This window comes from Micromonospora sp. NPDC049081, assembly GCF_040648835.1.
In the GTDB taxonomy this organism is placed as follows: Bacteria; Actinomycetota; Actinomycetes; order Mycobacteriales; family Micromonosporaceae; genus Micromonospora; species Micromonospora antibiotica.
Genome location: NZ_JBEZEK010000021.1, coordinates 1 through 56,523, shown reverse-complemented (window position 1 = coordinate 56,523; position 56,523 = coordinate 1). Strand labels below are relative to the sequence as shown.

Genomic DNA, 56,523 nt, shown 5'->3' with positions numbered 1-56,523 from the left:
CATCCGACGCTGGTCGGCACCGGCGAGCTGGACGCGATCGTCGCCGACCACCGGTGGGCCGGCCGGTCGGTGGTCTTCACCAACGGCTGCTTCGACGTGCTGCACCCCGGTCACGTGCGTTACCTGGAGCAGGCGCGGGCCCTGGGGGATCTGCTGGTGGTCGCGGTCAACTCCGACTCCAGCGTCCGCCGGCTCAAGGGTGCCGACCGGCCGGTCAACCCGGTCGAGGACCGGATCACCCTGCTCGCCGCGTTGTCCTGCGTGGACCACGTGGTGGTCTTCGAGGAGGACTCGCCGGTCGGCCTGATCGAGGCGGTCCGCCCCGACGTGTACGTCAAGGGCGGCGACTACCCGCCGGAGATGGTCCCGGAGGCGTCGCTGGTCCGCCGGCTCGGCGGTCAGGTACGCACCCTCGGCTACGTGCCGGACCGGTCCACCTCGGCGATCATCGACCGGATCCGCGCCCAGGCCGCCGAGGGCGCCGCCGACCAGGCCACCCGGACCACCGCCGGCCGGGCCACCCACACCGCCGGCCGGGCCGCCGCCGACGGTCGTGCCGGGGCGGTACGACCCGCCGTCGACCCGTCGGCGGCACCCGGCCCGGAGCCGACGACGCCCCACCCGACCCCGACCCACCCGACCCCGACCCCGACCGCGCAGAGCCTGGGCAGGACCCCGTGAACCGACCGCTCGACCTCGGCACGCCCGGGGAGTTCCGCCGACCCCGTCGGCTCGACGTGCTGATCCCCACCCGCAACCGCCCGGCCGAACTGGCGGTCACCCTGGCCGGGCTGGCCGCCCAGGTCGAGGTCCCCGACTTCGGGGTGGTGGTCAGCGACCAGTCCGACGACGACCCGGCGTACGCGCACCCGGCGGCGGCCACCATGGTCCGGGCGTTGCGCCACCGGGGGCACCCGGTGCTGCTGACCCGGCGACTGCCCCGGCGCGGGCTGGCCGAACACCGCGCGTACCTGCTGGACCGGTCGGTGGCCCGGTACGTGCTCTGCCTCGACGACGACGTCTGGCTCGAACCGGGCACCCTCGGTCGGCTGGTCACCGCGATCGGGGAACTGGGCTGCGGGTTCGTCGGCAACGCGGTGCACGGCCTGTCGTACGCCGACGACGTCCGCCCCGAGACGCACGGGCACTACGAGGAGTGGGACGGGCCGGTGGTGCCGGAACTGGTCCGCCCCGACACCCCGCAGTGGCAGCGGGCCGCCATCCACCCGGCCGCGAACCTGCTGCACGTCCAGCAGAAGGTGGGCCTGCCGCCGGGGGCGTGGCGGGCGTACAAGATCTCCTGGATCGGCGGTTGCGTGCTCTACGACCGGGCGGCGCTTGTCGACTCGGGCGGCTTCGAGTTCTGGCGGCGGGTTCCGGCGAACCACCAGGGCGAGGACGTCGCCGCCCAGCTCGCGGTGCTGGCCCGGTACGGCGGCGCGGGTGTGCTGCCCAGCGGCGCCTACCACCTGGAGTCACCGACCACCGTCACCGAACGTGCCGTCGAGGCGTGGGAGGTGGTCGCCGCCGACACCACACGGCAGACCACCACGCGTCCGGCCCGCGCCGACACCACCCAACCGGCCTGACCCGGCCCGACGCCGCACAACCAGCCGGGGGGCACCGGCCAACTCGACCCCGGCCGCCGGTCGCGGTGAGGGCGGTCAGGGGCGCGGGCGGTCAGGGGCGGTCACCGCGCCCGGCCCGGGGTGGAGCAGGTCGGCGGCGGCTTCGAGCACCTCGACCACCGGCACGTCGGCGACGAACGAGTCCCGGTGCGGGCAGTTGCCGTCGCCGGGCCGGTGCGGATAGATGCCCGGGGTGCAGTCGACCCCGCAGACCGGGCAGCGCGTCGTCCAGGCGGCGATCGGGCGGTGCCGGCCGCGCAACGGGGTCGCCCCGTTGATCATGTTGCCGACCCAGTAGACACCCACCGTCGGGGTGCCCACCGCACCGGCCAGGTGCAGCGGGCCGGTGTCGTTGGAGACCACCAACGCGCAGCCCGCGTACGCGGCGGCCAGCCCGCCGAGGCTGAGCGTGCCGACCTGGGGACGGACCGGCACCCCGGCCGCCGCGACCACCTCGTCCACCACCGCCCGCTCGGCGGGGGTGCCGGTGACCAGCACCTCGTACCCGTCGTCGTGCAGGGTCCGGGCCACCTCGGCGAACCGCCGCGCGGGCCAGCGCCGCCGGGTGTCGCTCGCCCCGGGGTGCAGCGCCACCCGGGGCCGGTCCGGCTCGCCAAGCACCGCCCGCGCCTGCGCCCGGTCCGCGTCGGTCACCGCCAGCGTCGGTACGACGGTGACCGCACCCGCCCCGACCAGGGCCACCACCTCCAGGTAGCGGGTCACCTCGGGCTGGTAGTAGACGTAGCGCAGCCAGCGGTCCAGCGGTGGGGCGTCCTCGGCGCGCAACCCGGCGGTGACCCGGGCCCCCAACCGGCTCATGACCGGATTCGAGTTGGCTCCGCCACCGTGCACCTGCAACGCCAGGTCGTAGCCCTCCCGGGCCGCGTCGGCCAGGAAGTCGTCGAGCGACCCGGGCGGCTCGTCGGGGCCGGGCTCGCGGATGCCGGGAGCCGGTGGGACGACCAGCACCCGGTCGACCGGGCCGGGCCGGTCGCGCCACAGCGTCGCGTGCCACGGCGCACCGAACAGCACGATCTCCGCCGTCGGGTACGCCGCCCGCAGCGACTCCAGGGCGGGCAGCAGGAAGATGAGGTCGCCGAGCGCGTTGGCGCGCAGCACGGCGATCCGGGCCACGTCGGGCACCCGCTCGCCCAACGGGCCACCCAGTGCCGGGCTGTCCACCGGGGCCCCTACGGCCGGTCGAGCGGGTCGACGGCGGTGTCCGGGTGGTGCAGTTCCCGGTCCGCCGCCGGGTCCACGCCGGTGGGCGTACCGGTGCGGGTGGGGCCGGGTGGGTAGCCGGCGCGGCCGACGGTGATGGTGCGCGGCGTGGGCCGCGCCGCCCGGGGCAGGTGGACCCGGAGCAGGCCGTGGTCCATCACCGCGTCGATGGCGTCGGGGTCGACCCGCGACGGCAGGTCGACCCGGTGTTCGAAGCTGCGGGTCTCGACCCCACCGGGGATGCCCTGGTCGGCGTTGACCTCGGCCTCCGACCGGGCCCGGACGCAGAGTTCCCGGTCGTCCAGCTCGACGGCGACCTCCTCCGGGGCCACCCCGGGCAGCCGCACGGTCACCTGCCAGCCGTCGGCGACCTCGGTCAGCTCGACGTCGGGCGACACACCCCGGCCACCGGCCAGCCGGCTCAGCTCGGCGCGCAACGCCTGGAGTTCGCCCGTCAGGTCCCCGCCCTGCTGGCGGCTGCCCCGGCCCGGCTGCTCCGTCATCGCACCTCTCCCACCGGTCGGCTGGCCGGGACGGGCCGCAGCGAGCTGGGGGCGTCCAGGCCGGCGTCGGGGTCGACGCCCACCCCCAACCGGTCGACCAGTTCCCCGCCGAGCCAGGCGCTGACGCCGAGGATGGCCAGGCCGACCACCTCGATGGCGATCAACGCGCCACCGGCCGCCCGGGAGTCGGCGTTCAACCGGACCGCCCAGACGGCGGCGAAGAGCAGGATCACCGCGACGTTCGCCGCCGCGTGGGTGAGCGCCACCCGCTTCGCCCGGGTGCCGGCCGGGATGGCCAGCAGGTCGAACGCGCCGGCCACCGCGGCCAGCAGACCACCGACCAGGCCGACGGTGATGTTCCAGTACGCCACCTCGGCGAGGAAGTCGGGGCCGCCGACCGTGTCCACGACGTCGAAGAGGGTGCCGGTGACCAGCAACGCGACCGGGAACATCACCAGCATCGGATGCACCGGGTGCCCGAGCACCTTCAGTCGGCTCTCCATCGCGGGCCCTCCACTGCTTCGTCCGGGGGCAGGGTGCGCCGGTCGGGGACAAACCGGCTCGCCACGCCCGCATAGGCTGCGTACGGCGGCCGGTGTGCCACCGCCCGCCACCGAGATCAACGGACGGGGGAGGCGGACGTGACGGTGGAGATCACCTCACACGAGGAGCTACGCGCGCTGCTGGGGGCACCGATGCCCCGGGCGGCGGCCAAGGAACGCACCGTGCTGCACGAACGGGACCGGCAGTGGTTGGCCGCCTCGCCGTTCTGCCTGGTCGCCACCGCCGGCGCGGACGGCAGCTGCGACGTCTCCCCCAAGGGCGACCCGCCCGGCTTCGCGCTGGTGCTCGACGACCGGACGATCGCCGTCCCGGAGCGGCCGGGCAACCGGCGGGCCGACGGCTACCGCAACATCCTCGACAACCCGCACGTCGGGCTGATCTTCCTGATCCCGGGTCGGACGGACACCCTGCGGATCAACGGCCGGGCGAAGCTGGTGCGCGACGCGCCCTACTTCGACGACATGCTGGTCCAGGGGCACCGGCCGGTGCTCGCCGTCGAGGTGGCCGTCGAGCAGATCTTCTACCACTGCGCGAAGGCGTTCCTCCGCTCCGAGCTGTGGCAGCCGGAGACCTGGCAGCCGGACACGCTGCCGTCCCGCGCCCGGCTGGTCAAGGAGGTCGAGACGCCGACCGACAGCCTGGCCGACCTGGAGCGCTACTACGGCCCGGCGTACGCGGAGAAGCTCTACCGGGGTTGACCGCCGGGTCCCGGGCCGGCGGTGGTCGGGGCCGCCGGCCCGACCGGGTTCAGCGTTGCCAGGGCGGCGGGACGCGGACCGAGGCCATGCCCGCCGCCGTCGCCGCCGCGACTCCCAGGTCGGTGTCCTCGAACACCAGACACTGCTCCGGCGGTACGTCGAGCAGCCGCGCCGCCAGCAGATAGCACTCCGGGTCCGGCTTGGCCCGCGCGTAGTCCTCCGCGCAGACCAGCACGTCGAACCGGTCGAGCAGGTCGAGCGCGGACAGCGAGGCGGTCACCGATTCCCGGGTGCTGCCGGAGACCACCGCGAACGGCACCCGCCGGTGTGCCCGCTCGATGTGCGCCAGCACCCCGGGCACGGCGGTGAGCTGCGGCAGGAAGGTCTGATAGGCGTCCTCCCGGCGACGCGCCACCACGTCGACCGGCATGGCCAGCCCGTGCCGCGCGTTGAGGTCGACGACGATGTCGGCCACCGGCCGGCCGCCCCAGGCGTAGAAGAGGTCCTCGGGCAGGTCGCAGCCCCACTCGTCGAGCGCGGCCCGCCAGGCCAGGTGGTGCACCGGCATGGAGTCGACGATGGTGCCGTCGCAGTCGAACAGGTAGGCCCGGAAGTCGCCGGGCGGCAGGGGCAGCACGGGCCCAGGATAGCCACGCCGGGACCTGCCCCTCTCCCACCGGCCGTCTCCCGCCGACACGCGACGACCGGGCTGCGTGGTGGGTGGGGCTGCGGTCCGGTCAGTGGTCCGGGTCGGTGCGGGTCAGGTCGCGCAGCGCGTCCTGCGGGGCGGCGCGGCGCAGGTAGTCGCGGCGCATCCGGCGACGGTCACGCCGGCACCGGCCGCACGCCCAGGGCAGCGGCCACCACCGGCCACAGAAGGCACATCTCATCGAGGGGTCCCGTCCTCGTAAGCGTACGGTGGCTGACTGCTCACATTAGTCGTGCCGGGCCACGGGCACCGACCCGTGCCGACGCGCGGTGGCCGGAGCGCAGCCCTGCACCGGCGCGGACGCCCCCGTGGACGTCCGCGTCGGCGGCCGGCAGGGGCGGCCGGCGGCGGGTGCGGACGGTCAGCCGGCGGGCGTCGGCTGCCGGCAGGGGCGGCCGGCGTCGGCGGTCGGGGCAGGCGGGCGGCGTCAGCGGTCGGGGCGGCGGTCAGCGGCCGAGGAGGTCGTCGATCTCGTCGTCGAACAGCAGCGCGGGGTCGAATCCCATGTCGGCGAAGTGGCCGGCGAGTTCGAGGGACAGGACGCCGTGCACCCGGGTCCAGAAGGCCAGCGCCTGCCGCAGCGCGGCAGCCGGCACGGTCGGGTCCCCGGCCCAGCCGCGATGGTCGTCGAGGTGGGCCTCGATCCGCCGTCCGGAGGGCTGGACGTCGCGTCTGCGGTAGGCGTCGACGACCGTCGCCATGATCTCGGCCGAGATGGCGGTGGTGTCGTCGGGGGCGTGGTAGCCGGGCACGGGCGTACCCCAGATCAGCAGGTAGCGCTGCGGATCGTCCAGGGCCCAGGCCCGCACGGTGTGCGCCAGTCCGGCGACGTCGGCACCGGCGTCGGCGGCGGTCCGGAGCGCGTCGGCGAGGCTGCGGTACGCGTCGCGGATCAGGGCGGTGATCAGCTCGTCCCGACTGGCGAAGTACCGGTAGAGGGCCGGGCCGCTCATCCCCAGTTGCTCGGCGATCGCCTTGAGGGACAGCGCCGACACCCCGGTCGTGGCGAGCTGCTCCCAGGCCCGTTGTTTGATCTCCGCCCGCACCTGGGCGCGGTACCGCTCGCGCGGACCGGTCACGTCGGCACCCATGGACCCCCCGTTCGCACACCTACCAACACGACAGTTACAGGCTATCACTTCCGCTATTGACCGAAGTTCCCTGAAGTTATAGGGTCTAACTCATGCGACACGTCGTCGCGAAAATGAGAGAGGTGGAGTCAGATGGCATCGACCACGAACCAGCCGGTGATCGCCTGCGACGGGCAGGGCGTCGACCCGACGGCCCGCATCCGGTTCCGCGCCGAGATGCTGATCGACGCGTCGCTGCACACCGTCTGGCACCTCCAGACCGACGTCGAGAACTGGCCCTCCTGGCAGGCCCCGGTCACCACCGTCGCCCGCCTCGACGACGGCGACCTGCGCGCGGGGTCGGCGTTCCGCTGGACCACGCCGGTCCCGGAAACCCCGATGACCCCGGCGACGACGCTGACCATCACCTCGACCGTCACGCAGCTGACGCCCTACCGGTGCATTCGCTGGGCCGGCCCGGGGACCGGCGACGGACTCCACATCGACAACGGCGTCCACGTCTGGACCTTCACCGAGGTCCCCGGCGGCGTACTGGTCCGCACCGAGGAGACCTGGACCGGCGCCCAGGTCGAGGCCGACGTGGCAACCTCCACCACCTACCTCGGGTACGGGCTGCAGGCGTGGCTGGCCGACCTCAGGACCGCCGCCGAGAAGGCGGAAGCCGGGCAGACCCGCCCCTGAGCCCGCCCACCGGACGCCGTCCCGTCACCCGACCCCTCGCACCGGAAGGAACCACCATGTCCCATGCCCCGCCTGCGCTCGCGAACCCGGGTGCCCTGCCCCGCTCACGACCCCTCGTCATCAGCGCCTGGGCGGTCGCCGTCCTCGTCGCCGTCCAGTTCGCCATGGTGGCCGTCGTCCCGGTGGCGATCGCGCTGGTCACCGTGCTGCGCCGCGATGCCCTCCGCCCACTACGGTGGTGGGCCGTCGCACTCGGCGCGGCCTACGGCGCGGGTCTGGCGCTCTGGGCGATCGGCCCGGACCGCGCCCCCAGCCTGTCGAAGAACCTCCATCCCGGGCACGAGGTCGTCATCGTCGTCCTCGGCACCGCCCTCGCGGTCGCCTACCACGCCCTGCGCAGACGCCACGGTGCCCGCTGACCGGGCAGCCGTTCGCCCGCGCTGGTCCGGCCGGGCGTTCCCCGGGGGTCTGCGGTCAGGAGGTGCAGAACGGGGCCGGCTGGGTGAGGCCGAGCTTCTTGCAGTCCCACCCGGCACCCTGGTCCTGGTACCGCCAGCCCACCTCGGCCGTGTAGTGGAACAGGTAGCGGATGTTGCCGCCGGACGGGCGCTTCACGTCGGCCGTCGCCCAGGTCTGCACGCACTGCACCTGCGGGGATGCGAAGGACCAGTCCGGTGGCAGCTCGACCAGGCTGCCGAGGGTTTCGACCGACGGACAGTCGGGTTGCCCGGGTCCGGCACCACTGGGGGCGGCTGCGGGTGTCGACGCGTCGGGCCGGTGACCGGCGACGAAGGCGACCGTACCGCCGATGGCGAACACCACCGTTGCGGCGGCGACGCCGGTGGCGATGGTCGCCCGCCGCTGCGTCTGCCGCGACCGGCGCAGGGTCCGCTCGTACAGGTCGGCGCTGCCGCCGTGCTCGCTCAGATCAGACATGGCCTGACGCAGCGGCCCGAGGTCGTCGGTCATCAGGCCTCCTCCAACACGGTCGAGAGCAGTTCGGGCGCGATCTGCCGCATCCGGGCCAGTGCCTTACTGGTCTGACTCTTGATCGTGCCGACCGAGCACTGCAACAGATGCGCGGCCTCGGCCTCGCTGCGGTCCTCGAAGAACCGGATCACCAGCACCGCGCGCTGCCGCTGGGTGAGCTGGGCGAGAGCCTGGTGCAGGGCCAGCTTGAGATCGGTCCGGTGGGTGTGGTCGCTGCCGGGCTGCGCCACGTCGGCCAACTCCCCGGGCAGGGACTCGGCCACCCTGCGTCGCCGCCACCAGCTCACCTGCTGGTGGTACATCGCAGTGCGGGTGTACGCCTCGAAGTGCCCCGGATCGCCCAGCCGCCGCCGGCCCCGATGCGTACGGGCCAGGGCGTCCTGCACCAGATCCTCGGCGAGGTGACGGTCACCGGTCAGCAGGAACGCCGTCCGCAGCAACGCCGGCGAGCGGGTCTGCACGAACTCCCGGAACTGGTCGTCGATCGACTCCGCCATGCCCCGCTCGTGCCCCCTGGTGCCGCACAGATTGTCAGGGCGCGGCGGCGATGCGGCCGGCTGACTGTGGCGCACACCGTAGCCAGTGTGCGCCACAGCGCGCAACCGCGACCACTCTGGTCAGTCGGAGATGCAGAACGGGGCCGGCACGGTCAGGCCCAGGTCCTTGCAGTCGTAACCGCTGCCCTCGCCGTAGTACTTCCAGCCCGTACCAGCCGTGTGGTGGAACAGGTAGACGCCGTCACCGGCCTTCGGACCCTGCGGCGCGGCCCCCGCCCAGTCCTTCACACACTCGACCTTGCCGAAGGTCATCCCCTTCGGCAGCTCGACCAGGGATTCCAGCATGTTCACCGAAGGACACGAGGGACTCGTGGTCACCGGCTTCGTCGCCGCCGGCTTCGTCGTCGGCTTCTTCGTAGCGGGCGCCGAATCCGAGATGCAGAACGGGGCCGGCACGGTCAGACCCAGATCCTTGCAGTCGTAACCGCTACCCTCGCCGTAGTACTTCCAGCCCGTACCAGCGGTGTAGTGGAACAGGTAGACACCGTCACCGGCCTTCGGACCCTGCGGCGCGGCCCCCGCCCAGTCCTTCACACACTCGACCTTGCCGAAGGTCATCCCCGCCGGCAGCTCGACCAACTTCTGCAGGGTGCTCGCGGAGGGACAGTCGGCACTCTTGACATCCCCGGCCGTCGTGATGTTCACCGTGGACGTCGGACTCGGGGTGCCGCTCGCCGGAGCGGACGCCGTCGAGCCGGGACCGGATTCCTCGGTGGCGCCGCAGGCGGTCAGGGCGAACAGAACGGTGACAGCGGGCAGCAGCAGACGACGTGCGGACATATTCGGGCCCCTATGGATCGTGGCGATCGTTGCTTACATCCGGGTACATGCGATCCACCGCCCGCAGGTTGCCGCCCCCAGAACTCTTTCTCAGAATTTTCTCGGCGACCCGTACGCCCCGGCGCGGACCCGTGGCCGGCGCCCGCCCGCGCCCACCCGGACCGGGCCGGGCCGGGTAGGGCCGGGCCGAGCCGGACCGGGTCGACCTGAGGTCGGCCCTCGTGAGGTTCAGGACGCCGGCCGGCTCTGCTGCGGTGCGGTGCCTGTTTCCTACTGCAACGGGACGGCGCAGCGGAGCACCGGGCGAGGCAGACCAAACCGACATGGAAAGGCCCCGCGACCGAGGCATCAAGCCTGGTCACGGGGCCTTTTCGCTACCGAGCCGCCTGACGGAATCGAACCGTCGACCTACGCATTACGAGTGCGTCGCTCTAGCCGACTGAGCTAAGGCGGCAACGATCATCGAGTATACGGTACGGTCCCCGACGGAACCGAGAGGGTTCCGGCGTCGGGTGACCCGGACATCATGGGACATCGGTGTCGTGCGGGACGACTAGGCTGCTCCGGTGAGCGACGACCACGCCACCCCCGACGGCCCCGCCACCCCCGACGGCCCCGCCACTTCCGGCGGCCCCACCACCCCCGACGGCGGTGGACAGAGCGTCGGCGACCGCGCTTCGGCCGGTCCCGGCCCCGTCGACGCCCCGGCGGACCGCGCCGCACCGCACCCGACCGTCGATCCGGACGCCGAGCACGCTCCCGGTGAGCGGGCCGTCCGCAGGCCACGGGGCATTGATCCGGTGGAGCTGGGTTTCACTCCCCGTAAGCCGGTCCCCTGGCTCGCGCCGTTCCTGTTGATCAGCACCGGCATCCGCACCCTGCTGGCGATGCTCTTCGGGGCGTACCTCGACAAACGGGAGTTGCAGAACGCGCTCGACGCGCGGATCGGCGCGCAGGTCGGCCCGGACGGTGGGCTGTGGCTGGACTACGTGGCCGACCTGGGCGACGGCTTCGACGCCACCTACTCGGTGGCGTACCTGCTGGCCCAGCCGGAGCTGACGGTCGACGGGCACCGGCTGCCCCGGGCGCAGACCCTGGTGATGGGGGGCGACCAGGTCTACCCGTCGGCGGCCTACGAGGCGTACGAGGACCGGTGCAAGGGGCCGTACCAGGCGGCGCTGCCGGTGGCCCCGCCACAGCGGCCGACGCTGTTCGCGGTGCCCGGCAATCATGACTGGTACGACGGGCTGACCGCGTTCCTGCGGCTGTTCGTCCGCTCCCGGGACCGCAACTTCGGTGGTTGGGGCACCGGTCAGTCCCGGTCGTACTTCGCGGTGGAACTGCCGGCCGGGTGGTGGCTGCTCGGCCTGGACGACCAGTCGGGGTCCTACCTGGACGATCCGCAGCTGTCGTACTTCGACGAGGTGGCCCGCCGGCTCGGCCCCGACTCCCGGGTGATCCTGGCGGTGCCGGCACCGACCTGGGTGAAGTCCGTCGACCATCCCACCGCGTACGACTCGATCGACTACTTCGTCCGGACGATCATCGCGCCCACCGGCGCGCACGTGCGGCTGCTGGTCTCCGGCGACCTGCACCACTACGCCCGGTACGCCGGCCCGGAACGACAGTTGATCACCTGCGGCGGGGGCGGCGCGTACCTGTATCCGACGCACACCCTGCCCGAGCGGATCGAGGTGCCCCCGAAGGACACCCTGTCCCGCCGGGCCAGCCGCACCCGCGCGTACGACCTGGTGGCCCGGTTCCCCGACGCGGCCCGCTCCCGCCGCTACGGCTGGGGGATCTTCCACCGGCTGCCCCGGCGCAACCCGGGTTTCGGGACCCTGCTCGGCACCCTGCACACGCTGCTGATGCTCGCCATGGCCGGGGTCGCGGCGAACCGGACCGGCACCGAGCAGCGGCTGTTCAGCGTCCCGTTGGTGATCATGTTGGGGGTGACGCTGCTCAGTGCGGCGTTCTTCGCCCAGCCGCCCAGCGCCAGCGGGAAACGGCACGTCCGGCACTGGCTGCTCGGCATCGGTCACGGGCTGGCGCACGTGGCGCTCGCGGTCGCCGGCACCTGGGTCTGGCTGCACCTGCCGTTCCACCACTGGCCGTGGCCGCTGCCGGCAGTCGCCGCCGCCGTGGTCTACGGCCCGGTGATCGGGCTGGTCGCCACCCAGGTGGTGGCCGCATACCTGCTGGTGGCGGGCACCTTCGGGGTCAACGTCAACGAACTCTTCGCCGGGCAGGGCATCGAGGACTCGAAGTCGTTCCTGCGGATGCGCATCGACCCGGACGGCACGCTGACCGTCTATCCGATCGCCGTCGACCGGGTCTGCCACGACTGGCAGCTCAACCCCGACCAGTCCCCCACCGCCTCCTGGCTGACCCCCCGCACCCCACTGACCCCCCACCTGGCCGAACCCCCGATAACCCTCACCTGACCCCACCCACCCCGCACCACCCGCCGACCCGCCGCCCTCCCCCCGTCCGCCCGTCCGCCCGCCGCCCGCCCGCCCGTCGATGTTGATCAAGAGGTTTGCGTCACCAGGCGCGATCAAACTGACGTAAACCTCTTGATCAACCCCGATCAGCGGGGGGTGGAGGTGGGGTGGGTGGGGAGGTGAGGGAGTGGATCATGGATTTGAGGGCGTGGAAGGCGGCTGAGCGTTCGGCCTCGGTCATGCCGGAGAGCATTCTGACCTCGACCGAGCGGACGGCGGCGGTCGCCTGGTCCAGGCTGCGTCGACCGCTCGGCGTGAGCCGCGCGGGCAGCGCCTTGCCCACGGGGGCCTCGGCGGGCCTGGTCACGTAGCCCTCCCGTTCCAGGTTCTGGAGCAGGACGTTCATCGTCTGCCGGGTCACGAATGCGCCCCGCGCGAGTTCGGAGTTCGACAGTCCCGGTCGCTGCGCCAGCAGTTCGAGGCAGGCGTAGTGCGTCACGCCCATCCCGAGGGGCCGCAGCACCTCCTCCATGGCGACCCGCAGGGCGCTCGACGCCTCCTTCAGCAGGTAGCCCAGGGACGTGTTCAGGTCGATGCCGGCATCACCTTGACTCATGTCAGGATTCTGACATAGGTTGAGTCGTGTCAGGAACCTGACATGAAAGAAGGAGAACCACCATGCCCGTCACCGGCCCCGACTTCATCTCGCTCCAGGCCCGCGACCTCGCCGCCTCCCAGGCGTTCTACGAGCGCTACCTCGGCCTCGTCCGCTCGCCGGCCGGGCCCCCGCACGCCGTCGTCTTCGCGACCAGGCCGATCGCGTTCGCCCTGCGTGACGTCGTCACCGGCACCGATCTCGACTCCGTCGCCCAGCCCGGCATCGGTGCCGCGATCTGGCTACACGCCACGGACGTGCAGGCCATCCACGACGCGCTCGTCACCGACGGGCACACCATCGTCTCCGCACCGGTCGACGGCCCCTTCGGCCGGACGTTCACCTTCGCCGACCCCGACGGCTACCAGGTCACCCTGCACGACCGCGCCTGAGGTGCCGGCGGCAGACGAACGACTCCGCCAACCGGGTCACGTCGATCAGCGCGTCGCCGCCTCCGGGCCGGACAGGTCACGGCTCTCGTAGGCGCTGCGGGACCCGCAGACGTCGGCACGGGAACACATGGAGCGCGAGCCGTCGGCGTCCAGCCGGACGGTCACCGCGTCCCGGGGGACGCTGTGGCCGACCACCCGGCCCTCCCCCTCGGGTGTGGTGACCCGGCTGCCGACCGCCGGGGCGGACTCGGTGAACTTGGCATAGAGCGGGTGCTCGTACTTCAGGCAGCACATCAGCCGGCCACAGGCCCCGGAGATCCGCAGCGGGTTCAACGGGAGGTCCTGGTCCTTGGCCATCCGGATGGTCACCGGCTCGAAGTCGTTGAGGAAGGTGGCGCAGCACAGGTCCCGGCCGCAGGAGCCGATGCCACCCTGCACCCGGGCGGAGTCACGGGCGGAGAGCTGCCGCAGCTCCACCCGGCAGTGCAGGGTCGCACCCAGGTCCCGGACCAGGGAGCGGAAGTCCACCCGGTGCGGGGCGGTGAAGTAGACCGTCGTCCGGTCCCCGGTGCCCTCGGTGGCGGCGAGGACGTGGTCCACCGCGACCACCTTCATCGGCAGGCCGTGCTCCCGGATCAGCCGCTTCGCCGCCACCTTCGCCTCGGCCTTACGCCGCCGCAGCAACTCGTCACGGCGCAGGTCGTCGTCACCGGCCAGCCCGGCCAGCTTCGGGAAACCGTCGGTCTCCTCGGTGACCCACTGCGCCGCCCAGACGCACTCCGCGACCTCGGGGCCGTCGTCGGTGGGGACGAGCACCCGGTCACCGACCTGCGGACGGAACTCCCCCGGGTCGAGGTAGTAGAGCCGCCCGTACCGGTTGAAGCTGACCGCGCAGAGCATGCCCATGACATCAGCCTACGACGGATCGGCGGGACCCGGTCGGGTGCGGCGGGCGGGCATCCCGCCGGGGAGTCGACCCGGTCACGGTCAGCCGATCCGCAGCGGGCCGCCGTGGTACGACGGACCGCCGGTCGACCGCCAGGTCGACTCGGCCAGGCTGGGTGACCACTGGCGCAGCAGCGTCTCCGCCCCGTCGTAGGCCACCCCGAGCACCGCGAGCACCCGGGTGGCGATCTCGGCCGCCGCCCCGGACCCGACGGCGGGCCCGGCACCGGAGGCGGTCGCCGCCCGGACCCGGACCGCCTCGGTGGAGCCGAGCACCTCGGCCAGCACCCGGGCCACCGCCAACCGGCTGCCCTCCACCCAGTCGGCCAACGCGTCGGCGTAACCGGCGGTGGACTCCAACCGGCCCACCAGGCTCTCCGGCCCCTCGTCCAGGTGGCGCAGCAGGGCGGTACGGGCCTCGTCGTAGGACGACCCGGCCGGGCCGGACCAGATCCCCGGGTCGGTGAGGGCGGCGCACGCGTCGTCGTACCCCCGAATGAGCCGGCGCACGGCGTGGCCGGCGGTCGCCAACGGCGCGGGGTGCAGGTCGAGGAAGGCGCGCAGGGCCTCCCCCGGCAGCAGCTGCATCCGGCGCAGCAACGGCCAGACGGGGTGCCCCTCGGGGGCCCCGGCGGCGAGCAGCGTGTCGACCCGGGCGAGCAGGTCGAGGCCCGGCTCGGCGAGGCGGTCCAGCGGGTCCATCACGCCTCCCCGCCCAGCCGGCGGCGGGCGGCGTCGTCGGCGGTGGCGTAGCGGTCGGCGGCGCTGCGCACGGCCGACGCGGCGGCGGCCAACCGGGCGGCGGCGGCACCCGCCTCGCGGGCCCGGCCGTCGGTGGCGGCGGTCCACTGCCGGTGCAGGGCCCGTCCGACCTCACCGGGGCGACCGGCGGCGTGCGCACCGAACGCCGGATGCGGCGGGTCACTCACCGTGACCGTGCGGGAGAGCGCGGCGAGGGTGGCGCTGGCCTCGTCGAGGCGGGCGGCGAGGGCGCGCAGGGCGTCCACCTCAGGCCCCCGCGAGCGGGCGGTAGGCGGTGAAGGTCTCGTTGTGCAGCTTCTCCCGGGCCCACTGGGCGGCGTCGGCGGCGGCCGTCACGGCGGCCTGCACCGAACCGGCCACGTCCCGGGGGTGGCGGGTGTGCAGCGGCCCGAGGAAACGCACGTCGGTGATCCGGCCCCCGGCGGTCACCACCACCTCGACCAGCCCGTCGGGCGAGCGGACGGTCACCTCGACGGTGTCGACCGCCCGGTCGAACTCGGCCTGGAGGGACTCGATCCGGCGGTACCGCCGCACCGCCTCCTCGATCCACGCCTCGTCGATCTCGCCGCGCGGCATCCGATCTCCCCCCAGGTAGACCTCACCCTGCGTGCCACCACGATCACCGCGGCCCACCGGGACCGTACCGCACCCCGTCAACACGTGTCGATGGGCGGAAACGGGGGTCAGCCGCGCCAGAGGGAGAGCATCATCGCCTCCACGGCGATGCGGGGTTTCACGTTCGCCTCGATCGCCGCCCGGCACTCCAGCACCGCCTCCAACCGGCGCAGCGAGCCCTCGGGGGCCCATTTCTGCCCGCCCGCCTCAGCCAACGTCGCGGTGTCGGTGTGCACCGGGGCGACCGGCGCGCGCAACGCCGAGGTGAGCGCGTCCCGGTAGAAACCGGCCAGGTCCACCAGGGCCCGGTCCAGGGCGTCCCGCTGGGCCCGGGTGGCCCGGGACTTCTGCCGCTTCTCCAGGTCCTTGAGCTGGCCGGCGGAGCCACGGGTCGCGCCCGCCGCACCCCGGCCGGTGCCGCCCGCGCCCAGCGCGGTCTGCAACGCGGCCCGCTCGGCCGCGTCGGATTCCGCCACCGAAGCCGCCGCCTCCGCCTCGGCCGCCTCGATCAGCGCCGACGCCGCGTCGAGCGCGGTGCCCACCCCGGTCAGCCGGCGCGGCACCGCCAGCACCGCGTCCCGGCGCTGGCGTGCCTCGGGATCGCGGGCCAACCGTCGGGCCCGCCCCACGTGCCCCTGCGCGGCAGCGGCGGCCCACTGCGCCACGTCGGGCGTGACGCCGTCCCGCCGGACCAGCACCTCGGCGACCGCCGCCGCCGAGGGCTGCCGCAGCGGTACGACCCGACAGCGCGACCGGATCGTCACCGAGACGTCCTCCGGGTGGGTGGACGGGGCGCAGAGCAGGAAGACCGTGCGGGGCGGTGGCTCCTCGACCGCCTTGAGCAGCGCGTTGCCGGCCGCCTCGGTGAGCCGGTCGGCGTCCTCGATGATCACCACCTGCCAACGCCCGCCGGACGGGGTGCTCGCCGCCCGCAGCACCAGGGCACGCATCTCGCCGACGCCGATGGAGAGCCCCTCGGGGGCCACCAGCCGGACGTCGGCGTGGGTGCCGGTGAGCGTGGTGTGGCAGCCGGGGCAGCTGCCGCAGCCGGTGCCGTGCACGCACTGGAGGGCGGCGGCGAAGGCGCGGGCGGCCACCGACCGACCCGAGCCGGGCGGGCCGGTGAAGATCCAGGCGTGGGTCATCCCGGCCGCCGGGTCGACGGGCGGGGGGGTCCCCCCGGCGGTGGCCCCCTCGTCGGCCTCGGCCAGGGCGGCCAGGTCGTCGTCCGGGTCACCGGTGGGGGTGGGCAGGTGGGCGGTGCGCAGCACGGCGGCGGCCGACGCGGCGGCCCGGCGCAGGGTGTCGACCGCGTCGGCCTGACCGACCAGGTCGGCGAAGACGTCCGACATCAGGTGCGGTGCTCCATCCCCACCAGCTCAGAGTCGGATAACTCGGGCTGCACCGAGGTGTCCGGCCCGTGCGCCGGGCGGGGGTGCACGATGCCGGCCGGGTCCACCAGCAGCTCCTGCACCCGGCGGGCGACCAGGCGGGCGATCTCGTCGACCGGGCGGGCCCCGTCGAGCACCAGGTAACGCTTCGGGTCGTTGGCCGCGAGGTCGAGGAAGGCGTAACGGACCCGCTCGTGGAAGGCGACCGACTCCGCCTCCAGCCGGTCGGTCCCCCGGTTGCGGGCGGCCGCCCGGGACAGGCCGGTGCGCGGATCGACGTCGAGCAGCACCACCAGGTCGGGCTTGAGCCCGCCGGTGGCCCACGAGGAGAGCCAGGAGACCTCGTCGACCGGCAGCGTACGACCGGCGCCCTGGTAGGCCAGGGACGAGTCGACGTACCGGTCGCTGATCACCACCGCACCCCGGATCAGGGCGGGTCGGACCACGGTGGCGACGTGGTGGGCCCGGTCGGCGGCGTACAGCAGCGCCTCGGCGCGCGGGGACGGGGCGTCCGCGCCGGAGTCCTCCAGCACCAGGGCCCGGATCCGCTCACCCACGGCCGTGGCCCCCGGCTCGCGGGTCACCACCACGTCGCGGCCCTGCTCACGCAGGCGGGTGGCGAGCGTTTCCAGCTGGGTGGACTTGCCGGCCCCCTCGCCGCCCTCGAAGACCACGAAGAGCCCGTTGGAGACGAACGGCTCGGCCGGCATCAGTGGCCGGCCGCGCATCGAACCCCACAGGTCGGCCAGGACCGGCACGCCCTTCTTGTCGTCCATCTGGCCGAACGCGCTGATCCCGGCGAAGATGCCGGCCAGGCCGGCGGCGAGCAGCAGCAGTCGGGTGGACGAGACCGAGATGCCGAGGTCGGCGATGGTCAGCTGGCGTGAGCCGCCGACCCCGACCAGCAGGCTGCTCAGCGCGATGGCCAGGATCAGCACCAGCCGGGTGCCGATCTGCACCACGGCGAAGACCCGGCCGCGTACCTCGTCGGCGACCTCGCCGCCGAGCAGCGTGGTGCCGGCGAGGAAGGCCATGCCGGCGCCCGCGCCGACCATGATCGCGCCGAGGATGGCCATCGACAGGTGGATGGCGAAGGCCAGCACCAGCACGGACGCGCTGGCCAGCACGATGCTCATGCCGAACCAGCGGCGGCGGGACATGTCCCGCACGATCATCGGGCCGAGCCCGATGCCGACCGCCAGCCCGATGAAGATCGCGCCGAAGAGCATGTAGAAGGCGGCGTCGCCGGCGCCCAGCGAGGCGGCGAAGAACTTGGCGGTGCCGATCACGATGCCGCCGCCGGCGAACGCGCCGAAGATCCCCAGCACCAGGCCCCGGACCAGCGGGGTCTGGCCGATGAACTTCCAGCCCTCGGTGAACTGGCTGAACATGCCCTGCTCGGCGCGCTCACCCCGCTCCCGGGCCTGGGCCTGGCTGATCTCCTTGATGCCGAAGGCCACCACCAGCGCGGTGGCCAGCCGGGAGAAGGCGTTGAACCAGAGGGCGAGCTGGGCCGGCTCGGCCCAGCCGAGATCGCCGCCGGCGACCGCACGGACGCTGCGGTCGAGTCCTGCGGCCACCAGCGCCGCGAGGATCGGGGTGAGGCCGTACGTGGTGATCAGGGTGAGCTGGTTGGCCGCTTCCAGCCGGGCACGCGGGATCAGGTTGGGGACCGCCGCCTCCTTGGCCGGAATCCACAGCAGGGTGACCGACTCGATCAGGAAGGTGGCGATGGTCGCCCACAGCACCACCAGTGCGCCGCTGACGCCGGCGAGCGCCACCGTCGGGATCGAGGCGAAGAGCACGAACCGCAGCAGGTCGCAGATGACCATCGTCCAGCGCCTGTCGAACCGGTCGGCGAGCACGCCGGCCACCGGCCCGAGCACCAGCGCCGGGAGCAGCCGGATCGCGATCACCCCACCGAACGCGGCACCCTTCGCAGTGCTGCCCTGCACCTGCGAGGCGGCGAAGACCGAGGTGGCCAGCAGGCCGAACCAGTCACCGAAGGAGGCCGCGCCGAGGACGATCCAGAGCCGCCGGAACGGCCTGATGCGCAGCACGGAACGGATCGCCGCCGCCCCGGACCGGTCGGTCGGGGCGGTGCCGCCGGGCGGTGGGCCGGATGACGACGCGCCGGACGACTCGCCGTGCTGCTGGCTTTCGATGGCCGTACCTCCACGTGCCGGCCCAACGCTGGGCAGTCCCGGTGGAACACTCTAGACCCGGTGGGGGCCTCCCCACCGGCGACATTCTCCTGCTCGCCGAGCCTAGGCCGCGAACGCCACCGACCGCAGCCCGGTAGGACGTGAGGGTATTTCGCATTGCCGTCCGGACAGTTAGCGTGCATTCGTGGCCATCGACAGCGACACCCTGCGCGAACGCCTCGACAAGGCGACCGCCCACCTCGACCCGCCCTACGCCGTGGTGGACCTCACCGCCTACGACGCCAACGCCGCCGCGCTGGCCGCCCGCAGCGCGGGCAAACCGGTCCGCGCCGCCAGCAAGTCGATCCGGGCCCGCGACCTGCTCACCCGGGCGCTGCGGCAACCCGGCTGGTCCGGTGTGATGGCGTTCACCGTTCCCGAGGCGAACTGGCTGGTCCGCTCCGGTGTCACCGACGACGCGCTGGTGGCGTACCCGAGCGCCGACCGGGGGGCGCTCACCGAACTGGCCGCCGACCCGCAGCTCGTCGCGGCGGTCACCCTCATGATCGACAGCACCGAGCAACTGGACCTGATCGACGGGGTGTGCCCACCGGGCAGCCGCCCCGAGCTGCGGGTCTGCCTCGACCTGGACGCCTCCTGGCGACCGCTGCGCGGGCGGGTGCACGTCGGAGTACGCCGCTCGCCGGTGCACAGCGCCCGGGCGGCCGGCGCGCTGGCCGCCGCCGTCGCCCGCCGACCCGGCTTCCGGCTGGTCGGCCTGATGTCGTACGAGGCACAGATCGCCGGCCTCGGGGACGCCCCGCCCGGACAGGCCGCGCTCAGCGCCGCGATCCGGATCGCCCAGCGCGGCTCGTACCGGGAGCTGCTGGCCCGCCGGGGTGCGGCGGTCGCCGCCGTCCGGGAACACGCCGACCTGGAGTTCGTCAACGGCGGCGGCACCGGCAGCGTGGCCGCCACCAGCGCCGACCCCGCGGTCACCGAGGTCACCGCCGGATCGGGGCTGTACGGGCCCACGCTGTTCGACGCCTACCGGGCCTGGCGGCCGACCCCGGCGGCGTTCTTCGCCTGCACGGTGGTCCGCCGGCCGACGCCGGAGATCGCCACCGTGCTGGGCGGGGGCTGGATCGCCTCCGGACCCGCCGCCACGAGCCGGCTGCCCCGGCCGTGGCTGCCGGCCGGGCTGGCGCTGGTCGGCAGCGAGGGCGCGGGCGAGGTACAGACCCCGCTGACCGGTGCCGCCGCAGCCGCGCTGCGGATCGGCGACCGGGTGTGGTTCCGGCACGCCAAGGCGGGTGAACTCTGCGAGCGGGTCAACGAGCTGCACCTGGTCGACGGCGACACGGTCGTCGACACGGTGCCCACCTACCGGGGGGAGGGCCACGCCTTCCTCTGACCGTCGCGCGCCCCTCGCCCGACGCCGGGCCGTTCCCCGGTCCGCGGCGGGCGGGGGCGGTCAGGGCTGGGCGACGGGCGGGGTGGGGGCCTCGACGTGCCGGTGCAGGTATTCGCGGATGAGCGCCTTGGCCTCGGCCAGGACCCGCTCGTCGCCCTCCTGCTTGCGGCGGAACGCCAGCTTGATCAGGGCGTCCGCGGCCTCGACGGCGATCTCCAGGCAGAACCGCAGGCGCGGCTCGTCGACCATGCCGAACCGTTCGGTGAGCACCCGGGCCAACTGGTCGGCGATCACGCCGTTGTTGTCCCGCTGCTCGTCGAGCAGGTGCAGGTCGACGACGTCGCCGAAGTGCAGGGTGCGGAACCCCGGGACGGTGCGGTGCATCGAGATGTACTCGTCGATGCCCGCGTCGACGCCGTCCCACCAGTGGGTCAGGTCGTCGGAGGCGAACCGTTCGTCGAGGCGCTGGAGGTAGGACTCCATGGTGCGCAGGGTCAACGCCTGCACGATCGCCCGCTTGTCCGGGAAGAACTGGTAGACCGACCCGATCGCCACCTCGGCCCGCTCGGCGAGCAACGTGGTGGTCAACCCCTCGTACCCCACCTCGTCGACGAGTTCGGCACAGGCGTCCAACATCCGTTGGACGCGCGCGACACTTCGACCCTGCACCGGAACGCGGCGCAGCGGCCCGGTCGTGGCGGCTGGTGTGGACACTCGACGCCACCCCCCTTCGACGGAAGAACATATCCACATGTCACGAGACCGTGACTACCGGTACAACGAGCGGACCTCGATTGCGGTATTTACCAGGCACAACGTTCCTGATATGAAGGCAGTTCACATTCATGTCGAGGAGCGCCGATGGCCGGTACCGCCACCGCCTGGTCCAACTGGGCGGGCAACCAACACAGCGTCGCCACCGCCATCCTGCGCCCTACCACCGTCGAGGACATAGCCGAGGCGGTCCTGGACGTGGCGGGCGCAGGTGAGCGGATCAGAGTGGTCGGCAGCGGCCACTCGTTCACCCCCATCGCCGTGTCCGACGGGCGGCGGATGGAGCTGTCCGCCCTGCGGACCGAGATCCGGGTCGACCGGGCGGCCCGACTGGTCACCGTCCCCGCCGGGACCACCCTGCGGGCGCTCAACGCGCTGCTCGCCGGGCACGGCCTGGCCATGCCCAACCTGGGCGACATCGACGCGCAGACCATCGCCGGGGCGATCTCCACCGGCACCCACGGCACCGGTGCCGCGTACGGCTGCCTGTCCACCTTCGTCGAGGCGCTCACCCTGGTCACCGGCACCGGCGAGGTGCTGCGCTGCTCGGCCGGGGAACACCCGGAGATCTTCGCCGCGGCCCGGGTCGGCCTGGGAGCGCTCGGCGTGCTCGCCGAGGTCACCCTGCGCTGCGTCGACGCGTTCACCCTGCGCGCACACGAACGCCCCGCCCCGCTCGACGAGGTGCTGGGCGACCTGTCCGGTCTCATCGGCCGGCACGACCACGTCGAGTTCTACTGGTTCCCGTACACCGACCGGGTGCAGCTCAAGACCAACGACCGGGTGCCGGCCGACGACCGGCCGCTGCCGCGCTGGCGGGGCTGGCTGGACGACGAACTCCTCGCCAACACGGTCTTCGCCGGGGCCTGCCGGCTGGGCCGCGCCGTGCCGCCACTGGTCCCCACCATCAGCGCGGTGTCCGCGCGGGCACTGACCGAGCGCACCTACACCGGCCGCTCCGACACCGTCTTCTGCACCCCGCGCCGGGTCCGCTTCGTCGAGATGGAGTACGGCATCCCGCGCGCCGCCCTGCCGCAGGCGCTGGCGGAGCTGCGCCGCATCGTCGACCGGCTGCCGTTCAAGGTGCTCTTCCCGGTCGAGGTGCGGTTCACCGCCGCCGACGACATCTGGCTGTCCCACGGCTACGGGCGTGACTCGGCCTACCTCGCCGTCCACCAGTACGTCGGCATGCCGTACGAGCCCTACTTCCGGGCCTTCGAGGAGGTCGCTGCCGGGCTGGGCGGCCGACCCCACTGGGGCAAGCTGCACTACCGGGACGCGGCGTCCCTGGCGACCGCGTACCCGAGGTTCGCCGACTTCCAGGACCTCCGCGCCCGACTCGACCCCGGCCGGGTCCTCACCAACCCCCACCTCGACCACATTCTCGGCGAGTGACCCACCCGCCGCCAGGGGTGACGACGACGGCGGGAACGGCACGGTAGCCTGCCTGCGATGCCCCGAATCTCCACCCGCCGTAACGGTCTCCTGGCGTGCTGCGCGGCCCTGTCGCTGTGGCTCGTCGCGTGTGGCGAGCCACCCGACGAGCCCACCGCCGCCCCGCCCGCCCCGGCGGCCCCGGACACGGTGGTGACCGACTTCGTCAGCCGGCTCAAGCCGACCGATCCCTACCGCGACCCGGACCCGACGGAACGGCAGACGGCCCGTCGGGCGGTGACACTGTTGGTGACCGGGGACCAGTCGGGGCTGCCGGAGGCGAGCGGGCTGCTGGCCGAGCTGGGCTTCACCGCCAGCCGGGGCCGCGATCCGCAGACCGGGCGCGACTACGCGCTGTTCGTCACCGGGGCCGGCGCGGAGCGGCCCTGGGGCCTGATCATGGTGGACCTGTCCCAGCCGGTACGGCTCGCCGTCGAGGTGCCCCACCCCAACTCGGACCTGCACACGGAGGACATCGGACTGCGGCTGTTCCGGGCGACGCCGGGCAGCATCATGCTGGTCGCCGGCGCACACCGCCGGGCCGGCGACGGGCGGGCGGACGCGGCGCACAACTCCCAGGGCCTGTTCCAACTGGCCAGTGAGCGGTTCGCCCGCAACCGGATCAACCAGATCCAACTGCACGGCTTCGCCGAGCAGAGCCTCCCCGGCGAGGAGATGGTGGTCTCCAACGGGCAGAAGCGCTCCACCCCCGCCCTGCGCCGCACGGCCGACGCGCTGGACACCGCCGGCTTCGTCGCCTGCCGGGCCTGGACCAGCAGGTGCGGTGAGTTGGAGGGCACCACCAACACCCAGGCCGAGGCGGCCCGCAAGCAGGGCGCGGTCTTCGTCCATCTGGAGATCACCTGGGCGGTACGCCGTGCCGAGGACCGTCGGGCGGACCTGGTGGCGGCACTGGTGGCCGCCGACCTTCCCCGCCGCTGACACCCACCGACCCGCAGCCCCGGCACCCGACCACGCCACCCCCGCGTTGCCGGCCCGGCCGGGGTCAGACCCGGCGTGCGGACAGGAACCGGCCCGACCAGTAGCCCGGCCCGTCCAGCAGCGACTCACCACCGAAGTCACCGAACGTCGGACCGTCCGCCTTGACCCGGCTGGAGAAGAACCGGTGGTGACCGGCATCGTCGACACCGAGATAGATGCCGGAGTGCTCGATGCTCGGGCCGGCGTTCGCCCCGTGGTTGAAGAAGACCAGGTCACCCTCCTGGAGGACGCCGTAGTCCCGGGCCGCCCGACCGGTGTTCGGGATCAGCAGCGCGCCGGGGCCGAAACCGGCCATCGCGTACGCCCGGCGGGGCAGTCCGGCACCCTTGGTGTTGGTGCCCCGCAACGGGTACTTCATCCGGTAGCCGTAGACCATCCGGATGAAACCCGAGCAGTCCAGGCTGCGGAAGTGGTCCTTGGCCGGCCGCTCGTGCTTGCCGTCCGGGAAGTCCCACTCCACACCGAGGTAGTCGTAGAAGTCGGAGTTCTCGGCACGACCGTCCGGGTCCGCCGCCGAGAGCGGGCCGAAGGAGGCGTCACCGGCGAACTGGCGGCCCTTGGCGTCCTTGCGGGCGGGCGCGTCGTCCAGGTAGTCCATCGCGATGGCGAGGGCGTCCGGGCTGTCGTCCCCCACCGCCTTGTCCAGCCAGGGCCGGAACCATGCCGCCTTCTCCTCACCGGCCTTCCAGGGGGTCGGGGCGAGCCGGATCCAGGCGTCGGTGGTCACCGACGACTTGGTGAAGCGGGGCTCGGTGAAGGTCCGCTCGGGGCCGGCGACGCGTACCGTGCGGGCCTTGTCGGTGAACACCGCCAGCACCCGCCCGGCGGCGTCGCGGACCTGGGTCCGCGACGGTTTGCCCAGCCGGGTGAAGGTCAGCTCGGCGGACGCGACCGACGCCGCGCCCGGGCCGGCCGCGCTGCCCGGCGGGGCGGTCGACGCGGACCGGTCGGGGCGGAGCGCCACGACGACGATCACACCTGCGGCGATCAGGACGACGGCCAGCGTCGCCCAGATCCCGTTCCTGCTCTGTGACACGGGGGATGCCTGCTTCCGTAGTCTCGGCTCAACTCACCGGCACCAGGCCGGCCAGGATGCCACTGAAGATGATCAGGTACGAACCCACGGAGACCGCCCCGGTGGCCAGGATCGTCGCCAGCGGCGGTTGACGGACCAGCTGGTAGGCGATCAGGCCAGGTGCCACGAAGCCGAGGGTCTGGTGCGAGAACAGCAGCGGGAAGTCCTGCTGGATGACCAGGAAGAGGGTGGTCTGGAGCAGCACGCTGAGCAGCACGATCGCCGCGAACAGCCGCTTGCCGTAAAGGATGACCACCCGCTGCATGACCCGGGTGAGTCCCCAGGTCACCCCGGTCATCGCGACGATCACCAGCACCTGGCGGTACTCCTCGACCAGGGCCAGCGCCAGCCAACCCGGCGTGATCATGCCACCGGGGGAGAGATTGGTGGTGAGGTAGCAGGCCAGCGCGAGGACCAGCCCGACGCCCAGGCAGAGCGTGGACAGCTCGGGCGTCAGCTCTCCGTTGATCATGAGGAACTCCGGTAGACGGACGGCCGTCGATGCGACGACTGCGGATCGGGATCGGGGGGTGTCGCAGCGGTGCCGTCGGCCGGGGGTCGGCGGCTCCGGCCCCGGTGCGGATCGTGGTCCACCGGGGCCTGCTCCGGGGGCCCGCCCACCGGCCGGCCGTGCCGGGTCGGCGGCTCCTGCTCCACCAGGCCGAACGGGTCCCGCTGGCCCGGAGACTGGGCGTGGTACCGGTCCAACTGCTCGGGGGCGAGCGCGGCGTACCGGTCCAACTGCTCGGGGGCGAGCGCGGCGTACCGGTCCGGACGCCCGGGGGCGGGCACGCCGGGGCGTTGCGGCCCGTCGTACGGTCGGGCCGTCGGGGGGCCGGGCCACGGCGCCGGGGGCGCGAGGGGCACAGGGGGCGCGGGAGGCGCGGGGGGCGCGGGAGGGTTGCCGTACGTCGCCGCCGGCCGCCGGGAGGCACCGGAGGCCGGTCCGGGCGGCGAGTCGCCCCCCGGTGCGCCGTACCGACGGGCAGGGGCCTCGCCGACTGGCCGAACACCCGGACCCGGCGGCACGACACGAGCAGGCGGACCCGGCGGCACCACACGGGCAGCCGGCCCCGGCGGCACCGCATGGGCAGGTGGACCCGGCGGCACCGCACGCACAGCCGGCCCCGGCGGCACCGCACGGGTAGGTGGACCCGGCGGCACCGCACGAGTAGGCGGACCCGGCGGCACCGCACGAGTAGGCGGACCCGGCGGCACCGCACGAGTAGGCGGCTCCTCGGATACGGGACGGTCCAGGCGGCTGAGCTGTGCGAGCAGGATCTCGCCCTGACCGTGGATGTTGCCGATCGCCAGCACCGAGGCGAACCCGTCGATGCTGCCGAGCACCCCGTCGAGCAGTTCCCCGGCCCCGATCCGACCGCCCAGGTCGACCACCCGACCCTGCCAGCTCTCCTCGATCTTGACGCGGGCGCTCCGGGTCGGCTCACCGATCAGGACGACCTTGTCCGGGTCGATCCGGGAGACCAGCGCGCCCATCTGGCCGTTCCGCTCCACCCGGTCCGGCCGACAGTTGATCAGCACGTGCAGTGGTCGGGGGATCGACCCCTGTTCCTGCAACTGCTTGATGTTCATGAACGTCGACTCGGGGTCGTTGGCGGCGAAGATGTTCGCGAACCGCAGCGACGTGCCGTCCCGGCGGTACTCCTCGACGCTGAGCACCCCCGGATCGGGGGGCGCCGTCCACATGCCGGTCAGGGCGGCCTCCCGGGGCACCCCGAGCAGTTCGGCCACCTTGAGGGCGATGGCCACGTTCTCCTTGAACGTGGTCCAGGTGAAGCCCGCCATCTCGTCGTCGGTGACCGATTCGGGGTCGACCGGGATCAGCTTGCAGGACCGCTTGTCCGCCTCCGCCTGCAGGATGTGCAGCCGGTCGGACTCGGCGGTGACGCAGATCCCGTCGACCGGCATGGACCGGCTCAGCGAACGGGCCACGTCGTCCAGGGTCGGCCCCATCTCGGCGAGGTGGTCCTCCCGGACGTTGCAGAGGATGCCGATGGTGGACTGGATCAGCTTGGTCTGGTTCAGCTCCTGCAACGGCGGCATGACCGCCATGCACTCGATGACCAGCGCGTCCGGGTAGTAGGCGGCGGCCCGGCGGACGATGCCGATCTGCTCCACCACGTTGGCGATGCCGAACTTGCGGTAGACCGGCTCTTCGCTGGCGTCCGGGAAGATGAACCGGGCCGCCGTGCCGGTCGTCTTGGCCACCACGACCAGCCGGCCACCACGCAGCGCACCGGCGGTGAGCCGGGTGATCGAGCTCTTGCCCCGGATGCCGTTGACGAGCACCCGCTGGGGGATGCGGTGCAGACTGCGGTGATGGTTGCGCTGCTCGATGATGCCGCCCGCCAGCAATCCGAGGCAGGCGAGGAGAAACACCAGATAGAGGAAGAGCATCTCAGTCACCCCTGCGGGACGACCGGACACCACGGCTACCCGCCTTCCGTCGTGGCGGGACCTTCGTCATGATCGCCGTGGGCATGCCCTCGGTGCCGCGCAGTCGTGCCGCACCCCCGAGCCGCTGCTCGCCGTGGACCGCCGCCTGACGACACACCTCCAGGCAGACCGCCACCGCGCCGATGTCGTCGTGCCAGCGCGGTGAGATCACCCGGCTGCTGTCCCCACCGGCGAGCGTCGCCGCCTCCCGGGCCAGGTTGCGCAACGGCCGGAGTTGGAAGAAGTAGTACCAGCTGAACAGCAGCAGGCCGATGCCCGCCGCGACGACCGCGACCAGGAGCGCGCCCTGACGCATCTCGTTGCCGGGCAGCGCGTAGTCGGTGACCGGGCGCTCGGCCACCACCGTCCACTCCAGGTGCGCCGCCGAGCCCTCCAGCGCGACCGGCGCGGTGATCAACAGCTCACGGTCACCGTCGACCTCCGCCACCCGGGCGTACGGCTTCCCGCTGAGCGCCTCCGCCGCCGCGGTGCGCACCTGCCGGCTGGACACCTGCTCGAAGGCGAGGTAGCCGGCCGAATCCAGGATGTCCCGCTGGTCCACGTCGACCACCCGCAGTCGCCCGTCGACCCGCTCCAACAGTCGGGTCAGGTAACGCACGTCGAACTCGGCGACCAGCGACCGCCCGTCCGCCAGCTGCGTGTACGCGTAGACGATCGGCAGTCGGCCCTGCACGTCGTGCAGCACCACACCGCCCTCACCCGGCAACGGACCACCGGGTCGCAGCGGGGTCCGGCCCACGCTGGTGACCACACCGCCGTTCGCCGACACGAGGTAGCCGCTGCGGAACCTGCGGTTGTCGTCGAGCAGGCGGTCGAGCGCCCGGCGCAGCTGGCCGGTGCCGGCGGTGCGGTTGTCCGCGCCGACCAGGGCGAGCTTGGTGTAGCCACCGTCCAGGGTGTCGTCGACCGCGCCGGCCACGGCGGCGACCTGGTTCTCCGAGTCCCGCACCACCTGGGCCGGGAGGTCGTCCTCGTGGGGGGCGAGGGTGGCCAGGATCCCGCCTGCGGCCAACAGCACCGCGACGACCGCCGTGACGACCGCAAGACCTGCCGGTACGCCGCCGGTCGGGTCGTCCGGGCCGCGCCCCGCCGGGGTCGTGTGCTGCTGGGCGGCGAGCGTGCCGAACGCCGAGGCGATCCGGTTGACCTGGGCGTTCGCCGTCCTCGGCGGCACCTGCGTGGGGTTGCCCGAGGCCACCGCCTTGGCGTGGACGAGGAGCAGCCGCATCGGCCGGACCAGTCCGAACTGGAGGATCAGCAGCACCGCACCGGCACCCACCAGCAGGACGAGCGCGGCCAGCAGGGGCTCCCGGGTGACCGCAGCGGCGGTGACCGGGACGTACACCAGGGAGACCACCACGACACCGACCTTGCCGACGGCGTCGGCGGTGGTCACCGGGGCGATCGGCGCGGTCGGGTCCCGGTCGGCCGGGCCGGCGGCCGGTGCGCCGGTGCGGGTGGCGGTGGACCCCCCGGACGTCGCGCCCACCGCCCCGGTGATCAGCCCGTCCAGCGCGGGATCGGCCGGTACGGGTGCCCCCTGCACGAGGGACCGCCCACCTCCGGGTACGGCGATCAGGACGGCCTGCTTCGCCTTCGGGTCCAGCCGGAGGGTACGGATGTGCAGGTTCAGCTCGGCGACGAGCAACCGCCCGTCGGACAGCGGCTCGACCAGGAGCAGCCGGGGGTCGTTGCCCTCGACCACCGGCAGGGCGATCCGGCCGGCGGCGGTGCCGGGGGGCAGCGCCACCGGTTGACCGACAGCAGCCACAGTGGACTTTCCGCCCGCGTCGAGGACGCCGACGCCCCGCCACTTCGGCTGGTCTCTGGTGAGTGCGGCGAGTTGGGTGGCCGCCCCGGCCGGCCGCGCGTCGTAGGCGCCTGCCGTGCGGGCCAACTCCTCCCGGCTACGGGCGACCGAGCTGTCGAGGCCACGGGCGACCGCCCTGACGAAGTCCCGCTGCGAGTCGGTCACGGCCCGGGGCACGCCGGCCTCGCTGTCGCGGCCCAGGTAGGCGAAGGCGAAGACGGCGAGCAGGGTGAGCAGCAGGGCGGCCACCAGTGCCGGCGTACCGACCCCGGTCAGCAGCCGGGGCTGCGGAAGCTGTTTCTCCAGGCTGATCAGACGCCAACGGGCCAACTCTCCCTGCCCGTCCCCGGGGCGGTGGAGGCCCGCCCGTACCGGCGGTGGCGGATGGTTCATCCGCGCACCCACAGTAGACAGTCGTCACCCATGTAACCGTTCCTCCCCGTGGACCAGCCGGCGTGCGAGGCTAACAGCGCTCACCGCCCGCCGGATGGCGCGATTCGCCAACTATCGAGCGAATCGGATATTCAACCGCGTGATTTACCCGTTCGGCGTGGCCGAACCACCGGGCGGGCCAAGAACCTCAAGACCATCCGCTTCGCCCCCACGGGCCAAGAGGTAGCCCCGGATGCGGGCGGCAGCAGCCCGGTAGATCTCCCGGCGGTGCGCCGGGGTCGTCGGATCCGCCAGCGCGGTCGGCAGATCCACCAACCGGATGTCCGGATTCAGATCGATCCAGGTGGGAACGGCCTCGGCCCGGGTCACCCGCCACTTCCCCTTGGCCGTCTCGGTGAAGGTGAACCGCCCCATCACGCCCTCCCGGTTGGCGGGGATCGGTTCCGCGTGCCGGGCGACCTGGTTGCCCATCCCGAAGACCACCCACTTCTGGCCGATCTTCTCGATCGGCTGCACCACGTGGGCATGGTGACCCAGGATCAGATCGATGTCCGGGGACGCGATCAACAGCTTCGACCACTCCTCCTGCTTGGCGTCCGGCAGGTTCTCGTACTCGGTGCCCCAGTGCAGACTCAGCACCACGATCTCCGCACCCGCCGTACGCAGCTTGCGCGCCGCCGCGAGGATCCTGGGCGGCTCGATGAGGTTGGCGATCCACTCCTTGCCCGCCGGCCGTCGCAGCCCGTTGAAGTGCAGGCTGTAGGCCAGGTGCCCGACCCGTACCCCGTTCTTGGTGTAGATCCGTGGGGTGAGCGACTCCTTCTTGGTCCGCGCGCTGCCGGTGTGCCCGATCTTCGCCGCGTCCAACGCGTCCAGGGTACGGACGACCCCCGCCTCGCCCTGGTCGATGCTGTGGTTGGACGCCGTCGAGCAGGCATCGAAGCCGGTGCCCCGGATCGCGTCCACCACCTGCGGGGGGACGCTGAACTTCGGGAAGCCGACGAACGGCCCGTCCGGCTTGGCCAGCGGGGTTTCCAGGTGACAGATCGCCAGGTCAGCACCCTCGACCGTCGGGCGGGCGTGCCGGAACAACGGGTTGAAGTCGAGCGCACCGGAACGCCCTACACGCTTGGCGTCCCGGCCCGCCTGATGGGTCAGTTCCGGGTGCACCAGCACGTCACCGGCGCCCAGGATGGTGAACAGCCGACGCCCGGAGGAGTCCTGGCGTACGGCCGGGTCGGGCGGGGTGGTGACCGGCCCGACCTCGGCGACCGGCGCACCCGCACCGATGCCCGGCGGGTCAGCTGGCGAATCGCCCCCTGTCCCGCTGGTACGCCAGACGATCAGCCCCGCTCCGGCCAGCACCGTCCCGACGAGGGCGACGATGCCCGCCACCTTCAGCGGCCGGCCGCCACCCGCACTCTCCGATTTGGACACCGCGACAGAGTAGGCCATCACGCACCGGACGTGAGGCCCCTTTCAGCGGCTCACTCGCCGTCGGCAGCCACCGTGGCCTTGCGGGGAGCAGCCTTGCGGGCCGGCGTCTTCTTGGCCGTCGTGGCCTGCTTCGTCGCGGTGGCCTTGGTGGTCGTGGCCTTGGCCGCCGTCGTCTTCTTCGCCGCCGTGGTCTTCTTGGCCGGCGCCTTCTTGGCGGGGGCCTTCTTCGCCGCCGCCTTCTTCGGGGCCGGGCCCTTCGCCCGCTTCTCGGCCAGCATCTCCGACGCCTGCTCGACGGTCAGTTCCTCCGGGGTCTGCCCGCGCCGCAGCGACGCGTTGAACTCACCGTCGGTGACGTACGGCCCGAACCGGCCGTCCTTGATCACCAGTGGCTTCTCGGTCAGCGGGTCGACGCCCATCTCGCGCAGCGGAGGCGCGGCGGCCCGACGCTGGCGGGTCTTCGGGGCGGCCAGCAGGGCCAGCGCCTCGTCGAGGGTGACGGTGAACATCTTGTCTTCCGAGTCCAGCGAGCGGAACTCGTCACCACGCTTGACGTACGGACCGTAGCGGCCGTTGTTGGCGACCACCTCGCCGCCGTCCGGGGCGACCCCGATCACCCGGGGCAGGCTGAGCAGCTTCAACGCCTCGTCGAGGGTGAGCGAGTCGGGGGTCTGCGTGCGCAGCAGCGACGACTTGCGCTCGCCGCTGGCGACGTACGGGCCGAACCGGCCGGACTTGAGCACGATCGGTTCCCCGGTGGCCGGGTCGTCGCCGAGCTTGCGCTCGCCGCCCCCGCCGAGGAACAACTCGTGCACCTTCTCCGGGGTCAGCTCGTCGGGGGCCAACCCTTCCGGGATCGGCGCCCGGTCGCCCTGGCTGCCGCCCTCCTCGCCCTCGGCCTTCGGCGTCGGCTGCTCGCCGGGCAGGGCCCGTTGCAGGTACGGCCCGAACCGGCCCACCCGCACGACGACCTCACGCCCCTCGTCGTCGGTGTGCAGCGGGATCGAGTTGACGCTGCGCGCGTCGATCTCGCTGAGGTCCTCGGTGACCAGTTTCTTCAACCCGCCCGCGTGGGCGATGGCCTGGTCACCGGTGCCGTTGCTGCTGCCGAAGTAGAACGCGGTGAGGAAGTCGACGGCGGCGTGGTCGCCCCCGGCGATCTCGTCCAGCTCGTTTTCCATGCTGGCGGTGAAGTCGTAGTCGATCAGGCGCGGGTAGTGCCGTTCCATCAGACCGATCACCGCGAACGCCAGGAACGTGGGGATCATCGCCTGGCCGCGCTTGGTGACGTAGCCCCGGTCCTGGATCGTCTGCATGATCGACGCGTACGTCGACGGGCGGCCGATGCCCAGCTCCTCCAGCGACTTGACCAGCGACGCCTCGGTGTAGCGCGACGGCGGCTGGGTGTGGTGGCCCTGCGCGGCCAGCTCGTCGGCGGTCAACGGCTGGTCCTTGACCAGGGTGGGCAGCCGCCGCTCGGCGTCCTCGGCCTCGGCGTTCTCGTCGTCGCTGGACTCGACGTAGGCCCGCAGGAAACCCGGGTCGGTGATGGTCTTGCCGGTGGCCCCGAAGTCCGCCTCCTCCTGCGCGGCGGAGACCGCCCGGATGCGCACCGAGACGCTGGAGCCGACCGCGTCGGTCATCTGCGAGGCGATGGTGCGCCGCCAGATCAGCTCGTAGAGCTTGAACTCCTCGCCGGACAGCTCCTTGGCCACGTCGCCCGGGGTGCGGAAGTTGTCCCCCGCCGGGCGGATCGCCTCGTGCGCCTCCTGGGCGTTCTTCACCTTGCCGGTGTAGCGGCGCGGCTCCGGTGGCACGCTGCGCTCGCCGTACAGCTCGACGATCTGCCGGCGGGCCGCCGCGATGGCGGTCTCCGACAGGTTCACCGAGTCGGTACGCATGTAGGTGATGTAGCCGTTCTCGTAGAGCCGCTGCGCGGTGCGCATCGTCTGCTGCGACGAGAACCGCATCTTGCGGGCCGCCTCCTGCTGGAGGGTGGAGGTGATGAACGGCGCGTAGGGGCGACGACGGTAGGGCTTCTCCTCGACCCGGGTGACGGTGAACGGCCGCCCGTCCAGCCGGGCCGCCAGGCCCCGCGCCCCGCTCTCGTCGAGGTGCACCACGCCCGCGCCGGGGCGTACCCGGCCGGTGGTCGGCTCGAAGTCCTTGCCGGTGGCGATCCGGTCGCCGTTGAGGGCGACCAGGGTGGCGTTGAAGGTGCGCGGGCCCTCGCCCGGCTTCGCCACCGCCAGGGTGGCGAGGATGTCCCAGTATTCCGCGGTGCGGAAGGCCATCCGCTGGCGTTCCCGCTCGACCACGATCCGGGTCGCCACGGACTGCACCCGGCCCGCCGAGAGCCTCGGCATGACCTTCTTCCACAGCACCGGGGAGACCTCGTAGCCGTACAGCCGGTCGAGGATGCGGCGGGCCTCCTGGGCGTCGACCAGGTCCCGGTCGATCTCCCGGGGGTTGGCCACCGCGGCCTGGATGGCCGGCTTGGTGATCTCGTGGAAGACCATCCGCTTGACCGGCACCTTGGGCTTGAGGGTCTCCACCAGGTGCCAGGCGATGGCCTCGCCCTCGCGGTCCTCATCCGTGGCCAGGAAGATCTCGTCGACCTCCTTGGCCAGCTTGACCAGCTTGTTGATCTGCTGCTTACGGTCGGCGGAGACGACGTAGAGGGCGTGGAAGCCGTTGTCGACGTCCACCCCGAGGCGGGCCCACGACTCACCCTTGTACTTGGCCGGCACGTCGGCGGCGTTTCGGGGGAGGTCCCGGACGTGGCCGAAGCTGGCCTCCACGACGTACCCCGGGCCGAGATAGCCCGAGATCGTCTTGGCCTTCGCCGGTGACTCGACGATGACCAGACGGGTGGTTCCAGCGTTGCTCGGCACGTCTCTCCCCGACTCCGCTCCTGCTCCAGGCCCGATTCGGGCCGTGTCGCGCCCGCCGGACCACGGTTGGTCCGGATGTCCAACGTAACGCGCCGCCCGGGTTCCGGGTCCCGGGGGCGGCAATCAACGTCCGCGCGGCGGCACCACCGACGCCACGCCGGCCGCAGCGGCCGGACGGCGCCACCGTACACCGTGGGTAGGCCCGGAAGTGGGCCACGGTGACGGGGACGGACCCCCGACCTGGGCGAATCCCGCTGCTCACGGAGTGAGACGGCCAGCATACTGTCCGCGATACTGTCCATGATCGGACACTTGGCCAGTCTGCACCACCGCCTCCGGTAGGCCGATGGTGCCGCATCCGGGGCGTCCCGACAGCGCAACTTCACCGCCGTCGGGTCGATCACCACCCGGGCCGGGGCCCGGCGGGGCCAGGCGGTGCAGGGCAGGGTGGGGCAGAGCGTCGCGAGGCGGGACGGTCACGGCCAGAGGTCGACGGGGGCGGTGGGCGGTCGCTCGCCCACCAGCTCGGCCAGCCGGGCCAGCCGCCGCCCGCCGATCCGGAACGCCGGGCCACCCGCGTCCGCCTCCACCAGCGCCGCCGGCAGACCCACCACGGCGAGCGCCGCCCGCACCACCGGCCACCACGGCTCGTCCCGGGGATGCAGGCGCAGCAACAGGCCGGCCTCGTCGGCCGCCCCCGCGGCGGCCAGCCACAGCCGCAACCGCCGGCCGTGCAGGTGGAAGTGGCCCGGCGGACGCTTGACCCCGCCGGCCAGCCAGGCCGTCGCCAGTGGGGCGAGGGTGGTCAGATACGAGGTACGCACGACCCAGCGCTGCTCCCCGGTCGCCTCCCAGCCGGCCGCGAGCCCCCGCCGGGCCAGCTCGGCGACGAGCACGTGCACCCGCCAGGCCGCGTCCACCTCGACGGACAACCGGGCGGTACGCCCCATCCGGTGCACCTCCCCCGGGCCGGCCAACAGCCCGGACAGATCGGCGACGGACGGATCGGCCGCCTCGGAGCCGAACAGCGACAACTGACGCACCGGCTCCCCGGGCGGGTCGGCACGACTCAGCGACACTCCGGGACCTCGTCGAAGGCCTGTTTGAGCTCTTTCGAGTTGAGCCGCCCGGTGTCCAGCGCGCTCGCGTCGTACTCCTTGTTGAGCTTGTCCACCGCCGCCTGGACGCCGTCGTAGAACACGGTGGCCCGCCCGGTGTCCAGCGCGTCGATGGTGTCACCGGCGCGTCCGTAGGCGTCCCTGATCCTCTCCAGGGACGCCCGGAACCCCTTCGACACCTCGTCGCCGCGGTCGGTCTCCGGGATGCCCGCGTCGGCGATCCGGCGGCGGGCCGTCTCGCTGGCCTGCTCGGCACCGGCGAAGAGCCGCACCAGGTTCTCCTTCGCCTGTGCCGGGGTGGTCTGCGCGGTCATCTGCTGGTGGGTGCTGCTGGTGAGCTTGCTGATCTCGGCCCGCCACGGGGTGAGCGCCTCGCAGACCGAGGCCGCCCAGGCCCGTGGGCTGGGACCGCCGCCGCAGCCGGCGACGACGAGGACGGCCGTGGTGAGGACCACCGTGAGCTTTCCGGCGGCACTCGCCCGACACGTACGCATGCGATGCAGCGTACGGCCTCCGGGCGATTGCGCCAGCGATCAGGTTTCGCGCTGGTCGGCCACCGCAGCGGGTCCCCGGGACGGCCGGGAACCCGCTGCGTCGTCACTCAGACGTTGGCCGGTTCGACCTGCTTGGGGTCGTTGCCCGCGCCGGTGCCCCCACCGTCCGGGGTGGAGTCCATCGCGACGCCCTTGCGCTTGCTGAACACCACCGCCGCGACCACGATCAGGGTGGCGACCGCCGCGATCGTCAGGCGCAGCGGGGTGTTCCGGTCGTCGCCGACGCTCCAGGCCACCACGGCCGGCGCGATCAGCAACGAGACCAGGTTCATCACCTTGATCAGCGGGTTGATCGCCGGGCCGGCGGTGTCCTTGAACGGGTCACCGACGGTGTCGCCGATGACCGTCGCCTCGTGCGACTCGGAGCCCTTGCCGCCGTACGCGCCGTCCTCGACGAGCTTCTTGGCGTTGTCCCAGGCCCCACCGGAGTTGGACAGGAAGACCGCCATCAGGGTGCCCGCCCCGATCGCCCCGGCCAGGTAGGAGGCCAGTGCGCCCGGCCCGAGGCCGAAACCGACCGCGATGGGGGCGAGGATGGCCAGCAGGCCGGGGGTCATCAGTTCGCGCTGGGCGTCCCGGGTGCAGATGTCGACGACCTTGCCGTACTCGGGGCGCTGGGTGCCGTCCATGATCCCGGGCAGCTCGCGGAACTGCCGGCGGACCTCCATCACGACCGCGCCGGCCGAGCGGGAGACCGCGTTGATGGCCAGCCCGGAGAAGAGGAAGACCACCGCCGCACCGATGATCAGACCGACCAGGTTGCGCGGGTTGGCGACGTTGAGCGCGCCGAGGATCTCGGCACCGACGTCACCCACGCCCGCGTCGGAGTACGCGGTACGCAGCGTGTCGGTGTACGAGCCGAACAGCGCGGTGGCCGCGAGCACGGCGGTGGCGATCGCGATGCCCTTGGTGATCGCCTTGGTGGTGTTGCCGACCGCGTCCAGCTCGGTGAGGATCCGCGCGCCGTTCTCGTCGATGTCGCCGGACATCTCGGCCACGCCCTGCGCGTTGTCGGAGATCGGGCCGAAGGTGTCCATCGCGACGATCACGCCGACGGTGGTGAGCAGGCCGGTGCCGGCCAGCGCCACCGCGAACAACGACAGGGTGATGGAGCCGCCGCCGAGCAGGAACGCGCCGAAGACCCCGGCGCCGATCAGCAGCGCCGAGTAGACCGCCGACTCCAGGCCGACGCTGATGCCGGCGAGGATGACGGTGGCGGCACCGGTCTGCGAACTCTTGCCGATGTCCTGCACCGGACGCCGGTTGGTCTCGGTGAAGTAGCCGGTCAGCGCCTGGATGGCGGCGGCCAGCCCGATGCCGATGACGACCGCGGCGATGGTCACCCCGCGCGGGCCGAGCGGCGGGTCGCCGCCGTCCACGCCGAGGCTCTGCCGCCACTCGGGGCCGAGCAGGTCGGCCCAGGTGGGCTGGAGGTAGAAGTAGGAGGCGATCGCGACCAGCACCGCGGAGAACAGGGCCGAGAGGTAGAAGGCCCGGTTGATGGCGGTGAGGCCGTTGCGGTCGGAGGCGCGCAGCCGGGTGATGAACACCCCGACGATCGCCACCAGGACCCCGATCGTGGAGATGATCAGCGGCAGGACCAGGCCGTCCTCACCGAACGCGGCGCGGCCGAGGATCAGCGCCGCGACCAGCGTCACCGCGTACGACTCGAAGAGGTCGGCGGCCATGCCGGCGCAGTCGCCGACGTTGTCGCCCACGTTGTCGGCGATGGTGGCGGCGTTGCGCGGGTCGTCCTCCGGGATGCCCTGCTCCACCTTGCCGACCAGGTCGGCACCGACGTCGGCGGCCTTGGTGAAGATGCCGCCGCCGACCCGCATGAACATGGCGAGCAGGGCGGCACCGAAGCCGAAGCCCTCCAGCACGGTCGGCGCGTCACCCTTGAAGAAGACGACGACCATCGCCGCGCCGAACAGGCCGAGACCGACGGTGAGGAAGCCGACCACGCCACCGGTGCGGAAGGCGATCTTCATGGCGGCTTCCCGGCCACCGGCCGCCTCCCGGGCCGCCGCGGCGACCCGCAGGTTGGCGCGGGTGGCCAGCCACATGCCGGCACCGCCGATGAACGCGCTGAACAGGGCGCCGACCACGAAGAACACCGATCGGCCGATCTTCACCGCGAGTTCGCTGCCGTCGGTGTCGTGCACCGGCAACAGGAAGAGCAGCACGACGGCGACGACCACGAAGATCGCCAACGTCCTGAACTGCCGGAGCAGATAGGCGGAGGCGCCCTCCTGCACCGCGCCGGAGATCTCCTGCATGTTGGTGGTGCCCTTACCGGCTGCCAGCACGGCCTTGGTCAAGGCGGCGGCGAAGACGAGTGCCACCAGCGCGATGACCGCGGCGATGACGACGTACGTCAGGTTCTCTCCGGTGAGGGACAGCGCGCCGCTATCGGCGGCCAAGGTCCCGGACATCTATGTCCTCCTGTACCGAACACTGTCGCGCCGGCCAGTGGACGTATGGCCGACGCCTGGATGCGGTGGCGCACCTGCTCCGACCCGCCCCGACGGCAGATGATCAACATCTATGTTCGCTGGCTGCGGGAAGGATCACGTGCTGACAACTCACAGACTGTAGCCCTGGTCAGTGTTGGAGGTCACACCTGGGGGACACCGTGTCCGGATGATCTCCGTAACTGTGTTATGAGGAAAAATCTGATATAGGAGGCCATCAACACTACGAGGCGGTGACCCACCAAGGGTCACCGCCTCATGTACGCAGAGTGTCGATCAGCGGCCGACCGGCCACACCATCCGGACCTCGGTCCCGACGCCCTCGGCCACCGGACGGACCTGGAGATCCTCCACGAAACCAGCGAGCAACGCGAAGCCCACCCCGGTGGTCAGGGCCTCGTCGGTCAACGCCTCGTTGGCCAACTCGTCGGCGTTCAACGCGGCCAGGCCCAGCCCCGCCTCGATCGGCGCCCGGTCCACCACCCGCACCGAATACGCTCCGGAGTCGGACATCTCCACCAGCACCGGATCGGCCAACCCGTACTGGTGGTGCAGGGCGACCGCCCGGGTGCACGCCTCACCGATGGCCAACCGCACCTCGTCGAGCAGATCCTCCCGGACCCCGGCCCGACGGGCCACCGCGACACCGACCAGGCGGGCGGTACGCACGTGCACCGGGGCCGGCGAGAAGGAGAGCCGGACCGTCGCCATCACGTGCCGGAGCCGGTGGGGTCGGCGGCGATCGCCGCGTCGACCGTCGGATGCAGGGGGAAGACCTGGTCCAGGGCGGTGATCCGGAAGATCTTCAGCAGCGGCTCCTTGTCGCAGACCAGGGCGAACGACCCTCCGGCCGAACGCAGCCGCTTGAGGGCGCCGACCAGCACCCCCAGGCCCGTGGAGTCGAGAAAGTCCACCCGGCCCAGGTCGACCACGACCCGCCGGGCGCCGCCGTCGATCAACTCCAGGAGCCGTTCGCGCAGTCGTGGTGCGGTGTAGACGTCCACCTCACCACCGACCTCGAGCACCGTGTGCTCCCCCACGGTGCGGGTCGCCAGCGACAGCTCCATCAGTCCTCCTCCGAGAGCCGTAAACTCTCCTGGGCATCTAACCATCCCCGCCGGACGGCCCGGCGAGGTCACCGGCGGCGGCTCCTCCATACCCACCGGGCCGGTTGTTCAGCACCGAACACCAGTGCGAGAGTGCAGGACGTGAACCCCGCAGCCACCGCTACCGCAGGCCCCGGCACCGGGCGAGGGCCCGCCGAGCTGCTGCACCGGCTGCGCACCCGGCACCGGGCCGACCCGGTCACCCACGTCGAGCGGGTGCCGGCCCGCACCGGGCAGCAGGCGCCGTGGCCGCAGTGGGCACCCGAGGAGCTACGGGCGGCGTTCGCCCGACGCGGCGTCACCGCCCCCTGGCGGCACCAGGCCGAGGCCGCCGAGCTGGCGTACGCCGGGCAGCACGTGGTGGTCGCCACCGGCACGGCGTCCGGCAAGTCCCTGGCATACCAGCTCCCGGCGCTGGCCACCCTCCTCGCCGACCCCCGGGCCACGGTGCTCTACCTGGCCCCCACCAAGGCCCTCGCCGCCGACCAGCTGCGCGCCGTCGCCGGCCTCGACCTCGACGGGGTACGCCCCGCCACCTACGACGGGGACACCCCGCGCACCGAACGGGAGTGGATCCGCCGGCACTCCCGGTTCGTGCTCACCAACCCGGACATGCTGCACCACGGCATCCTCCCCGGGCACGCGCACTGGTCGGGGTTCCTGCGCCGGCTGACGTACGTGATCGTCGACGAGTGCCACACCTACCGGGGCGTCTTCGGCTCCCACGTGGCGCACGTGCTGCGTCGGCTGCGCCGCCGGTGCGACCAGTTCGGCCGTACCCCCGTGTTCCTGCTCGCGTCCGCGACGTCGGGTGACCCGGCGGCGACCGCCGGGCGGCTCACCGGCCTGCCGGTCACCGCCGTCACCGAGGACACCTCACCGCGCGGCGGGGTCACCTTCGCGCTCTGGGAACCGCCGCTGCTGCCGCCGAACACCGACGTCGAGGCCGTCGCCGACGACCTGAACCAGGTCCGCCGGTCGGCGCTGCGGGAGACCGCCGACCTGCTCGCCGACACCGTCGCCGAGGGGGTACGCACGCTCGCCTTCGTCCGGTCCCGGCGCGGCGCGGAGGTCGTCGCCGCGAACGCCCGACGGGCCCTGGACGAGGCGGTGCCCGGCCTCGGCGAACGGGTCGCCGCCTACCGGGCCGGTTACCTGCGGGAGGAACGGCGGGAACTGGAACGGGCCCTGCTGCACGGTGAGCTGCTCGGCCTGGCGTCCACCAACGCGCTGGAGCTCGGCGTCGACCTGGTCGGCCTGGACGCGGTGCTGATCTGCGGCTGGCCGGGCACCCGGGCGTCGCTGTGGCAGCAGGCCGGCCGGGCCGGCCGCTCCGGCGACGAGGCGCTCGCCGTGCTGGTGGCCCGGGACGACCCGCTCGACACCTACCTGGTGCACCACCCGGAGGCCCTGTTCGGCCGGCCCGTCGAGGCGACGGTGCTCGACCCGGCCAACCCGTACGTGCTCACCCCGCAGCTCGCCTGCGCCGCCGCCGAGTCCCCGCTCACCCCGGCCGACCTGGACCTGTTCGGCGACGGGGCGAAGGAGGCCGTCGACGAGTTGGTGCGGGCCGGTGACCTGCGGCAGCGGCCCACCGGCTGGTACTGGCGACACCGGGAACGCCCCGAGGTCGACCTGCGTGGCCAGGGCGGGGCGCCGGTCTGCGTGGTGGAGGCGTCCACCGGCCGGCTGCTCGGCACCGTCGACGGCGGGTCGGCGCACTTCCTCGTCCACCCCGGGGCGGTCTACCTGCACCAGGGCGTCTCGTACGTGGTCGACGCGTTGGACCTCGACGACGGGTGCGCGCTGGTGCACGCCGAGGAGCCGGACTGGTCCACCCACGCCCGGGACGTCACCTCACTCTCGGTGGTGTCGGTCCGCTCCTACCGGGACGCCGGCCCGGTCGGGCTCTTCCTCGGCGAGGTGGACGTCACCAGTCAGGTGGTCTCCTACCAACGTCGCCGGATCGCCTCCGGCGAGGTGATCGACACCCGCCCGCTGGACCTGCCCGCCCGGGAGCTGCGGACCGTCGCGGTCTGGTTCACGCTCTCCCCGCAGTCGTTGGCGGCGGCCGGGGTCGAGCCGGCGGACGTGCCGGGGGCCCTGCACGCCGCCGAGCACGCCGCGATCGGGTTGCTGCCGCTGATGGCCACCTGCGACCGGTGGGACATCGGCGGGCTGTCCACCGCCCTGCACCCGGACACCGAGGCGCCCACCGTGTTCGTCTACGACGGTCACCCCGGCGGGGCCGGCTTCGCCGAGCGGGCCTACCGGACGGCAGCGGCCTGGCTGGGCGCCACCCGGGACGCCATCGTCGAGTGCGGCTGCGAGTCGGGCTGCCCGTCCTGCGTCCAGTCCCCCAAGTGCGGCAACGGCAACAACCCGCTGTCCAAGCCGGGGTCGGTCCGGGTCCTCGACGTGGTCCTGACCAACCTCCCCACCGGGATGCCCGTCCCCACCCAGCCGACCCCTGCCCCGCTGGTCCCTGCCCCGCTGGCTCCCGCCCAGCCGGCTCCTGCCCCGCTGGTTCCTGCCCCGCTGGTTCCTGCCCCGCTGGTTCCTGCCCCGCTGACTCCCACCCAATTGGCTGCCGCCCAGCTGACTCCCGTCGAACCGGCTCCCGCCCCGGCTGCTGCCCAGCCGACCCCCGCCCAGCCGGCTCCTGCCCAGCCGGCTCCCGCTTCGGCTGCTGCCCAGCCGGCCTCCGCCGAGCGGTAGCGCGGCGCGGTCGGCGGTTGCTGCGGGTGCGGTGCGATTCCGGCCCGTGATCGTGCTTGAGCCGAAGGACAAGTGGGCATTGATGCATGGGAGCGCTTCCATCGATAATGGGGAGTGCCACCCTCACCGCCGACCCTGCCGTTCTTCCCCCTTTGGAGGAGAAGCCGTGGCCGACACCATCGCCGAGACCGTCGACCTGCTCTACACCATCGACCAGGACAATCTCACCCCGGACCAGTTGATCGCGCTGGGTGCCGCACTGGCCAGCCTGGCGCAGGCGGAACGCCTGGACCAGATCAACGAGCGGCTGCGGGGCATCCACCAGGTGCTCAACACCTGGGCGCTCAAGGCGACCGCCGAGGGGCGTTGACGACGGCCGCTCACTGCTGACGGCGGCGAGGCTCACCCCTGACGGCGGCGAGGCTCACCCCTGACGGCGGCGACCGCTGACTGCTGGCTGGCACTGACGGTGGTGATCGCTGGCTGCTGCCTGGTGGCGGGCGCTGACCGTGGGGTTGTGCGAGACTCCGGCGCACCCTTCGGAGGAGTTTTCATGCAGCTAGACAGCTTGCAGGCGCAGCACCAGTTCCACGTCCGGCAGCGGATCCGGATGATGGTCAACCAGTACGAGGTCCGGGCCGTGGCGGCGGACGGCACCGAGGGCGAGTTGTTGGCGTTCGCGCAGCAGAAGCGGCTCGCCTTCAAGGAGCAGGTCACCATCTACACCGACGACTCCAAGCAGCACCCGCTGCTCGGTTTCAAGGCCCGGCAGCGGCTCGACCTCGGTGCCACGTACGACGTGACCGACCACGCCGGCACGCCGATCGGGCTGTTCCGCAAGGACTTCGCCCAGTCCCTGCTCCGCTCGACCTGGCACGTCGAGCAGGCCGGCCTGCCGCAGATCACCGGTCAGGAGCGCAGCATGCCGGTGGCGCTGCTGCGCCGGTTCGTCGACTCGCTGTCGTGGCTGCCCTACCACTTCGACTTCATCGCGGGTGGCCAGTCGGTCTTCTCCGTGATCAAGAAGTGGGGGCTGCGGGACCGTTACGTCGTCGAGGTGCCGCACCCGCAGATCGACCGGCGGCTGGTGATCGCCATGGCGATCGGCCTGGACGCGCTCCAGGGCCGCTGAGCCACCGGCCGGCCCGGTCTCGGCTCGCCGCCGTACGGCCCGGGACTGCCGTCGCCCGGCTCGCCTCCACGGCGTCGACGTCTCGCCGGGATCTCCGGAACCCGCTTTCCGGCTGCCGCGCCGTGCTCGGGCACGGCAGCCGGAGACGGGTTGCCGCACCGGCGTGCGGCGGTCAGCCGCGCACCGGTCCGGCGCGGGCCGTGACGGTGGCGAACCGCCGCAGTCCCGGCAGCGGGGTGACCGCCACCTCGACCGTCACCACCACGTCGAGCCCGTCCACCTGACAGGCGACCAGCCGGGCGGCGTTGGCGCGGACGAACTCGTCGGCGGTCGCACAAGCCGGCCCGGACCCCTGCCACACCTGACCGGCCCCGGCCAGCGCCCCGAAGTCGGCACCGACCCGGGCCTGGTGCCGTGCCAGCCGGGCTGCACCGATCGCCGCCCCGAACCCCCCGACCAGCACGAAGACCATGCCGACGGCGAGCAACAGCACGGTCGCCCCGCCCCGCTCCGACGCGCGGTCGGCGCGGACCGGCGCATGCTCCCTGGCGGTGGCCTCGGCGGGGCCCGGGACGCGGACGGGCCGGCAGGCGCGGATCACGAGCCGGTACCCGGCAGGCCAGGAGCCGGCAGGCCCGGAGCCGGCAGGCCCGGTTCGATGGCGGCGACCGTGCTGGCCTCGACGGTCAGCCGGGGCAACCGGGCCCCGAGCGCCCGGACGGGGGCCCGCACCGTCACGGTTACCCGGTCCGCCTGCACCGAGATCGAGACGACCGCAGCCTCGGGTGCGATCCGGGTGCCCGTGTCGGTGCCGTCCCCGCCCCGGGCGGCGGCGAGCGCCGCCTCCCGGGCCGCGTCCAGGCAGGTCGCCTTCGTGGTGACCGCGTCGACGGCGGTGAGCCCGGCGAACAGGAGCACGAGCAGCGCCGGCAGGCCGGCCGCCAGTTCGGCGGTGAACGAACCCCGGTCCCGACCGGCCGGCCGGCGCGGTCTCACTTCAACGCCCGATCGATCACGGCCGTCAGGGCCGACTGCACGTTGCCCGAGGTGAGCACCTTGAGCAGGATGCCGGCGAAGGCGACGGCGGCGAGGGTGCCCACGGCGTACTCGGCGGTGTTCATCCCCGCGTCGCCGCGCAGCCGGGTGTGGAGCCGGCGGAGAAGTTTGCGCATCTGTCGTTTCCCTTTCTCGATGAGGGGTCACAGCACGTCGCCGAGGACGGCGACGATCACCGGCACCAGGCCGGCGAGAATGAAGGCCGGCAGGAAGCACAGGCCCAGCGGCAGCACGATCAGCACGCCGGCCCGTCGGGCGGACGCCTCCGCCGCCGTGGACCGGTCGGCCCGAAGGTCGTCGGCGACGCGGGTGAGGGCACCGGCCAGCGCCGCACCGCTGCGGGAAGAGCGCAGCGCGGCACCGACCACCCGGTCGGCCCCGGGCACCGGCGTGAGGTGTGCCCACGCCTCCGCTGGCTCGCCGCCGAGCAGCAACGTCCGCCCGATCCGCCCGAGCCGGACCGCCAGTGGACCGTCCAGAGCATCGGCCACCGCGAGCACCGAGCGGTCCACCGGTGCACCCGCTCGCATGGCTGCTGCCAGCAGATCGGCGGCCAGTGGCAGATCGGCGGTCTCCCGTGACCGGCTCTTGCGAACGGCAGGTGGTTCGATCCGGCGGAGCATCCGGTCCGCCGTCAGCGCGGTCAGTGCCCCGCCCAGGGCTCCGACCCAACCGCCGGCCAGCAGCAGGACCGCCAGCCCCGCCAGGGCGGCTCCGAGCCGTACCCGGTCGGGCCACCAGCCTGGCCGGCGTCTACCGGTCCGCCGGCCGGTCAGTACGTCCCACCTCCGGCCGGCCCGGTTGCCACGCACCATGACCAGCAGCGCGGCCGCGACCAGGCAACCGGCTGACACGTTCGCCGGTGACATCAGCCGCCGCCACCCGGCGTGGCACCCAGCCGCTCGGCCCAGAGCAACCCGCCGACCTGGAGACCCATTGCGGTCAGCGCGCACCCGGCACCCACCGGGGTGTGCAGCAGCACCGCCAGTGGGTCGACGCCGATGCCGTAACCGAGGGCGACACCACCGAGTGGAAGCGCGGCCAGCAGCAGCGCGGTGGCATTGGCACCCGCCGCCTGGGCGGCCGCAGCGGCCATTCCCCGGTCGAACGCCCGCGCGTCGGCCTCGACCCGTTCGAGGAGGTCGGCCAGGGGTGCCCCCGTCCGGTCGGCGAGTCGGACCGCCGCCCGAGCCAAGCGTTCGAGCCGGTCCGTCCCGGCCGGATCATCCGTCATCGTGCCCGAGCGGCTTCCCCGGCCCGGGAGTCCGTCGCCCGACCGGGACACTGACAGCAGGCCCACCGGTGTGCCCGTACCGACGCCACGGTCGGCAGCGGGTCCGGGGTCGGTGCCGAGCAGGCGGGGGGCGGTCGGCGGAGCCAGCCCCGCCACCGGTCGGCCGGGGCCGCTCGGACGGTCCGCGCCCGATGGGGCGTCGGTGCGGTCGAGCATCGGAACGGGCAGACCAGCACGCAGGTCCGCAGCGAGCGCCCCCAGCCGGTCCAGTTGGCAGCGACGCTCCCGGCTGGCCTGCCCTGCCGCCCGCCTGCGACGCACGGCGCGGGCCCCGAGCATCCCGTAGGCGGCCAGGAGGGCGGCGGCGACCGGCCCGGCGGCGACACCACCCGCACCCGCTCCCACGAGCCCGACCAGCAGCAGGATCCGTCGCGGACGGTCGGACACCCGCCACCGCAGCGGGCCTCGACCGGTTACCCACCGATAGACCGTCGGAGGTGCGCCACGGGTGTCCGGAGGGGCCGGGGCGCCCGGCGGTGTGGCGAGCACGCGGCGGCGACGCCGGTTGGGGCTTACCGGCCAGGCGACCACCAGTGCCGCACCGGCCAGCAGGGTCGTGACCAGCCACCAGGGGGATGTCACGCCAGCCCCGCCGTACCGGACCGGGGCGCCCGCAGCAGGGATGGCACCGGGACTCCCCGATCCCGCAGCAGGGTGACCAGCGCGGGCCCGGCAGGCCCGACGCCGTGGCCCCGTACCCAGGCCGGCACCACCGTCACCAGACGGTCCGACCCGTCCGCCAGCAGTAGGCAGATCGACTCCAGCAGTCGACCCTGAGGGCCTCGACGGACCTGCACCAGCACCTGGAGCGCGGCGGCGACCTGGGCGTGCAGCGCCGCCCGGGGCAGCCCGCCGAGCAACCCGAGGGCCTCCAGCCGGGCCGGCACGTCAGCCGGGGTGTTGGCGTGCAGGGTGCCCGCCCCGCCGTCGTGGCCGGTGTTGAGTGCGGCCAACAGGTCCACCACCTCCGCGCCCCGGCACTCGCCCACGACCAGCCGGTCGGGACGCATCCGCAACGCCTGCCGGACCAGCTCGCTCAGCCCGACCACGCCCGCGCCCTCCACATTGGCCGTGCGGGCCTGGAGACCGACCACGTGCGGGTGCACCGGGTGCAGTTCGGCGGCGTCCTCGACCAGCACGATGCGTTCCGTCGTCGGGACCAGGCCCAGCATCGTGTTGAGCAGGGTGGTCTTGCCCGAGCCGGTGCCGCCGGTGACCAGGTAGGCCAGCCGCGCGGCGACCACCGCAGCGAGCACCGGTGCCACCGGGTGCGGCACGGTGCCCTGTCGGACCAGTTCGTCGAGGGTGAACGGGCGGTGCCGGAAGGTCCGCAGGGACAGGTACGGCCCGTCGGTCGCCACCGGAGGCAGTACGGCGTGCAGCCGGGTGCCGTCGGGCAGCCGCGCGTCAGCGTAGGGCGAGCCGTCGTCGAGCCGACGCCCGGCGGCAGCGGTGAGCCGTTGCGCCAGCCGGCGTACGTCGTCGACCGTGCCGAGCGGCACCGCCACCTGGTGCAGCCCCGCGCCCCGGTCGACCCAGACCCGGACACCGTTGACGAGTACGTCGGTGACCTGCGGGTCTTCGAGCAGTGGGGCGAGCGGCCCGGCACCCACCAGATCGTCGTGCACCCGGTTGGCGATCCGCAGCACGGCGGTGTCGCCGAGGACGGCGGCGGACGGTTCGGCACGTACGGCGGAGACGATCGCCGCCGGGGTGACCGGGGTCGCCGCTTCGGCCATCCGTTGTCGGACCCGGGCGGCGAACCCGTCGGACCGGTCGGTCATGCCGCACCCGGCACGGGCAGCCCGGTCAGCTCGGTGACCAGTCGGCGGCAGAGCGCGGCGAGGGGGCCACGGCCGGCGGCGGCCGGTGCCTCACCGCGTTCCAGCCCCCGGCACAGCGCCGGTTCGGGGCGCAGCGTCCCGGCCAGCGGGAGCCCCAGGGCCCGAGCCACCTCGGTCGCCCGCAACCGGCCGGGGGCGGGGCCCCGGACGATCACTCCCAGGGTGGCGCAGTGCGGGGCTGCGGCGGCGACCACCCGGGCCGCCGCCGCGGTGGCCCGCAGCTCCGCCGGCACCACCACGTACGCCTGGTCGGCGGCCTGCAACGCGATCACGGCGGCGTCGTCGAGCTGGCGCGGCAGGTCGACCACGACGAAGTCCCGACCCCGCCGGGCCGCGTCCACGGTTGCGGCCATCGCCTGCGCGGGCAGAGCCAGCGGCTCACCCCGGTCCCAGGAGAGGACGACCAGGTCACCCCGGTGCGGCAGGGCGCGGACCAGGGCGGGCGCGTCGACCCGGCCGTCGGCGTCGGTGAGGGACGGCCAGCGCAGCCCGTCCAGTTCCTCCCAGCCGAGCACCAGGTCGAGCCCGCCGCCGAGCGGGTCCGCGTCGACCAGCAGGGTCCGCAGGTGGGCGCGGGCGGCGGTGACCGCCAGGCCACCGGCGAGGACGCTGGCACCGGCCCCTCCCCGGCCGCCGAGCACCGCGACCATCCGGGCCGGGCCGGCCGGGTTGCCGCCCGGCGCGCACTCGGTGAACCGGTCGACCAGCCATGGCTCGGCGGCGGGCAGGACGGCGACGTGCTCGGCACCGATCAGCTCGGCGATCTCCCAGCCCGGGTCGAGTTCACCCGACCGCCCGACCAGCACCGTGCGGGGCCGGCGGGGCAGCCGACCCCGCAGGCAGGCCTGGGCCTGGTCGCTGCCGACGAGCACCAGGGGCGCGGGGAGCCAGCGGGAACGGGCGGCAGCCGCGTCGGCGGCCACCTCCACCTCGGTGCCGCCCGCTGCGGCGAGCCGCAGCAGCTCGTCGAGGAGGTCACCGTCGGAGGTGACCAGCAACGGCAGTCGTCGGTGGGGCGGAAGGGAGGTACGGGGTGGCATCACGGCCTCCAGCGGTCGGGGGTGCTGGCTCAGACCCTGCGCCGGCTTCCCCGGTGCGTGCCGCCCGCGACGGCTTGCCTGTGGACAACGGGACGGCCTGTGGACAGCCCCCGCCACCGCAGGTGATCTGCTATGACCGCCGGCCGGCCGGCGGGTTGGTGGGCGGACTGGCCGCAGGACCCTCCCCGACCGCCCGTTCGACCGCCCGTAGAACCCGACCGGAGGTCCCTGACCAGCACCGGAGCCACCGCCAGCACACCATCTGGTGAGCCGGGGCGGCCGAACGACGCCGACCGTCCCGGGGACGTGCGGGAAGGAACGCGAAAAAATGTCCTGTTCACCCCGCCCGAGTGATTGACGGCATACGGCGTCGTACGTCAATAATCGTGACCGCACGCCACCGCGAAGGTGGCACCCGCCGCTCTCGGAACCGGGGCCATGGCCGACTCACCCGATGAAACCACCACCACCCTGCGCATCGGTGGCTGGCTGCCGGCACCCCGGCACCACCAGACACTGCCGCCTTATCTCGTCCCCCCGGCCGGCCGGCATCTGATCGACGCCTCCCCGACCGGGTCACCGACCGGCCCACTGCCGGCGCCCGCCCACGCCGTCGAACCCGCCGGCATCGGACGGACCCTGCTGCTGGCCGGAGTGGCATTCGGCCTGGTCGCCAGCCTCGTTCTCGCCCTGTCACCGTTGTGGTCGGGCCCGCGGCGCGACGCCGCCGCCCTCCCGATGACGCCCTCGTGGATCGCGGAACGCCCGGACCTCGCGGCCGTCGAGAGCCCCACGCCGGTCGCCGAACACGCGCCCGCGCCGGCCTCACTCGCCACCCGCGCCGCCGCCCCGGTCGCGCCGGTAGCGCCGCCGCCCCGCCAGCCACACCAACCCGCCACGGGTACGACGACCCGCCCGGCCGCGACGACCACCCCACCCCGGCCCGCCCCGACGACGACCCCGCCCCGCCCCACCACGAAGCCGCCGACGAACCAGCCCGGACCGGGCGAACTGACGCCGTTGCCGGGATGGCAGGAAAAATCCCTGCGGTCCAGCTCGAACGGAGCCTCGACGTACGTCGAGTTCGTCAACGCCCGCAGTTCGCAGGTCGTCGTCTACTGGCTCGACTACCAGGGCCAACGACGGCAGTACAAGGTGCTCGACGCCGGCCGGTCCTACCGCCAGCAGACGTACCTGGGGCACCCGTGGGTGGTCACCGACCGGCACGGCCGCGCCCTGGCCTGCTTCCTGCCCGCCCGTACGACGATGAGGGCGGTGGCGCGCTAGCCCGTTCGCCGGTCATCGGCGTGCGGATCCAGCAGTTCGCGGGCGGAGCGCTCCCACCGGAAAGGGACGACCCCCGTCGGGGGGAGACGGGGGTCGTCGAATGGTTCGGCTCCGGGGGGGTTGAGCCGAACCGGCCCGGCGGTCACGGGGGGGTGCGACCGCCGAGGGTCTGTCAGCTTTCGGGGACGTGAATCGTTGTCGTGCGGACAAGTCTGCCCGAGCAGACTGTTCACGTCGAGTGGTGTTGACCCCACTCCCTGCGAAATTATTACCGCAGCGTGTGACTGCGGTCACGTTGAGCATTCGCGTCCCGGGTACTCCCGCAGGTCGGGTGAGGTATTGACCCCGGGGCACCCGCCGACCCCGCATCGTCGGACTAGACTTGCGCGCCGTGGGCCGAAGTGCCGCTTTTTTCGATCTGGACAAGACCGTCATCGCCAAGTCGAGCGCCTTGGCATTCGGTCGGCCGTTCTACCGGGACGGGCTGATCACACGACGGGACGTCGTGAAGTCGGCGTACGCGCAGCTGATGTTCCGGCTGGGCGGCACCGACGAGCAGACCATGGCCAGGACCAGGGATTATCTCGCCGCGCTCTGCAAGGGCTGGCGGGTGGAGCAGGTCCGTCAGATCGTCGCGGAGACCCTCCACGAGCTGATCAACCCCTACGTGTACGCCGAGGCCGCCGTGCTGATCGAGGAGCACCAGGCCGCCGGGCGGGACGTCGTGCTGGTCTCCGCGTCGGGCGAGGAGATGGTCCGGCCGATCGGCGCGTTGCTCGGGGTGACCGACGTGATCGCCACCCGGATGAGCGTGCAGGACGGCCGCTACAGCGGTGAGGTGGAGTTCTACGCGGCCGGTCCGAGCAAGGTCGAGGCGGTCACCGAGTTGGCCGCCGCCCGGGGCTACGACCTGGCCGACTCGTACGCCTACTCCGACTCGTACAGTGACCGGCCGTTGTTGGAGTGCGTGGGCCATCCGAGCGTGGTCAATCCGGACCGGGCGTTGCGCCGGCTCGCGGTGGAGAACGCCTGGCCGGTGCTGGAGTTCCGGCATCCGATCCCGCTGGGCCGGCGGCTGCGGGAGCGCCCGGCGGTCCCGGTGGCCGCGGCGGCGCTCGGCGTCGGCGTGGGGGTGGCGATCGGCATCGCCTGGTACGGCCGGCACCGCCGCACCCGCGCCGTACAGGCCGCCTGAGGACCCGGGCCACCCCGCCCGCCCCGACCAGCCCTGGCCTCGCCAGCCCGGGCCACCTGGCGAGCCGTGCCGCGCCGGCCCGCTGACCTGACCGACCCGCGCCACCCCGGCCGCCCCTCGCCGTCGAGGCACACTGGCCGGTCCCGCCGTCATTGACCGCACCGCCCGACGCAGGCCGCCGGTGTGAACAGCCGCACCCGAAGTGACGAGCGGCACCCCACCACGCAGCACTTTCCCTGCATACCCCCGATTGAGCGATCGCTCAAATAAGCCTATGCTCGATTTTGAGCAGATGCTCAAATACGGGAGGTGGCAATGAACGAGCAGGATCGACCGCCCCGCCGGACCGCGGCGAACTGGGTGCTCGCCGGCCTGATCTTGGCCTTCGGCATGATGGTGTTCGTCGCCACCGTGCTCGACGGGCGGGCTGACAGCGCCCTGCTGTTCGTGGTGCTCCCGACGGCCCTCGCCGCCGCACTCGCCCTGCTGCCCGGTCGCACCGCGCACGGCCGGGTCTTCGTGATCACCACGGTCGCCCTGCTGCTGGCGGCGGTCGCGCTGCACGAGGGGGCGATCTGCGTCATCCTCGCCGCCCCCCTGGTCTACGCGGTGTCCCACGGGACCACCGCCCTGATCCGCGCGCTGCGCGACGCCTCCCGCCCGTACGCCGTCATCGCGGTGCCGTTGCTGCTCCTGCCGGGGCTGGAGGGCAGCGGACCGGCACCCCGGATCGCACCCGACCAGTCCGTCGAGGTGGTCCGGGCGGTGGCCCTGCCGGCCGACCAGGTGGCCGCCCGGCTCGCCGCCGGCCCCCGCCCCGTACCGGTCCGGTCGGTGCCGCTGCGGCTGCTCGGGGTGCCCACGCCCGGCCAGGTGAGCGGGGACGGGCTCGACCCGGGTGACAGGTGGATGTTCGGCTACCACGGCAGCGCCCACGGCCCCGGCGGTCACCTGCTCGCCGAGGTGGAGACGGTGGGGGTGCAGCGGGTCGGGTTCCGGTTCGTCGAGGACAGCTCGATCACCGCGCGCTGGTTCAGTTGGCGGCACGCCGAGGTGAGCTGGCGGGCCGTCGACGATCGGCACACCGAGGTGCGCATCCGGGTGGACTACACCCGGGGGCTCGACCCCTCCTGGTACTTCGGGCCGATCCAGCAGGTCCTGCTCGGTGCGGGCACGGGACACCTGCTGGACATGATGACGCTGCGATGATCGCCGCCCGCTACCTCAGCCTCGCGGTGCCGCTGCTGGCCGTGCTCGCCGCCGCCCGGGTCGACCGGAGCCGCGCCGGTCGGGCGGCGGCGCTGCTGGCCTTCCTCGCCGCCGGCATCGGCATCGCCGCCCTCGACGAGGTGGCCCGGCGCACCGGCTGGTACACGTTCGCCCCGGTGCGGGGGAGCTACCGGGGGATGCCGGTCGACCTGTGGATCGGCTGGGCCGTGCTCTGGGGTCCGCTGCCCGTGCTGCTGCGCCGGAGCCTCCCGGCGCCGGTGGCGCTGGGCCTGCTGCTCTGGATCGACGCGGTGGCCATGCCCGCGCTGCACCCGCTCGTCCGGCTCGGCCCGCACTGGCTGGTCGGGGAGCTGGTCGGGCTGCTCGTGGTGGCCCTGCCGGCGCAACTGCTCGGCCGCTGGTGTGCCGACCGGCGACACCTGGCGGCACGCACGCTGCTCCAGGTCGGGGTCTTCACCGCCCTGCTGCTGTGGTTCGTCCCCAGCCTGGCCTTCGAGGTCGGCGACGGGTCCTGGACGACGGTGACCGAACTACCCCGGCCCGTCCTGCTGCTCCTCGCCCAGGTGGCGCTGGTGCTGGCCGCCCCGGCGCTCGCCGCGGTCCGCGAGTTCGTTACCCACGGCGGCGGCACGCCGTACCCGTGGGACCCGCCCGTACGGCTGGTCACCACCGGGCCGTACGCCTATCTGGCCAATCCGATGCAGACCTGCGCGGTGGCCCTGGTGCTGCTCACCGCCGCGCTCACCCGCAGTTCCGCGCTGGTGCTGGCGGCGGTGGTGGCGGTCGCCTTCAGCGTGGCGGTGGCCGGACCGCACGAGGAACACGACCTGGCCGACCGGCACGGCGGGGCGTGGCACGCGTACCGGCGGCAGGTCCTCAACTGGTGGCCGCGTTGGCGGCCCTACCAAGCGGGACCGGCGGCGGTGCTGTGGCTCGACGACGACTGCGGCCCGTGTGCCGCGACCTGGCGTTTCCTTACCCGCCGCCACCCGGTGGGCCTGCGGACAGGTCCCGCCAGCGCCGCGAAGGAGGTGCTGTGGCGGGCGGAGTACACCGACGGCGGCGGTCGGCCGGAACGGGGGGTGGCCGCCGTCGCCCGCGCCCTCGGGCACCTGCACCTCGGGTGGGCGGTGGTCGGCTGGATCCTGCGGTTGCCCGGGGTCGGTTGGCTGGCGCAGCTGGTGACCGATGCGATGATCACACCGCCGCATCCGGCGGGCCCACGAGGAGGACGATGTCCGGCACCAAGCAGCGCCTCCTGGACGGCGCCATCACCGCCATCCGTACGCACGGCATCGCCGGTGTGTCCGCCCGAACCATCGCCGCCGCCGCCGGGGTGAACCAGGCGCTGGTCTTCTACCACTTCGGCACGGTCGACGACCTGCTGACGGCGGCCTGCCGGGCCAGCACGGCCGACCGGCTCGCGCACTGGTCGGCCCGGCTGGCCGGGGTGGGCTCGCTGCGGGAACTGCTCACCGTCGGGCAGGAGCTGCACGAGCAGGAACGCGAGCTGGGCAACGTCTCCTTCCTGGCCCAGATGCTGGCCGGGGCGCAGACCGACGAGCGGCTCGCCGCGCCCACCGCCGCCGCGCTCCAACTCTGGGTGGACGAGATCGAGTCGGTGCTGCGCCGGCTGCTCGCCGGGTCACCCTTCGCCGAGATCGCCGACGTGCCCGGCCTGTCCCGGGCCGTCTGCGCCGCGTTCGTCGGGCTGGAACTCTATGACGGGGTGGACCGGGCGGGCGTGCGGCAGGCGATGTCGGCACTCGACCAGCTCGCCGTGCTCATCGAGATCGTCGACGACCTCGGACCGGTCGCCCGGCGGGCGCTGCGCTCCCGGGTGAACCGGGCCGCCCGCCGAGACTGACCGCGCACCCGGCACCGGTCGGGTGGGGCGCGCGGACGGCCACCCGGGTCAGACGGCGGCGGTCGGGAAGGGCGCGCGGACGGCCACCCGGGTCAGGCAGCGGCGGTCGGGTGGGGCGCCTGGGCGGCCACCGGGTCAGGCGGCGGCGATGATCTCGTCGCCGACGGCGGTGAGCTGGTCGGCGCCCACCTCGACCGCGCTCAGGTAGTGCCGCAGCCAGGAGCGCAGGCCGTCCGGGGTGCCGGTGGCGAAGGCCCCGGCCGCCCCGACGTACTCCGGCTCCCGCTCCCGGTGGCCGACGTCGACAGCGACCAGGCCACGCGGGTCGAACCCCCGGGACATCAGCACCAACCGGGCGGCGGCGCGGGCGACCACCCCGGACGGGCCGGCGAAGGGCCGCAGGTTGAGCAGCTCGCCGTGCACCACCGCGGCGAGGACCAGCGGGGAGACCGTCGTCCCGCCGGCGACCAGCCCGGCCAGCCCGTCGAGCCGGGCGGCCACCACCGGGTCGGCGACCGGACGCCCCAGCTCTGCCTCGGCGACCACGTCCCGGGCGGCGAGCACGTGCAGCCGGGCCAGCGCCTGCCGGGGGGCCTTCGGCCACAGCTCGGTCAACCCGGGCAGCGCCCCGGCCACCCGTAGCGCCCCCTGGAGCACCGGTTCGGTGACGGTGCCGGCGCGGACCGCCTCGCGCTCGTGGTCGTACCCCTCCAGGGCGGCGCTGGCCACCGCGCAGCGCAGGCCGACCTCGGCCACGACCTGGCCACCGTGGCGGCGCAGCGCGCGGTGCCGCATCGCCTGGTCGACCCGCTCGCGGGCCCGCTCGACGGCGGGGGCGATGTCGGCGAGCGCGAGCAGGGGCGCGAGCGGGTCGGTGGTCACTCCGCCACGCTAGCGACCGGGTGACTCCGGCCGGACGCCACCCGCCGCCGGGCCGTCGAGTCCGATCCTGATCAGGTCGGGACGGGTGGGCCGTCGAGCGCGCCGGGACGGCCGCTGAGCGCGCCGGCCGGCACCGGGGGTGTCGCGGTCCCGAGCTGCCCGGACTAACCTCGGCCGGGTAGAGACGCAGGTCACCCGACGAAGGAGTCACCGCATGAGCGAGGCCTTGGCCAACCTGCTGAACGAGACGCGCCAGTTCCCGCCGCCGGCCGCACTCGCCGCCCAGGCCAACGTCACCGCCGACGCGTACGACGAGGCCGGCGCGGACCGGCTCGCCTTCTGGGAGCGGCAGGCCGGCCGGTTGGCCTGGGCCAGGCCGTGGGACGAGGTGCTCGACTGGTCGAACCCGCCGTTCGCGAAGTGGTTCGTCGGCGGTCAGCTCAACGTGGCGTACAACTGCCTGGACCGGCACGTGGAGGCCGGCAACGGCGACCGGGTGGCGATCCACTGGGAGGGCGAGCCGGGCGACACCCGCACCCTCACCTACGCCGACCTGCACCGGCTGACCTGCCAGGCGGCGAACGCGCTGACCGACCTGGGGGTGGTCGCCGGTGACCGGGTGGCGATCTACCTGCCGATGATCCCCGAGGCGGCGGTGGCGATGCTGGCCTGCGCCCGGATCGGCGCGACCCACAGCGTGGTCTTCGGCGGTTTCTCCGCCGACGCGCTGAGCAACCGCATCTCCGACGCCAGCGCCAAGGTGGTGATCACCGCCGACGGCGGCTACCGACGGGGCAAGCCGTCGGCGTTGAAGCCGACCGTGGACGAGGCGGTGGCGAACTGTCCGTCGATCGAGCACGTGCTGGTGGTCCGGCGCACCGGCGAGGAGGTCGCCTGGTCGGCGAAGGACCACTGGTGGCACGAGGCGGTGGAGCAGGCGTCGGCGGAGCACGTCGCGCAGCCGTTCGACGCCGAGCACCCGCTGTTCATCCTCTACACCAGCGGCACCACCGCCCGCCCGAAGGGCATCCTGCACACCACCGGCGGTTACCTCACCCAGGCCGCGTGGACGGCGCACGCGGTGTTCGACCTGAAGCCGGAGACCGACGTCTACTGGTGCACCGCCGACATCGGCTGGGTCACCGGGCACTCCTACATCGTGTACGGGCCGCTGGCCAACGGCGCCACCCAGGTGATGTACGAGGGCACCCCGGACACCCCGCACAAGGGCCGGTTCTGGGAGATCGTCGACAAGTACAAGGTCAGCATCCTCTACACCGCGCCGACGCTGATCCGCACCATGATGAAGTGGGGCGACGACATCCCGGCGGGCTTCGACCTGTCGTCGCTGCGCCTGCTGGGCAGCGTCGGCGAGCCGATCAACCCGGAGGCGTGGATGTGGTACCGCCAGCACGTCGGTCGGGGTGAGCTGCCGATCGTGGACACCTGGTGGCAGACCGAGACCGGCGCGATCATGATCTCCCCGCTGCCCGGGGTGACCGCGACCAAGCCGGGCTCGGCGATGACCCCGCTGCCCGGTGTCGTCGCCGACGTGGTGGACGACCAGGGCCAGTCGGTGCCCAACGGCGGCGGTGGCTACCTGGTGCTGCGTGAGCCGTGGCCGTCGATGCTGCGCACCATCTGGGGTGACGACAACCGGTTCATCGAGACGTACTGGTCCCGGTTCGAGGGGATGTACTTCGCCGGTGACGGGGCCAAGAAGGACGACGACGGGCACATCTGGCTGCTCGGCCGGGTCGACGACGTGATGCTGGTGTCCGGGCACAACATCTCCACCACCGAGGTCGAGTCGGCGTTGGTGTCGCACCCGTCGGTGGCCGAGGCGGCGGTGGTCGGCGCGACCGACCCGACGACCGGGCAGGCGATCGTCGCGTTCGCCATTCCGCGCGGCACCACCGACATCTCGGGTGAGGCGGGCGAGCGGCTGATCACCGAGCTGCGCAACCACGTGGCCAAGACGCTGGGCCCGATCGCCAAGCCCCGGCAGATCATGCTGGTGCCGGAGCTGCCGAAGACCCGCTCCGGCAAGATCATGCGCCGGTTGCTGCGGGACGTGGCGGAGAACCGTTCGCTCGGTGACGTCACCACGCTCCAGGATTCCTCGGTGATGGAGCTGATCTCCTCCGGGCTCAGTGGCGGGAAGTCCGACGAGGACTGACCACAGCCCTACCCGTCGGGGGGGGGCGGGGCGCCGGGGGCGGGCCCCCCCCGCCGGTGGTAGCCG

At 73.2% G+C, this 56,523-nt stretch carries 54 protein-coding genes, 1 tRNA gene and 1 pseudogene (1 of these 56 only partly in view); 19 read left to right on the top strand and 37 right to left on the bottom strand.

Annotated elements, in window-relative coordinates; genetic code table 11:
• Together rfaE2 and AB0B63_RS25025 are read left to right on the top strand one after the other, a co-directional pair.
• Positions 1-681: the end of a D-glycero-beta-D-manno-heptose 1-phosphate adenylyltransferase gene (gene rfaE2, locus AB0B63_RS25030; RefSeq protein ID WP_357022823.1), read on the top strand. It extends 1,281 nt beyond the left edge of the window; 681 of the gene's 1,962 nt are visible here — the last part of the coding sequence; the start codon falls outside the window, past its left edge; the stop codon is at positions 679-681.
• Positions 678-1,589 carry a glycosyltransferase family A protein gene (locus AB0B63_RS25025; RefSeq protein ID WP_357022820.1) on the top strand — a complete coding sequence of 304 codons (912 nt, stop codon included), beginning with the start codon at positions 678-680 and terminating at the stop codon, positions 1,587-1,589. Before rfaE2 ends, AB0B63_RS25025 begins: the two co-directional genes overlap by 4 nt.
• A gap of 75 nt (positions 1,590-1,664) precedes the next feature.
• Here the strand turns inward: AB0B63_RS25025 and AB0B63_RS25020 are convergent, their stop codons facing one another.
• Genes AB0B63_RS25020 through AB0B63_RS25010 form a run of 3 tightly spaced genes read right to left on the bottom strand, consistent with a single transcriptional unit; the run spans position 1,665 to position 3,855 of the window.
• On the bottom strand, positions 1,665-2,810 hold the full coding sequence (locus AB0B63_RS25020) for a glycosyltransferase family 9 protein (RefSeq protein WP_357022817.1): 1,146 nt from the start codon (positions 2,808-2,810) through the stop codon (positions 1,665-1,667).
• Positions 2,811-2,818: 8 nt separating this feature from the next.
• Positions 2,819-3,352: an Hsp20/alpha crystallin family protein gene (locus AB0B63_RS25015; protein WP_357022814.1), complete on the bottom strand. Its 534-nt coding sequence runs from the start codon at positions 3,350-3,352 to the stop codon at positions 2,819-2,821.
• A complete protein-coding gene (locus tag AB0B63_RS25010; protein WP_208565584.1) occupies positions 3,349-3,855 on the bottom strand; it encodes a DUF2231 domain-containing protein in 507 nt (168 codons plus the stop codon). Before AB0B63_RS25010 ends, AB0B63_RS25015 begins: the two co-directional genes overlap by 4 nt.
• A 138-nt stretch (positions 3,856-3,993) precedes the next feature.
• On the opposite strand from AB0B63_RS25010, the gene AB0B63_RS25005 reads away from it, so the two are divergent.
• Positions 3,994-4,614, top strand: a complete 621-nt coding sequence (locus AB0B63_RS25005; RefSeq protein ID WP_357022811.1) for a pyridoxamine 5'-phosphate oxidase family protein — start codon at positions 3,994-3,996, stop codon at positions 4,612-4,614.
• 49 nt (positions 4,615-4,663) lie between these two features.
• On the opposite strand, the gene AB0B63_RS25000 is transcribed toward AB0B63_RS25005, so the two are convergent.
• The 3 genes from AB0B63_RS25000 to AB0B63_RS24990 form a co-directional block, all read right to left on the bottom strand.
• On the bottom strand, positions 4,664-5,251 hold the full coding sequence (locus AB0B63_RS25000) for an HAD family phosphatase (protein WP_307798981.1): 588 nt from the start codon (positions 5,249-5,251) through the stop codon (positions 4,664-4,666).
• A 100-nt stretch (positions 5,252-5,351) separates the two neighbouring features.
• A complete protein-coding gene (locus AB0B63_RS24995; protein ID WP_208565582.1) occupies positions 5,352-5,504 on the bottom strand; it encodes a hypothetical protein in 153 nt (50 codons plus the stop codon).
• Positions 5,505-5,769: 265 nt separating this feature from the next.
• Positions 5,770-6,402 (bottom strand): TetR/AcrR family transcriptional regulator, encoded by a 633-nt coding sequence (locus tag AB0B63_RS24990; RefSeq protein ID WP_307798980.1) that lies wholly within the window; start codon positions 6,400-6,402, stop codon positions 5,770-5,772.
• Between the two features lie 144 nt (positions 6,403-6,546).
• On the opposite strand from AB0B63_RS24990, the gene AB0B63_RS24985 reads away from it, so the two are divergent.
• The gene (locus tag AB0B63_RS24985) at positions 6,547-7,095 is read left to right on the top strand and encodes an SRPBCC family protein (protein WP_357022807.1); all 549 of its coding nucleotides are present in this window, start codon (positions 6,547-6,549) and stop codon (positions 7,093-7,095) included.
• A gap of 56 nt (positions 7,096-7,151) precedes the next feature.
• Positions 7,152-7,514 carry a hypothetical protein gene (locus AB0B63_RS24980; RefSeq protein WP_208565579.1) on the top strand — a complete coding sequence of 121 codons (363 nt, stop codon included), beginning with the start codon at positions 7,152-7,154 and terminating at the stop codon, positions 7,512-7,514.
• Positions 7,515-7,569: 55 nt separating this feature from the next.
• On the opposite strand, the gene AB0B63_RS24975 is transcribed toward AB0B63_RS24980, so the two are convergent.
• The 4 genes from AB0B63_RS24975 to AB0B63_RS24960 all read right to left on the bottom strand — a co-directional run bounded on the left by AB0B63_RS24975 (position 7,570) and on the right by AB0B63_RS24960 (position 9,876).
• On the bottom strand, positions 7,570-8,064 hold the full coding sequence (locus AB0B63_RS24975; protein ID WP_357022803.1) for a hypothetical protein: 495 nt from the start codon (positions 8,062-8,064) through the stop codon (positions 7,570-7,572).
• Complete coding sequence (locus AB0B63_RS24970) at positions 8,064-8,582, bottom strand: SigE family RNA polymerase sigma factor (RefSeq protein ID WP_208565577.1); 519 nt, start codon at positions 8,580-8,582, stop codon at positions 8,064-8,066. Before AB0B63_RS24970 ends, AB0B63_RS24975 begins: the two co-directional genes overlap by 1 nt.
• Before the next feature lie 120 nt (positions 8,583-8,702).
• Positions 8,703-9,422, bottom strand: a complete 720-nt coding sequence (locus AB0B63_RS24965; protein WP_208565576.1) for a hypothetical protein — start codon at positions 9,420-9,422, stop codon at positions 8,703-8,705.
• A gap of 380 nt (positions 9,423-9,802) precedes the next feature.
• A tRNA-Thr gene (locus tag AB0B63_RS24960) sits at positions 9,803-9,876 on the bottom strand.
• A gap of 112 nt (positions 9,877-9,988) precedes the next feature.
• On the opposite strand from AB0B63_RS24960, the gene AB0B63_RS24955 reads away from it, so the two are divergent.
• Positions 9,989-11,866, top strand: coding sequence for a metallophosphoesterase (locus tag AB0B63_RS24955; protein WP_357022800.1), 1,878 nt, complete (start codon positions 9,989-9,991; stop codon positions 11,864-11,866).
• A 136-nt stretch (positions 11,867-12,002) separates the two neighbouring features.
• Here the strand turns inward: AB0B63_RS24955 and AB0B63_RS24950 are convergent, their stop codons facing one another.
• On the bottom strand, positions 12,003-12,482 hold the full coding sequence (locus AB0B63_RS24950) for a MarR family transcriptional regulator (protein WP_357022797.1): 480 nt from the start codon (positions 12,480-12,482) through the stop codon (positions 12,003-12,005).
• 62 nt (positions 12,483-12,544) lie between these two features.
• Between AB0B63_RS24950 and AB0B63_RS24945 the strand changes: the two genes are divergently transcribed.
• Entirely contained in the window at positions 12,545-12,913 is a 369-nt protein-coding gene (locus AB0B63_RS24945; RefSeq protein ID WP_208565573.1) for a VOC family protein, read from the top strand.
• A 45-nt stretch (positions 12,914-12,958) separates the two neighbouring features.
• Here AB0B63_RS24945 and ricT read toward each other — a convergent pair whose 3' ends face one another.
• The 6 genes from ricT to tmk form a co-directional block, all read right to left on the bottom strand.
• Positions 12,959-13,819 carry a regulatory iron-sulfur-containing complex subunit RicT gene (gene ricT, locus AB0B63_RS24940; protein ID WP_208565572.1) on the bottom strand — a complete coding sequence of 287 codons (861 nt, stop codon included), beginning with the start codon at positions 13,817-13,819 and terminating at the stop codon, positions 12,959-12,961.
• An 81-nt stretch (positions 13,820-13,900) separates the two neighbouring features.
• On the bottom strand, positions 13,901-14,560 hold the full coding sequence (locus AB0B63_RS24935; RefSeq protein ID WP_208565571.1) for a hypothetical protein: 660 nt from the start codon (positions 14,558-14,560) through the stop codon (positions 13,901-13,903).
• Positions 14,560-14,865 carry a hypothetical protein gene (locus tag AB0B63_RS24930; protein WP_208565570.1) on the bottom strand — a complete coding sequence of 102 codons (306 nt, stop codon included), beginning with the start codon at positions 14,863-14,865 and terminating at the stop codon, positions 14,560-14,562. Before AB0B63_RS24930 ends, AB0B63_RS24935 begins: the two co-directional genes overlap by 1 nt.
• Position 14,866: 1 nt before the next feature.
• The gene (locus AB0B63_RS24925; RefSeq protein WP_208565569.1) at positions 14,867-15,196 is read right to left on the bottom strand and encodes a YbaB/EbfC family nucleoid-associated protein; all 330 of its coding nucleotides are present in this window, start codon (positions 15,194-15,196) and stop codon (positions 14,867-14,869) included.
• A 107-nt stretch (positions 15,197-15,303) separates the two neighbouring features.
• Entirely contained in the window at positions 15,304-16,587 is a 1,284-nt protein-coding gene (locus AB0B63_RS24920; protein WP_208565568.1) for a DNA polymerase III subunit delta', read from the bottom strand.
• Entirely contained in the window at positions 16,587-18,686 is a 2,100-nt protein-coding gene (tmk, locus tag AB0B63_RS24915; RefSeq protein WP_357022790.1) for a dTMP kinase, read from the bottom strand. The genes AB0B63_RS24920 and tmk overlap by 1 nt, the downstream gene beginning before the upstream one ends.
• Positions 18,687-18,975: 289 nt before the next feature.
• Here tmk and AB0B63_RS24910 point away from each other — a divergent pair, with 289 nt between their 5' ends.
• Positions 18,976-20,184 (top strand): amino acid deaminase/aldolase, encoded by a 1,209-nt coding sequence (locus AB0B63_RS24910; RefSeq protein ID WP_208565566.1) that lies wholly within the window; start codon positions 18,976-18,978, stop codon positions 20,182-20,184.
• 60 nt (positions 20,185-20,244) lie between these two features.
• Here the strand turns inward: AB0B63_RS24910 and AB0B63_RS24905 are convergent, their stop codons facing one another.
• The gene (locus AB0B63_RS24905; protein ID WP_208565565.1) at positions 20,245-20,820 is read right to left on the bottom strand and encodes a TetR/AcrR family transcriptional regulator; all 576 of its coding nucleotides are present in this window, start codon (positions 20,818-20,820) and stop codon (positions 20,245-20,247) included.
• 225 nt (positions 20,821-21,045) lie between these two features.
• Between AB0B63_RS24905 and AB0B63_RS24900 the strand changes: the two genes are divergently transcribed.
• Both AB0B63_RS24900 and AB0B63_RS24895 read left to right on the top strand, forming a co-directional pair.
• Complete coding sequence (locus tag AB0B63_RS24900) at positions 21,046-22,353, top strand: D-arabinono-1,4-lactone oxidase (protein WP_357022786.1); 1,308 nt, start codon at positions 21,046-21,048, stop codon at positions 22,351-22,353.
• Positions 22,354-22,410: 57 nt separating this feature from the next.
• Entirely contained in the window at positions 22,411-23,334 is a 924-nt protein-coding gene (locus tag AB0B63_RS24895; RefSeq protein ID WP_208565563.1) for a hypothetical protein, read from the top strand.
• A gap of 64 nt (positions 23,335-23,398) precedes the next feature.
• Here AB0B63_RS24895 and AB0B63_RS24890 read toward each other — a convergent pair whose 3' ends face one another.
• The 11 genes from AB0B63_RS24890 to AB0B63_RS24840 all read right to left on the bottom strand — a co-directional run bounded on the left by AB0B63_RS24890 (position 23,399) and on the right by AB0B63_RS24840 (position 38,694).
• A complete protein-coding gene (locus AB0B63_RS24890) occupies positions 23,399-24,430 on the bottom strand; it encodes an NlpC/P60 family protein (RefSeq protein WP_357022783.1) in 1,032 nt (343 codons plus the stop codon).
• A 28-nt stretch (positions 24,431-24,458) separates the two neighbouring features.
• Entirely contained in the window at positions 24,459-24,941 is a 483-nt protein-coding gene (locus tag AB0B63_RS24885; RefSeq protein ID WP_208565561.1) for a poly-gamma-glutamate biosynthesis protein PgsC/CapC, read from the bottom strand.
• A complete protein-coding gene (gene pgsB, locus AB0B63_RS24880) occupies positions 24,938-26,887 on the bottom strand; it encodes a poly-gamma-glutamate synthase PgsB (protein WP_357022780.1) in 1,950 nt (649 codons plus the stop codon). The genes AB0B63_RS24885 and pgsB overlap by 4 nt, the downstream gene beginning before the upstream one ends.
• Position 26,888: 1 nt before the next feature.
• Positions 26,889-29,150, bottom strand: coding sequence for a cache domain-containing protein (locus tag AB0B63_RS24875; RefSeq protein ID WP_357022777.1), 2,262 nt, complete (start codon positions 29,148-29,150; stop codon positions 26,889-26,891).
• 144 nt (positions 29,151-29,294) lie between these two features.
• Positions 29,295-30,587, bottom strand: coding sequence for a CapA family protein (locus tag AB0B63_RS24870; protein ID WP_357022774.1), 1,293 nt, complete (start codon positions 30,585-30,587; stop codon positions 29,295-29,297).
• Positions 30,588-30,637: 50 nt separating this feature from the next.
• Positions 30,638-33,481, bottom strand: coding sequence for a type I DNA topoisomerase (gene topA, locus AB0B63_RS24865; RefSeq protein WP_357022771.1), 2,844 nt, complete (start codon positions 33,479-33,481; stop codon positions 30,638-30,640).
• A gap of 476 nt (positions 33,482-33,957) precedes the next feature.
• A complete protein-coding gene (locus tag AB0B63_RS24860; RefSeq protein WP_357022768.1) occupies positions 33,958-34,560 on the bottom strand; it encodes a hypothetical protein in 603 nt (200 codons plus the stop codon).
• Positions 34,551-35,093, bottom strand: coding sequence for a hypothetical protein (locus AB0B63_RS24855; RefSeq protein ID WP_357022765.1), 543 nt, complete (start codon positions 35,091-35,093; stop codon positions 34,551-34,553). The genes AB0B63_RS24860 and AB0B63_RS24855 overlap by 10 nt, the downstream gene beginning before the upstream one ends.
• A gap of 107 nt (positions 35,094-35,200) precedes the next feature.
• Positions 35,201-37,588, bottom strand: coding sequence for a sodium-translocating pyrophosphatase (locus tag AB0B63_RS24850; RefSeq protein ID WP_357022761.1), 2,388 nt, complete (start codon positions 37,586-37,588; stop codon positions 35,201-35,203).
• A gap of 315 nt (positions 37,589-37,903) precedes the next feature.
• Positions 37,904-38,341 carry an ATP-binding protein gene (locus tag AB0B63_RS24845; RefSeq protein ID WP_091244524.1) on the bottom strand — a complete coding sequence of 146 codons (438 nt, stop codon included), beginning with the start codon at positions 38,339-38,341 and terminating at the stop codon, positions 37,904-37,906.
• On the bottom strand, positions 38,338-38,694 hold the full coding sequence (locus AB0B63_RS24840; protein WP_208565554.1) for an STAS domain-containing protein: 357 nt from the start codon (positions 38,692-38,694) through the stop codon (positions 38,338-38,340). The genes AB0B63_RS24845 and AB0B63_RS24840 overlap by 4 nt, the downstream gene beginning before the upstream one ends.
• A 132-nt stretch (positions 38,695-38,826) precedes the next feature.
• On the opposite strand from AB0B63_RS24840, the pseudogene AB0B63_RS24835 reads away from it, so the two are divergent.
• The 3 genes and pseudogenes from AB0B63_RS24835 to AB0B63_RS24825 form a co-directional block, all read left to right on the top strand.
• Positions 38,827-41,172: pseudogene (locus tag AB0B63_RS24835) on the top strand (DEAD/DEAH box helicase); the annotation flags it as partial.
• Between the two features lie 445 nt (positions 41,173-41,617).
• Complete coding sequence (locus tag AB0B63_RS24830) at positions 41,618-41,821, top strand: hypothetical protein (RefSeq protein ID WP_208565553.1); 204 nt, start codon at positions 41,618-41,620, stop codon at positions 41,819-41,821.
• Positions 41,822-42,004: 183 nt separating this feature from the next.
• Positions 42,005-42,583, top strand: coding sequence for a hypothetical protein (locus tag AB0B63_RS24825; protein ID WP_219465950.1), 579 nt, complete (start codon positions 42,005-42,007; stop codon positions 42,581-42,583).
• 172 nt (positions 42,584-42,755) lie between these two features.
• Here AB0B63_RS24825 and AB0B63_RS24820 read toward each other — a convergent pair whose 3' ends face one another.
• From AB0B63_RS24820 to ssd, 7 genes are all read right to left on the bottom strand, one after another.
• Positions 42,756-43,055, bottom strand: coding sequence for an Rv3654c family TadE-like protein (locus AB0B63_RS24820; protein ID WP_244251762.1), 300 nt, complete (start codon positions 43,053-43,055; stop codon positions 42,756-42,758).
• A gap of 125 nt (positions 43,056-43,180) precedes the next feature.
• A complete protein-coding gene (locus AB0B63_RS24815; protein ID WP_357022756.1) occupies positions 43,181-43,579 on the bottom strand; it encodes a TadE family type IV pilus minor pilin in 399 nt (132 codons plus the stop codon).
• Positions 43,576-43,755 (bottom strand): DUF4244 domain-containing protein, encoded by a 180-nt coding sequence (locus tag AB0B63_RS24810; RefSeq protein ID WP_091244508.1) that lies wholly within the window; start codon positions 43,753-43,755, stop codon positions 43,576-43,578. Before AB0B63_RS24810 ends, AB0B63_RS24815 begins: the two co-directional genes overlap by 4 nt.
• A 27-nt stretch (positions 43,756-43,782) precedes the next feature.
• A complete protein-coding gene (locus tag AB0B63_RS24805; RefSeq protein WP_357022752.1) occupies positions 43,783-44,508 on the bottom strand; it encodes a type II secretion system F family protein in 726 nt (241 codons plus the stop codon).
• Positions 44,508-45,320, bottom strand: a complete 813-nt coding sequence (locus tag AB0B63_RS24800; RefSeq protein WP_357022749.1) for a hypothetical protein — start codon at positions 45,318-45,320, stop codon at positions 44,508-44,510. The genes AB0B63_RS24805 and AB0B63_RS24800 overlap by 1 nt, the downstream gene beginning before the upstream one ends.
• A 191-nt stretch (positions 45,321-45,511) precedes the next feature.
• Positions 45,512-46,717 (bottom strand): TadA family conjugal transfer-associated ATPase, encoded by a 1,206-nt coding sequence (locus AB0B63_RS24795; RefSeq protein WP_357022746.1) that lies wholly within the window; start codon positions 46,715-46,717, stop codon positions 45,512-45,514.
• Positions 46,714-47,817: a septum site-determining protein Ssd gene (gene ssd / locus AB0B63_RS24790; RefSeq protein WP_357022744.1), complete on the bottom strand. Its 1,104-nt coding sequence runs from the start codon at positions 47,815-47,817 to the stop codon at positions 46,714-46,716. Before ssd ends, AB0B63_RS24795 begins: the two co-directional genes overlap by 4 nt.
• Positions 47,818-48,255: 438 nt before the next feature.
• Here ssd and AB0B63_RS24785 point away from each other — a divergent pair, with 438 nt between their 5' ends.
• The 5 genes from AB0B63_RS24785 to AB0B63_RS24765 all read left to right on the top strand — a co-directional run bounded on the left by AB0B63_RS24785 (position 48,256) and on the right by AB0B63_RS24765 (position 53,396).
• Positions 48,256-49,104 (top strand): hypothetical protein, encoded by an 849-nt coding sequence (locus AB0B63_RS24785; RefSeq protein WP_357022741.1) that lies wholly within the window; start codon positions 48,256-48,258, stop codon positions 49,102-49,104.
• A 391-nt stretch (positions 49,105-49,495) separates the two neighbouring features.
• Positions 49,496-50,299: an HAD-IB family hydrolase gene (locus AB0B63_RS24780; RefSeq protein WP_208565547.1), complete on the top strand. Its 804-nt coding sequence runs from the start codon at positions 49,496-49,498 to the stop codon at positions 50,297-50,299.
• 315 nt (positions 50,300-50,614) lie between these two features.
• On the top strand, positions 50,615-51,508 hold the full coding sequence (locus AB0B63_RS24775; RefSeq protein WP_357022737.1) for a hypothetical protein: 894 nt from the start codon (positions 50,615-50,617) through the stop codon (positions 51,506-51,508).
• Entirely contained in the window at positions 51,505-52,869 is a 1,365-nt protein-coding gene (locus AB0B63_RS24770) for a methyltransferase (RefSeq protein ID WP_357022734.1), read from the top strand. Before AB0B63_RS24775 ends, AB0B63_RS24770 begins: the two co-directional genes overlap by 4 nt.
• Positions 52,764-53,396 (top strand): TetR/AcrR family transcriptional regulator, encoded by a 633-nt coding sequence (locus AB0B63_RS24765; protein ID WP_219465926.1) that lies wholly within the window; start codon positions 52,764-52,766, stop codon positions 53,394-53,396. Before AB0B63_RS24770 ends, AB0B63_RS24765 begins: the two co-directional genes overlap by 106 nt.
• Before the next feature lie 135 nt (positions 53,397-53,531).
• On the opposite strand, the gene AB0B63_RS24760 is transcribed toward AB0B63_RS24765, so the two are convergent.
• Positions 53,532-54,278, bottom strand: coding sequence for an oxidoreductase (locus AB0B63_RS24760; RefSeq protein WP_357022731.1), 747 nt, complete (start codon positions 54,276-54,278; stop codon positions 53,532-53,534).
• Between the two features lie 214 nt (positions 54,279-54,492).
• Here AB0B63_RS24760 and acs point away from each other — a divergent pair, with 214 nt between their 5' ends.
• A complete protein-coding gene (gene acs / locus AB0B63_RS24755; RefSeq protein WP_357022728.1) occupies positions 54,493-56,457 on the top strand; it encodes an acetate--CoA ligase in 1,965 nt (654 codons plus the stop codon).
• The last annotated feature ends 66 nt before the right edge of the window (positions 56,458-56,523 follow it).

Coding starts and splice junctions, on each gene's coding strand:
- AB0B63_RS25015 (WP_357022814.1), bottom strand. CDS start 3,352: ATGACGGAGCAGCCGGGCCGGGGCAGCCGCCAGCAGGGCGGGGACCTG.
- AB0B63_RS25010 (WP_208565584.1), bottom strand. CDS start 3,855: ATGGAGAGCCGACTGAAGGTGCTCGGGCACCCGGTGCATCCGATGCTG.
- AB0B63_RS24995 (WP_208565582.1), bottom strand. CDS start 5,504: ATGAGATGTGCCTTCTGTGGCCGGTGGTGGCCGCTGCCCTGGGCGTGC.
- AB0B63_RS24985 (WP_357022807.1), top strand. CDS start 6,547: ATGGCATCGACCACGAACCAGCCGGTGATCGCCTGCGACGGGCAGGGC.
- AB0B63_RS24980 (WP_208565579.1), top strand. CDS start 7,152: ATGTCCCATGCCCCGCCTGCGCTCGCGAACCCGGGTGCCCTGCCCCGC.
- AB0B63_RS24975 (WP_357022803.1), bottom strand. CDS start 8,064: ATGACCGACGACCTCGGGCCGCTGCGTCAGGCCATGTCTGATCTGAGC.
- AB0B63_RS24970 (WP_208565577.1), bottom strand. CDS start 8,582: ATGGCGGAGTCGATCGACGACCAGTTCCGGGAGTTCGTGCAGACCCGC.
- AB0B63_RS24965 (WP_208565576.1), bottom strand. CDS start 9,422: ATGTCCGCACGTCGTCTGCTGCTGCCCGCTGTCACCGTTCTGTTCGCC.
- AB0B63_RS24950 (WP_357022797.1), bottom strand. CDS start 12,482: ATGAGTCAAGGTGATGCCGGCATCGACCTGAACACGTCCCTGGGCTAC.
- AB0B63_RS24945 (WP_208565573.1), top strand. CDS start 12,545: ATGCCCGTCACCGGCCCCGACTTCATCTCGCTCCAGGCCCGCGACCTC.
- ricT (WP_208565572.1), bottom strand. CDS start 13,819: ATGGGCATGCTCTGCGCGGTCAGCTTCAACCGGTACGGGCGGCTCTAC.
- AB0B63_RS24935 (WP_208565571.1), bottom strand. CDS start 14,560: ATGGACCCGCTGGACCGCCTCGCCGAGCCGGGCCTCGACCTGCTCGCC.
- AB0B63_RS24925 (WP_208565569.1), bottom strand. CDS start 15,196: ATGCCGCGCGGCGAGATCGACGAGGCGTGGATCGAGGAGGCGGTGCGG.
- AB0B63_RS24920 (WP_208565568.1), bottom strand. CDS start 16,587: ATGTCGGACGTCTTCGCCGACCTGGTCGGTCAGGCCGACGCGGTCGAC.
- AB0B63_RS24905 (WP_208565565.1), bottom strand. CDS start 20,820: ATGTTGGACGCCTGTGCCGAACTCGTCGACGAGGTGGGGTACGAGGGG.
- AB0B63_RS24900 (WP_357022786.1), top strand. CDS start 21,046: ATGGCCGGTACCGCCACCGCCTGGTCCAACTGGGCGGGCAACCAACAC.
- AB0B63_RS24895 (WP_208565563.1), top strand. CDS start 22,411: ATGCCCCGAATCTCCACCCGCCGTAACGGTCTCCTGGCGTGCTGCGCG.
- AB0B63_RS24885 (WP_208565561.1), bottom strand. CDS start 24,941: ATGATCAACGGAGAGCTGACGCCCGAGCTGTCCACGCTCTGCCTGGGC.
- pgsB (WP_357022780.1), bottom strand. CDS start 26,887: ATGCTCTTCCTCTATCTGGTGTTTCTCCTCGCCTGCCTCGGATTGCTG.
- AB0B63_RS24875 (WP_357022777.1), bottom strand. CDS start 29,150: ATGAACCATCCGCCACCGCCGGTACGGGCGGGCCTCCACCGCCCCGGG.
- AB0B63_RS24855 (WP_357022765.1), bottom strand. CDS start 35,093: ATGCGTACGTGTCGGGCGAGTGCCGCCGGAAAGCTCACGGTGGTCCTC.
- AB0B63_RS24850 (WP_357022761.1), bottom strand. CDS start 37,588: ATGTCCGGGACCTTGGCCGCCGATAGCGGCGCGCTGTCCCTCACCGGA.
- AB0B63_RS24840 (WP_208565554.1), bottom strand. CDS start 38,694: ATGGAGCTGTCGCTGGCGACCCGCACCGTGGGGGAGCACACGGTGCTC.
- AB0B63_RS24825 (WP_219465950.1), top strand. CDS start 42,005: ATGCAGCTAGACAGCTTGCAGGCGCAGCACCAGTTCCACGTCCGGCAG.
- AB0B63_RS24820 (WP_244251762.1), bottom strand. CDS start 43,055: ATGGTCTTCGTGCTGGTCGGGGGGTTCGGGGCGGCGATCGGTGCAGCC.
- AB0B63_RS24810 (WP_091244508.1), bottom strand. CDS start 43,755: ATGCGCAAACTTCTCCGCCGGCTCCACACCCGGCTGCGCGGCGACGCG.
- AB0B63_RS24805 (WP_357022752.1), bottom strand. CDS start 44,508: ATGTCACCGGCGAACGTGTCAGCCGGTTGCCTGGTCGCGGCCGCGCTG.
- AB0B63_RS24795 (WP_357022746.1), bottom strand. CDS start 46,717: ATGACCGACCGGTCCGACGGGTTCGCCGCCCGGGTCCGACAACGGATG.
- ssd (WP_357022744.1), bottom strand. CDS start 47,817: ATGCCACCCCGTACCTCCCTTCCGCCCCACCGACGACTGCCGTTGCTG.
- AB0B63_RS24785 (WP_357022741.1), top strand. CDS start 48,256: ATGGCCGACTCACCCGATGAAACCACCACCACCCTGCGCATCGGTGGC.
- AB0B63_RS24775 (WP_357022737.1), top strand. CDS start 50,615: ATGAACGAGCAGGATCGACCGCCCCGCCGGACCGCGGCGAACTGGGTG.
- AB0B63_RS24770 (WP_357022734.1), top strand. CDS start 51,505: ATGATCGCCGCCCGCTACCTCAGCCTCGCGGTGCCGCTGCTGGCCGTG.
- AB0B63_RS24765 (WP_219465926.1), top strand. CDS start 52,764: ATGTCCGGCACCAAGCAGCGCCTCCTGGACGGCGCCATCACCGCCATC.
- acs (WP_357022728.1), top strand. CDS start 54,493: ATGAGCGAGGCCTTGGCCAACCTGCTGAACGAGACGCGCCAGTTCCCG.